The following is a 57,671-nucleotide window of genomic DNA, read 5'->3' as shown; positions in this document are numbered from 1 at the left end:
TCTGCTCTGACTGGCGCACAAATTCATCGATGACGTACTTCGCATCAAAGCTCACATACTGCCCTTCCAGGTTCTCATAATCCATCCCGCTCTCTATGCGGACCGGTCCCGCTATAAATGCCAGGAAAGATTTCCCTGCGACGATCAGGCAGGCTGCCAGAATAATCGCGGCGATCACAACGCGTGTTATTGTTGCTCTTGATGTCTTGCCTCTCAGTGTACTTAACATAATTTCGCTCCGTTTATAAATATTTTATGAATACTTTCTTATCATACTATAAATTTACTGAAACCACAAGTCAATTACATCCACACCCAGACAAAATTTTTCCAGAATCTGACGCAGGCAGTACAGATAATCCACTTTCTCTACCCCGCCCGCCGTATAGACCGGATACACCTTCATGACTTCGCCGCTCACTATGTATCTGACGCTGCCCACGTTCTGATGCTCATACACCGGCGCCTCCAGGGATTGTGGGACATCATAGACAACCTCCACCTGATCCTTTTCCCCAATCAGCAGGCTAAGCTCCTCTTCCTCCATCACAAGCCCCACCTCGTCCGACCGACCGTTTACCACCGCCGCGTTCTCAAACTGCCTGCCGTATTCAAAAATATCCTTCACCTCATAATTTCTCATGCCGTAGTCCACAAGCTTCCGTATATCCGACCATTTATAGGTCTTATGGGGAGGCCAGCCGCATCCGAGCACCGCGGCAGTAAAGGTGCGCCCGTCAGCCCGCACCGCGCCCACATAGCAGTAGCCGGCCATCCCGGTAAAGCCGGTCTTCCCGGTAAGCGCGCTTTCCATCATGGACAGCAGCGCATTGTGGTTATAGCAGGAAAACGATCTTTTTTTGTCCAGATCCTGGAAACTGTAATTCTGCGTTCCGGTAATCTCCAGGAACTTTTCATTTTTCAGGCAGTAGCTCATGATTCTGGCCAGGTCCTCCGCCGTGGTACTGTGCCTGCCGCCTTCATCTTCCGCATCCAGCCCGTTGGGCGTGACAAAATGCGTCTGATAGCACCCTAAGTCCCTGGCTTTCTGGTTCATCATCTTTGCAAACGCTTCCACACTGCCGCCGATATGTTCGGCTACTGCCACGCTGCTGTCATTATGGCTTTCCAGCATCATCGAATACAGCAGATCCAGCAGGCGGTAGCGCTCCCCCTGGCGGATATTCAGCTGTACATCGGGCATGGAAGCGGCGTAGGCGGAAATGGTGACTTCATCCTCCAGGCTGCCGTTCTCCAGCGCCAGGATGCAGGTCATGATCTTGGTGGTGCTGGCCATGGGAAGCTCATCCTGTCCGTTCTTTTCATATAAAATACGCCCCGTATCTGCATCCATCAGGACCGCCGACAGGGCGTATAATTTTTTTAATTCTTCTGGAGTTTCGGTTGTCTGATTTGTATTTTCTCCGGTGGCCTCATCCTTGGCATATGCCTTAAGAGGAATGACAAATGTAAGGATCAGCAGGAGCATAATCGCAATTCGCTTCAAGGTCTCACACTTTTCTGGTTCTTTCTTACCTCCATTTTATGAGCAGCAGCCGGCGAATATGTTTTAGAGCGGATCTTTGGGGCAGATATATTTCTCAAATAATTCCTGCTCCGTGACGGGCCTGCTGTAATAAAACCCCTGGATATAGTCCGGCCCCATGCTGCATACCCGGTCACACTCTTCCTTGGTCTCCACGCCTTCCTGGCATACTCTGATGCCCACCTGATGGCAAAGCGCCGTCACCAGCCTTATAAAAGCGGCGTCAAAATCATCTTTCCCGATGCCGTTTATAAACACGCGGTCTATCTTGACTAAATCCACCGGCGCTTCCTTCAGCACGCCGAGAGAGGAATAGCCCACTCCGAAATCATCGATCGCCACCTTTATCCCCATGCGGCGCACACTGTTGAGTTTCTCCTTTAGGTCTTCCAGATCCGATGCGACATAGGACTCAGTGAATTCGAGTATAATATTGTCCATCTTTACCTGCTGCTGTGTCAAAAGCGGCACCAGATACGAAAATACGTCTTCGCCGGGCCCCTCGTCCCGGGGGCAGATCACCTGATGATAGGAGATATTGATGCTCATTGTCAGATCCTTACTATAGCGGTTCCATCTGCTTAATACCGCTGCCGCCTCCTTCATAACCCATTTGCCCACCTGTCGGATCAGCCCGCTTTCCTCCAGGAGAGGTATGAAATCGGAAGGAACCATCGCCCCGTATTTGTCACACTTCCAGCGAAGCAGCGCTTCTACGCCTTTCATCCTGCCATCTGCGGCGTCCACCTGGGGCTGGTATACCAGGGAAAATCCTTCAAAGCCGCGCTCCACACTCTCCCTAAGCAGCTCTATAAGCTCCAGAGACCGGTTGAAATCCACAGCGATCTCCGTCGAATAAAAGGTCGCCCGGTTTTTGCCGTGACGCTTGGAATAATCGAGGGAATATTCCGCACATCTGGCAAGCTCCAAATACTGCCTGCCATCCTTAGGAGCCATACAGCCTCCGCAGGATATTGTGCAGTAATATTTATTGCCGCGAAAGCTCTGCTGCCGGTCGAATGCCTTCCGGATCAGAGAATAACATTCCTGCAACTCCTCCTTAGTGGTATCTTTCATAAGCACCCCGAATTCATCGCCGTCCAGCCGGTAACACTCCGCGTTATAGGGCAGCACAGACTGCATCTTCTGGGACAGTATCCGCAGCACCTCATCCCCAAACTCACGGTTGTACAGTTCATTGACATGCTTGAAATTATCCACCCCCAGGAACAGGACACCAAAGGGCAGATTCTTCCCCTCCTTCAGCCAGCTTTCAATCCGGGACTGAAATTCATATTTGTTGAACAGGCCGGTCTGATGGTCAATCCGGTTGCGCTTTCCAAGATTGGAGATAAACCCCGCGAACAAATAGGGCACACCGTCCTTATCTTTGACCACCGCTCCACGGCACTGGAGCCAGACATAGGTCCCCTTTTTGTTTCTGGCCCGGTACTCCACCACATGGTGGATCAGTTCGCCGGAAAAAGACTCCATGTTGGTTTCGTAAAATACATTCCAGTCATCTTTATGTATGATATCCTTCCAGCAGGGCAGAGGGTCCTGTACGATCTCTCCCGGCAGGCCAAACTCTTCCACCATATCCGCAGGATAGCGTATGGTCCGTCTGCGCATGTCGCATACATATACATATTCATCCGTGCTCACCGACAGCGCCTCATAGAGCTCATTGGAATCGTATTCAAAATCCTTTATAAACTCTTCCACCGTTTTCATGGGAGCTTCTTTATCCATGTTCAGCCTCCTGCTCTGCTTATGTTTGCCGCTTATGTTTGCTGCCTGTCTCTCCTGTCACGCCAGCATATCACTATTGTAACCGCTGATTCTTTACAGCGCAAGAGGGAACATGGCATTATCCATGTTCCCTCCTGCAGTTTTTATTTCATAGAAAGTACGGATCAGTCCAGCTTATAAAGCTTCGGCGCCGCCAGAATGCCTGTGCGTTTCAGCTGATACTCATAGCTGTACTGGCTGCCCTTTGTCCTCCAGGCATCGGGCCCAAACCAAAAGGTGCTCTCGTCACAGTTATGCACGGCTCCAAACGTGTTCACGCGGCTGCCGTACGCTGTAATCCTTATCCTGTGTCTGCCCTGTGCCAGATGTCCCAGCGCAGCGCGGTAAGGCGCTTTAAATACCGGGATCTCCTCCCCTTCGTCCACGGATACGGTCAGCAGCGGAGCGCGGAATTTGGCTGCCTCCAGCTCATATTCTCCCTCTGAAAGTTCCGTCTCACAGCAATAGGTCATATTGCCTGCGTAGAACGGAAACGTCTGTGAAGTGAGATCTCCAAATCCGATTTTCTCCGCCTTTTTCACGATCCTGGCCCTGCTGCCGCAGAGCATCACGCCGAAATCTCCCAGCAGGTATGCCCATTCCAGATTGGTCCTGCGTCCATAAGGCACAACAGCGGTCAGAATATGATTTCCCGGCGCAAGATCCGGAAGAGCCGTTGTCTTAATGCACTCATCCGTGAAATATCCGCAAATCTTTACCGGAACCTTCATACCGTCCAGCGAAAGCGCCGTCCCTTCCAGATCTTCCATGGCGAGCAGAGGGGCCTTTACTTCTGTTTCCAGTTCCAGATGAAACCGCAGCGTGAGCATATGGGAATCCGTCAGCTCCTCCTTTTGCGTCCAGGGCTGTGCCAGCGCCTCCATCTTTAAGGGGTAGCCCAGCTGCGCGCGCAGGATATTATCAATCCTAAGCACTTCCTCACAGGGACGGTAATCCTCATCATCCAATGCATACTCCGCCTGATCCAGCATGAGCACATTGGGTTCGCTCATCTCATAGGAATCCACCTCATTAAGCGTGCTTATAAGATGTTCCTGTAAGGGCAGGCCCTCACGGCCGGTCCGGCCGCCGCACAGGGGCTTTGTATCCTCACAGTCCTCCAGATACAATAGAAGGCTGTCCTGATCGTACAGCGATGTCCGTATCTGCGTCCAGCCGCCCGCACTTACCGCTTCACAGGGAATGCGCTCACCCGTCATGGCATCCAGCCTGGTCACCCGGTAACTGCCGGCCGCCTTCACCGTATACTCAGCACAGCGCGGCACATCCGGATTGTAATCCGCCTTGCCGTTGGCAATGAACAGGATCCTGTCCCTGCCGGCCTGCCTCATCTGGTACAGGTAACAGCTGCTCCTGACCCCTCTGACATCCAGTACGTCCACCGTGCGGTATGCCTGAAGCGCTTCCATCAGCTGTCCGTAATCGAAACCGATGCGGCAGGAGATATCTGCCAGCGCCTTCGGCCGGTCGTCCGACACCGCATCCACCAGGGCGGGCGCATCCCCCATCAGGATCACCTTTCCGCCTTTTTTTGCAAATGCAGTCAGCTTGTTCAGCGTGTTTTCGCGCAGCGTCACACAGCCGGGCACAATCACGGCATCGTATTTCATCTCGCCCGTCCTAAATCCGTCCTCATCCGCTTCAGATCCCAGGGCAAGCATCAGGGACTCAGACAGGTAATCGAAATCCACCAGACCAAACAGCAGCCATTCTGTCACCTGTTCGAATTGCCGTTCCAGGCGCTCCCTGGCCACGCTGGTCTGTTCTTCCGGTCCGAAGTAAAGCCAGTAGCTCTCCACCGGATGGATCACTCCGACGCGCACCGCCGGTCTTCCGCTTTGCAGCGCTGTGTTCACGCGCGCGAAATAATCTTCGATGATACCGTATTTGCGGTACCAGGGCGACTGATAAAAGATAGACGCCGGATAATCGCGCTTTGCCTCGCCGGCCATGGACATCCAGGACAGATGGTGCACTCTGTGCGTCACTCCCAGCGCAGCCTGCCAGTCACCCTGCAGCTTATGTCCCCGGAAATCAAAGTCCCAGTTGGTAACGCCGTAGAGCTCGCTGGTGATTTCATTGCTGCCCATCTGATGTGCCGCGCTCTGCGCCTGCTTTGCCGTCGTGTATTCACGCCGGTCACAGAGCATATCGATGCCGGGTATTTTAAAGCCTCTGTAATGCCGCATCGCCTCTCCCAAAGCCGCCGTCTGAGATTGCAGCGTGGGTTCCTCCATCATATGGCCGGTCAGAGCGATGCCGTGGCTGCTGCACCAGCTGCCGAGTGTATCCGAAAATGCACAGGCAAAGCGCTCTGCCACGTGATCGTGATAGCGGTAGCGGGTAACGGAAATCCTGCCGTCGGGCAGCTCCCAGAACACCTCGGGCAGATGGCCGAGAAAGCTGTCCTGATAGGCCGCAAGATAGGTTTCTTCGAAATCATCCGTATAAGGGATTATGATGTCGGACCTGTCCTCCGCCTTTCCAAGCACTGTTTTATGTACGAATTGGGGTTCATCGGTAAATATGGAAGGAATCAGTTCTCCGAAATCGTCTCCCAAGGCCTCATAATACGGCTCATGGGTGGTCTCGATAAAGCGGTCAATCGCCTTTTTATCCAAGGTGTTCACATAGGCTTCGTTGTTATACCAGGGACTCGGCGCGTTGACTTCCATATAAGCATACCAAACATTGCTGCCCTCTTCCCCATCCTCAAGCATGCGGTAATCCGCCAGATATCCGCCTTTCAGAGTGACCTCATAGCGCGCCAGCAGCACACCGTCTCCCTTGGCTCTGGCTCTGGCCGAGCTTCCGCCCACATCATCGCCCGTTTTTCCTCTGTCTTCTGACCGGATGGGGGTAAATACCAGATACCGCCCGCGGTATGCCGGATCCTTTGTCACCTTGCCGCCGCCAAAACCTGAGGGCCAGCGGTCCTCGTCATATAGGTATACCTTCATATTGAGCCGGCGGGCTTTCTCCACAACCGCCCGTACGATTTCCATGAATTCATCGCCCATATACTCCGTCGCCAGGCCGGTGCGGCAGTGTATGGTGAAGCCTCCAAGCCCCATCTCCTTAAATACATCCACCTGCCTTAGGACCGTATCCTTGTCCAGCCTGCAGTTCCATGCCCAGAAGGGCGCCCCGCGAAACTTAGATTCCGGCCGTTCAAACTGCTTTAGATAATTGTTTTCCATTTTGTGATTTCCTCCTCGATGCCTTTGATTCAATGCTCACAGCCATGGATAAATCCCTTGATTTTTTACACCCTCACTTGTATAATCGTAACACAGCCATGTAAGATCAGTATATTTAAAACTGCTGTTATTAACATGGAAGATCGGACATAATTTGTATTTTGGAAAGATAAAATTTTATGGAGGCGCCATGAACAAAACCGTGATCCCCATTCAGAATGTTTCCCCTTATATCCGCTACGTCAACGACTTTTACTGTCCCGCCGGAATCGCTCACAATGAACGCATCATCTTCGACTGTGAATTCATGTTCTGTCTCGGCGGAGAAGGCCATATGCGCTATGACACGAAAGAGTACACGCTGCGCCGCGGAGACCTGTTCTATCTAAGCCCGCATGTCTCCAATCAATTCTACACCGCAGGACATGATTTTCATGCACACTGCATCCATTTCGACTGGATGGTGCCCGAAGAGGCTGATAACTTTATGGCGCAGCAGGTGTATGTAAACAGGAACTATTCCCGGGAGGAGATGGTTGTGATCAACCGCCTGAATAAACGGCCCCTGTGGGATGTCAGCGGGCTGTCCCTCCCCTGCTTTCTAAGCGGTCTGGACTGCGATATCATGGAACCTCTGTTTAAGGATATCTATCACTGCTTCTGCCGTATGGACTTGGCGTCCCGGATCAGGGAACGCGCGCTCTTTATGCAGATCCTTTCGGAACTTTTTGTAGCGCGCTATACGGAATCCGGCATCCGCAGAGGCCAGTACCACCAGTCCACCGTCACAGACGCGGCGGAGTACTTAAAACTGCATTATGCAGAGCCCCTCAATGTGACTCTGCTCGCCAAAAGGGCCGGACTGTCCGCAAAGTATTTCGGCATTCAGTTCAAATCCATCACTGGCCTCGCCGTACATGAGTATCTTCTGAACATAAGGATACAGCACGCGAAAAGCCTGCTGCTTCATACTTCCCTTAAGGTGGAGGAAGTGGCAGAAAGGGTCGGCATAGAGGATGTGTTCTATTTCACCAAGCTGTTTAAACGCCATGAAGGAATCACGCCGGGCCGCTACCGCAAACGGCTGGCGGAGTTTGTATGAAACAGCCGATGGGTTAGGGAAATAGGCCGATTTTTGGTATTGACAGCATAGCTCGGCGGCACTAAACTTGTATTATAAATTTCAGCTCCGGCGCAGAGTAGGAGGACTTAAGATGAGCGATAAGAAAAAGGGATTCATTGCGGAATTCAAAGAATTTATATCCAGAGGGAATGTGGTGGACATGGCTGTCGGCGTGGTCGTGGGTACCGCATTCACATCGATCGTGAATTCCCTGGTAAAAGACGTGATCATGCCTTTTGTGGGATGGCTGATCGGCGGCATCGATTTTGCCGATTTCAAACTGGTGCTGGCCCCCACGGCAGGAGAAACGCCGGAAGTGGCGATCCTGTACGGCACATTTCTCAATCAGATCATTAACTTTCTGATCATTTCGTTTGTAGTCTTTACCATGGTAAAGATTCTGAACCGTTTCCGCCGCAAGAAGGAGGAAGCGCCTGCACCCGCACCGCAGACGCCGGAAGATGTGGTACTGCTTCGCGAGATACGCGATCTGCTCAAAAAAGATCAGCCGCAGGAATAAACCTGCGGCCTTTGCTTTCACTGCTTAAGGGATTCTTCTTTTTTCTTCCTGATATCTGACAAACCGGCCCTTACCGCCGCGTTTCGCCTCATACAGCGCCTGGTCCGCCAGGCGCAGCAGCTCGTGGTAATCTGCCCCGCGTTTTGAAAAGAAGATATACCCTGCTGACATCCGGACCGGAAAGGCGCTGCCATCCGGCAGCATCAGAGTCTCTTGCTCCATCCGTATCAGCAGACCGTCCAGATACTCCTGCACGTTTTCTTCAGACCGGCAGTCCCAGATGACAATCACAAATTCGTCGCCGCTTAGACGGGCAATGATTTTGTCCAATGCGCTGCAGCGGCCAAGCAGCCCCGCGGCAGCCTTAAGCAGCTGGTCGCCGGCGCCGTGACCGTACGTGTCATTGACATATTTTAGATTATCCACATCCGCCATGAATACGGCTCCGCATCCGACGTCTTCCTGCCCGCCAAACAGCTCATCCATCCGGTGAAAGAACGCCCGGCGGCTGACCAGGCCCGTCAGCTGATCCATATCCCGCTCATATACGATGCGCTGCCGCTCAATCACGTCCTCGGTAACGTCAATAATCACTCCAAAGGTGCTGGTGTTCTCCGTATAGGTTTTCAGCTTCACATATCTTCCCTCATGGCCGGGAAGAGCATAGATATCTCCATACTGCTTCTGCTCCAGCGGGTGGGCACAGATATCCCGGATCATTTCATCAAAGGCATACCGATCGGCCAGCAGAGTATCCCCTGCTTCTTTAGACAGCATCAATATATCAGCCAGACGGCTGGTAGCCAGTACCCGGGACATGTCCTGATGATATTCATATGCGGCTATAGGGATTTCCACGTTCTGGAAAATCAGCGACAGCTTGTTTGTATTGGACAGCAGGCTTGACACCATGCGGTTAATATGCTCACTAAGTTCAATCAGCTCCGGCGAGCCGGAAGCCTCCACCTTTGTATCCAGATTTCCGCTTGAGATCTGCGTCAGCTTTCCGGTAACTGCCGATATATCCCTGATGACGGTTTTATCCAGATAACGGAGTATGAGCAGTATGACAGCGGCCGCAATGAGCGCCTGCCCCAAGGCAGCGATGAGCATATTAACAGGTATATTTCTGTACATCGCATCCACCGTGCTGCTGACCCCGATCCACATGCCGTCCGGCTGCTGCCGGAATACGCAATAGCTGCTCACCGCATCAATTGCAGCGCCAAACACGGCTTCACCGGTTCCTGTCTCTATAGAAAGACCGATGTCCTCCGCAAAACGGCCTGTAAAATCCACATTTGAGGAGCCCAGTATCTCTCCTGTTGTACCATCCACCGCATACAGGACATGGCCCGGCTCCGTAGTCATTTTGGAAAAAAGATAAGAGAGCTCGTTTTTTTCCATAGCTTCCATCAGCCGCACAGGCTCCATACCGATCTGGACAATCCCCTCACCGTCCTCACGCCACAGCGCCGCGTACTGCATCATCTTCCCCTCCGCTGTGTTAGGCGTAATATCCTGGCACAGTTCGAGGCCGGTATCCTCAAGAAGGGGCAGAAAATATTCCATCTGCTCACCGGAACGGAAATTATACCCATAGTATTTGGGCTCCGTTCCCGAATATATGGTTCCACCGGTATCAAACAGGTGAAGCTCATCTACCTGCAGAAGGGCGGCGACTTTCTTCAACTCCTCCATGTCCCGGTCCAGCTGCAGGTTGTTCTGCAGTATGTAAGCTGCTGCTTTCGCACGGATGATATAGTCCTCCCGCAGATTTTCCTTTAAAGCTTCTATATCGGCATCGTTCTGCTTAAGGATCTGTTCCACCTGATTAATCCGCAGCTTAGAATTTTGGTACATGCTGTCTTTGGCGGCCTTCACCTGAAAATAGCCGCTCATCAGAATGGTAAACAGCATGCCGATCAGAACCACCGTACACAGCCTGACTGCAATCGCGTGCTTCACCCTCATCCCCCCTCATAACTGACTTTGATATATCCGGCCTTATGCCAAATGGGACCCCAGCAATAACTGGGGTCCCATTTGCCTCCATCGGAAGCGCATTAAATGGAGATGATGGGAGTCGAACCCATGTCCAAAAGGCTATTCATTGTTCTTCTACTATCATAGTCTGTTATTTGGGATTCCCTCCGGCGGCCGTGAGCAGACACACTGCCGCGTTCGGTAGCTTCATATTACGCCCGTATACGCAAAGCTTAATATACGTCGTTTCCCGCATAGAATGATGCCAGGATCTTAGAGTGCAGGTGCTCTAAGGCTGACAGCTGCCATTAGGCAGCGATTGCTAATTGTCTATTATCAGCGTTTATATTTAGGTTTGCAAGTTAACGCATTGCTGCGGATAGCTTCACCAACTGCAGGCCCCCTGTCGAAACCGGTACATCCCCTGACAGTATACTTCCGAAAACCGCCCAGATCTCATCTGAGGGCACAATTCAAAGAAGTCTACTATAAAATATCATTTTTTTACAAGAATGTCAATAGAGATTTTTTACCTTAAAATCCTTTTCCGCTTCCCTGCGCTGATCTTTTTTTGCGATATCCTGGCGTTTGTCATACAGCTTCTTGCCGCGGGCCAGACCGATCTGCACTTTGGCGAGACTGCCTTTGAAATATACCTGCAGAGGAACCAGCGTATACCCCTTCTGTGCCGCCTGGCCGGATATCTTGTTGATCTCGTATTTATGAAGCAGCAGCTTTCTGACGCGCAGCGGATCTTTATTGAAGATATTCCCCTTCTCATAGGGGCTGATATGCATGCCATAGATAAACAGCTGTCCGTTTTCTTCCCGTATAAAGGATTCCTTGATGCTGCACTTCCCCATGCGCAGGGATTTCACTTCTGTTCCCACCAAAGTGATCCCTGCCTCATAGGTCTCTTCTATAAAATAATCGAATCTCGCTTTTTTGTTGTTGGCAATCAGTTTAAAACTGTCCTTGGACATTCTTCCTCATCCTCCTCATAGACCGGCATAAAATCGATCCGGCGCAGCAGCCGGTCCACATCCGCCACCGTCACGCGAATCTTCTGGCCCAGCTTATACCTCTTTCCACGGTCTTCCCCAACGAGCTCATAATGCGCTTCGTCATAATGATAATAATCGTCATTCAGTGTGTTCACATGGACAAAGCCTTCCACAGTGTTCGGCAGCTCCACATAGAAGCCGAAGCCGGTCACCCCGGAAATCACGCCTTCATAGCGTTCCCCGATATGGCCTGCCATATATTCCACTTTTTTCACTTTCAGCGTTTCCCGTTCCGCCTCATCAGCCCTGCGTTCAGTCTGGCTGCATTGTACCGCTACCTCGGGCAGGATCTCCGTATAGTGCTCCGCCCTGCTGCCGCCAAGCTTACCGGCAAGGTTTTCCTTGATGATGCGGTGTATCTGCAGATCCGGATAGCGGCGGATCGGCGAGGTGAAATGGCAGTAATAATTGGCTGCCAGTCCGAAATGTCCGGCGCATACAGGGCTGTACTTGGCCTGCTTCATGGACCGCAGTGTCAGTCTGGCAATCAGCGCCTCCTCCGGCGAGTCCTGGATCTTAACCAGAAGCTTCTGCAGCTCTTTGGGATGGATTTCAGATCCCTGGGTGCGCAGGCTGTAGCCGAAATTATTAATGAGCACAGTGAGCTTCTGTATCTTTTCCATATCCGGCACCTCATGGATGCGGTAGAGAAACGGCTGCTCCTGCCAGTAAAAATCTTCCGCAATGGTCTCGTTGGCGGCGAGCATAAAGTCCTCTATGATATCCGTGGCCGTATTGCGTTCATAAGGGCGTATATCCAGCGGCTTTCCTTCCTTATTAAGCAGTATCTTTGTCTCTGGGAAGTCAAAATCCACCGCTCCCCGCTTTTTGCGCCTGATGCGCAGGATGCCCGCCAGCTCCTCCATGCGTTCAAACATCGGAATCAGCTCTTCATATTCCTTCCGCTCATCCGGATCCTGATCCTCCAGTATCTTCTTTACGCTGGTATAGCTCATGCGCCTGTCCACCCGTATCACGGTTTCAGCAATCCGGTGGCCCAGCACAGTCCCCTTTTCATCGATATCCATAAGACAGCTTAACGCCAGACGGTCCTCTCCCGCATTGAGGGAACAGATGCCGTTGGACAGCTTATGAGGCAGCATCGGGATCACCCGATCCACCAGATAAACGCTGGTGCCTCTTTTTAATGCCTCTCGGTCCAGTGGGGAATTCTCCTTCACATAATGAGTGACATCCGCGATATGGACGCCCAGGCGGTAGATACCGCCCTCTTTTTCCAGCGTGATCGCATCGTCCAGATCTTTGGCATCCTCTCCATCTATGGTCACGGTCTGCGCGGCGCGCAGATCCAGACGGTCCGCATACTCCTGGTCGGATACGTGTTCCGGTATTCCTTCCACCTGTTCCATCACCTCTTCCGGAAACTCCACCGGCAACTCATATCCACGGATGATGGATAAGATGTCCGTGCCCGGATCATTCACATGGCCCAGGATCTCTGAGACATAGCCCTCCGGATTTTTTCTCTCATTTCCGTAATCGGTCAGCTTTACGATCACCTTATGGCCGGTTACCGCACCTGCATTCCTGCCCTGCGCAACAAAGATATCCTTGGAGATCTTCTGGTTGTCCGGGATCACAAATCCGTAATGTCCGCACTCCTCATAGGTGCCGATGATCTCATTCTGCTCATGCTTTACCACCTTCACCACGCGGCCTTCCGCCCTGCGGCTGCCGTCTTTGTCCCTGGTGATGACGATCTGCACCAGATCCCCGTGAAGGGCTCCGCCGGAAAACTCTTCTCCGATATAGACGTCGTTTTCCATCCCCTCAATCGTCACGAAGCCGAATCCCTTCTGGGTTCCGCTGTATGTGCCGATCAGGGAAGAAGCCTCCGGTTTGGCATATTTACCCTTTTTAGACACGCTTAAGCGCCCTTCTGACAGGAGGGAATCCAGCACCTCTTTTAATTCCGCCCTGCGGGCCTTCGGCACATCCAGCAGGATTGCCAGTTCCTTTATCTTCATAGGCACATACTGTTTGTCATTAATCAAATCCAGCAGCACCTTTTTTCTGCGTTCTAATTCTTCTTTTTCCACTATTTCACCTGCCTTTTTATGTTTATTATCCACAGTTATTCTTATTCAATGTGGAATTCATAAGAAAAAAATAGGATTTACTACCCTGCAGCAGCAAATCCTTTCCTGAATATCCTCTGATTGTAATATTTTAATTATAAAATATTCAATACCAAAGCCAGCACCATGAACCCGATTGCGATGTATTTGGTGCCTTTTTCCAGTTTACCTTCGATGGTACGGCCTTTGTTCTTACCCCAGAACGTCTCTGCAGCACCGCTGATCGATCCGGTCAGACCTGCTGATTTGCCTTCCTGAAGCAGTACGATTACGGACAGAGCTACACATATAATAAAAAAGATTACGGTAATGATCAGCTTAACGATTTCCATTGTTACACCTCCTATAGTCAAACACAGTAATCATAGCATAGTTCGTTTTTTTTTTCAACTGTTTTCTGCAAATCAATGTGATGCCACAAAGGACATATTCCCTGCATCCATTAAATTTGTTCCTGCTACCATACATATCGGAATCTTTATATCTGATGAGGTATAGTTCCAGCCACCGCCGCTTTTGTTCAATTCATCGGCGTGGTATCTTGATGTAGTGCTTGCCGCCCAAATCGCTCTGTACCTATTGCCATTGGCTTGTTGTGTCACGGCGTTAACCGCGCCCACACCCCCCTGTGAATGCCCTGCGATACTAATTATTTAAGGCTCAGGAGCTTCCGTAACATCGTTACGGCCATAAGCACTCGTCCTCCACCGGTCTGTAATTTTGGGGTTTTTTAGGATCTCCGCCCATAAATTCTGTTACATATGGGTAGACATAACCGGGCCTTGCATGGTCAAATTTCAACCCGGTATCCGTCCTTTTAAAATGTGTGCCAAGCAGACATTCCGGCGCTGTTTGATGCTCCACCCACTGCTCCATCGCACAAAGCACGTCATGCTCCGGATCTCTTGGCACTTCGCTACATCCAATCAGACCAACCTCCTGGACCCCGGAACCGCCAACCGTATGGCCAAATCCCGGCATCAGCAGAAAACGGAAAAATTTCTTTGTTTCTGCAAGGCTTCCCTGTCTTTCGATCACCTTTTCATAGTAATCCAAAAATCCCGTGTAGGGTATAATCGCGTCTGAGCTTCCGCCGATCACCAGAAGCTTACCCCCGCACGCCTTAAAGGCAGACAAATCCGGATTGTCCGCATCGAGAATCGGACTTAATCTGTCAATGGCTACCTGCAGATCCTTCTGAAAATCAAACTCCATAAGATCAAACTCTTTCCCGAACAGCCACCGAAACGGGAAAAGCAGTTCATGGTCAAATACTTCCTTGTCACTTAAATCAGCCAGGCTTAAGCTTTCCGCCTCGGTTCCCGGCAGAAAAGGGGCAATAATCCGCTCCCCTGTCAGCGGGTCTTTGGGACCCTCATATATACCGCGCAGCGCTTTTATCTGGCCCTCTGTAAGCAAGTCTGCCGCGGTCTGCAAAAGAAACGGATTATCCATAGGGTTTTCCCTGATTCTGTCCGGATAGCACAAAAACAGGTCATTCTCATTGCTTCCGCACTGCTTTCCGTAAGTCTCGACAATCGCAGATTTCCACTCCTGCGCCTGCTTAGCCGTAAACCTGGCGTCCTTCTCCTTATGTATCTGCTGCCAGTTCCAGACAAAAAAGCTGTGAAGCCGGACTCTGTCAAAGGCCGGAGACAGGGATATAATCCCGTCATAATCCTCCGGGTATCTCTGCGCCTCTGAAAAACCCTGCTGTCCGCCTGTGGAACCGCCTATGAAGTAAGCATACTGCGGCTTTCGGCCATAAAAATAAGCGGTCAGCTTTTTCCCTGCTGCCGTCATCAGATGAGTGGCACGGTATCCAAAATCTTTCCATACCTCTTCACGTCCGATACAGTCATCCGGTTCCGGTGAAGTTCCAAGATTCGTATTGGCAGTGGCGTACCCCCGGCTGACGCCGTTCATCAGATTCATTTCTGATATCTTTCCCGCATAGCCGCCATTACCTGTTCCAAGGAATTTTCCGTTCCAGATTTCCGGCTCCGGCAGACAGACCACAACGGTAATATCAGACTGCGGCGCAGGTGTAAGCTTCATCGTAACCCTGTAATATCCCCCCGGATTGACTACACAGATCCCCAGAAGATTAGGTTCCGGTACCTTCACATCTTTGATCCATTCTACTGCTGTTATTTTCCCATCCTCGATCGGAAACTTTTTTATTCTGTCTATTTCCATATTCATTTCATACCACCTCTTCCGACAATTGTTTATTCTCAATCTTCCTTAATTCGTCATCTAACTGTTCCGTTATCTCTGCCGGAATCTGCAGCATCTGAATGATATTTCTGGCCTTATAGTGATCAATGATGGCTCTGGCTGCAGGAAGATTTTCAAATTTAGCCTGAATAAGTGCCTCCAACGCTTCAAATACATCCTTTAAGAGGTTCTGCACGGTCTCATTCTGCTGTCTTAAATGACCCACGGTGCAGTCCAAAGAAAGCATGGGCAGCATATCCGTATTTACCGTTCTATAAAACATCGGTTTCCCAAAACCTCTGCCGGTAAATGCTCCCCAAACCTCTGCCAGCCAGTCGATACTATCCTGTACCCAGTTTTTAACCCGGCTGCTTAGAGCCACCTGATTTACATAAGGCTCAGCTGTGGAAAATCCATGCATACCAAATGAATAAATATGGGCCTCAAAGTTTACGCCCCGATCTGCCAGCGAACGTTGAAAATCAATTGTATTTCTAATATCTACCACATTGTCATCCCTGGTGGCGAACAAGAAACACGGAGGGGTCTTATCGTCTGCGCATTCCACCGGATAAGGCATTCCCGGCTGACATGCGTCCGCTATTTCCTTCGTCAGAGCGGCATAACCTAAGATTGCCGCGTTTGGGCGGTTCTTAGCCACCGTTGCCGCACAGGCTGCCAAATGTCCGCCTGCTGAAAATCCCACCACTGCTACACGGCCGGCATCTAGGTGCCATTCATCTGCGTTGCCGCGAATCAGTTCCATCGCCTGTTCGTAATCATTTAACGGGTTAGGCCATGTCTTGTATTTTCCCGTGGAATACCGCAGAATAAAGGTCTGATATCCGGCTCTTGCATAGGCAAGTGCCACCGGGTCCGCTTCCCGGTCGGAGCACATGGCATAACCGCCTCCCGGTAATACCAGTATAGCAGGTCTTCTGTCTATAGGAGCAAACTCTCCCCCTACCTCCTGCAGCAGAACCGTCAGTCTTACTTTTCTTTCTTCGTTTAATATAATTTCCGAGAATCTCATATAAATCCCTCCCCAGTACAGAACATTCTATTTGCCCAGCTGCCGCTCAATAAACGCCATCATATGCTCAAAGCATTCTTTTGCTATACCGTTGCTCTTGAATTGCTGCATATAGCCGTGTTCTAAAATACCGGCGTCCTGACCTCGATAAAAATACTCATAATCCGTACCGATTTTTTCAAGGACCGCCGCCAATTCATCTGCTGAATCTTTGAAAAAAGGTTCCTGATTGCTGGCATTGATAAACGATGGAATATAGCTTTCTTCTATCCATCGGGCTGCGTTCAGGATATCTGCCTCTTCGCGCTCAGACAGATTATCCACTCCCATCCAGCAGCCTAACATAGCATTCATGTTCTCCTCAAAATGAGACTTATTCAAAGCCGCTTCATCTAATAAAAGTCCTTTTATCTGTTCGCGGCGGATGGAAGGATAAATTCCAAGCTGCTTCGCATAAGCCGGATTACATAATACAGCGCCATAAATTTCAGACAGAATCGCACCGGCACTGCCGCCGCCCAGGAAAACACGATCCATGTCTAAGCCAAGATCTTCCTGATGTCTTGTCAGATAGTCCAGCATCAGGTCTACCTGCTCGATCTGGACCGGAAAGCGGAACTCCGGGGCCAGTGCATAGTTCACTCCAATTACATTGCAGCCTCTCTTAGCCACCTCCGCACAGAAGCCCACATCCCGGCCTGTACTTACTGCCAGCGGATCACCTGCAACCTTATCACCCAAAATAAAGCCACCGCCATGAATATAGATAATTGTGGGACGTTTTACCATCTTATCTTCGTTTTCATACCAGATATCCACATGGCTGTTAGGGTATTTGTCACTGTAGCACACATCGTTTCTATACAGCACGCCGTCCTCGCGCTTATTGACAGCAGGATTGTTTCTCGGTGCAAAGTCATTTACCTTCACACCGGGGCGGGTTGCTGCAAATCCCAGTTTCTGTACTTCTATACATTTCTCGTCTGCTTTTAATATTTCCATTATTCTTTCCCTCTTTTCTTTGGATTCAGCCTTTCACAGCCCCCATCGTAATGCCCTGAGCAAAATATTTCTGGAAGAATGGATATATAATTAAAACAGGTAATATTCCGACCACTGCAATTGCCATACGAATGGAGGTGCCGGGCAGTGACTGCTGGACTGCCCCCAACTCGGAATGTGAAGCCAGATACTGTATATTTTCATTCATCTTGTTTAACAGAAGCTGCACACTGTACAAATTGGAATCTGTAATAAAATATAATCCATTGGTCCAATCATTCCAGTAACCAAGGGCCGTCAGCAGTCCGACCGTCGCCATAATCGGTTTGGAAAGAGGCAGAATAATTTTTAAATAAATTTTGAACACACCTGCGCCGTCAATCTCGGCGGCGGACTGCAGTTCTTCCGGTATACTGTGCATCATATAATTTCTCACCAGTATCAGATTAAATCCGTTCAGCATCAAATTCGGAATCAGCAATGCCCAGATCGTATTTTTAATATGGAACAGATTGGTATAAATAATATAGCTTGATACAGCACCGCCATTAAATAATAACGTAATCAAAATCAACACAAATACCACATTTAATCCCGGTACCTCTTTTTGAGATAACGCAAAGGATGCCGTAGAAACAAGAAATAATGACAATACAGTTCCTGCCGCCGTGACTGCTATTGTTATGAAATAGGCATTTCCGATTTGTGCCCATTCCCGTATGATATACTCATAGGCTTCCATGCTGAATACCTTGGGCCAAAACTGATAGCCGTACCGGGTCAGAGTAGCATTGTCCGTCAATGAACCGGATAACATCAGTAAAAATGGGGCCACTGCCAGAACTGTCAAAAGGATGAGCACCGCATGTGCCATCGCTTCAAATACTTTTTCCTGTCTTGATCTAACTCCTGTCATTTCTAAACCTCCTAGAATATCGCATTTTCTTTACTTGTTTTGCGGATAAATGCGTTGGCTGCAATAATCAGTATAAACCCAACAATGGCCTGCAGCACGCTGGCAGCGGAGGACATGGCAATATTATTCTGGTTCATCAGCGCATTATAAACGTATGTATCAATGGTCTGTGTCACACTGTACAGCGTACCGCTGTTTTTAGGCACCTGATAAAACAGGCCGAAGTCTGACATGCATATCTTAGAGATACTCAATATCAGCATCGTAATTACCGTAGGTTTCAGGAGCGGCAGCGTCACATGGCGAATCTGCTGCCACTTGGTTGCACCGTCCACCTTGGCAGCTTCATAGTATTCAATGCTGATACCGAGAATTGTGGATAAATACAGTACCATACTGAATCCGATTCCCTTCCATTGATGCACAAAGGTTAATATGAAAGGCCAGTATTTCTTCTCCTGGTAAAAGGATATGGTATTGCCTGTGAGCGGTTCTATGATGGACTTGTTGATAAAGCCTGTATCTGCGCTCAAGAAAGCGAATACCAGATAGCTGACGATAACCATACTCATTAAATGAGGAACAAGAATCATTGTCTGATATGTCTTTTTCGCCCATTTATTCCGGATTTCGTTAAACAAAATAGCAACTGTGATTGGCAGCACCGTGCCGATCACCATGAAAACCAGATTGTATAATATGGTATTGCGCAGGATTGGCCCCAGATTACCCGATGCAAATAGAAACTTAAAATTCTCAAGCCCGTTAAACGGACTTCTTAAAATGCCCAGCTTATAATCGAGCTTCCGGAAAGCGATTGTGATACCGTACATCGGCAAATAGTTGTTAATTAAGAAATAAATCATTGCCGGCAGCAGCATAAGATATACCGGTATCACCTTCTTCCATCGTATTTTCTTTTTTTGCTTTACTATTGCTTTGCTCATCGCACCTGCCTCCTTTATTCATACATATCCCAAACACGAAACTATATATTTATAATAAAAAAATCAGGTGATTTTGTATGCTTCAAAATCACCTGATTCATGTACAAAATCAACTTCCGTTCGAATACTTAATTATAAGTCTTCTGATCTCCTGCTTGCTTTTTATGACCGTATAAAAGCTCTAAACCGATTTTTTCCGGACTACCGTTTATAACCGAGACAATCCAATCTATGATTTTGACTCCGCCATACGCATAATCAAACACGCTATCTGTTGCTACAATTGTATGGTCTGTAAGGTTCCCAACATTAATTTCCGGATTCATTTTATCAAAGATATAAATGGCGATATCCGGTATTTCTTTACACAAAATCTCGACCGATTTTTTCAATACAGCTTCAAAAGCGTCTCCGCCCTCTTTATCAAACATAAACGGTCTGTTGTCAGTATAATTTTGCATCTGTGATAAAAGCGCGTCCCGATAAGTACAGTCGAACGCTATCTTCACCTTACTGCCATGTCTTCTATGTAAATCCACAAGACAATCCACAGTGAGGTTGTCGCTTATCAGCTTACTGCATATCGCCTCCGGAGACTTCCATTGCTTTGTTGCAGTATAATACCAGCTGTTGTAACTGAAAACAGAACTGTCAGGCAGACAAATAAAATTATTGCAATCATCAAACAGGTTTATAATATCATCGGTAAGCAGCGCTGTTCCAAAACCGCCAGCTGAATAACCTGTTACCAAAACCTGTTCAGGACAGGGGACAAACTCCCGTATTTTTTCAATCATAGCACGATAATTCAAGTAACCGTGATGATAACATACACCCCTCCCACATTCCTCGTCGTCATATAGAAAATCATTCGTTCCGGTATGGAAATCACCATTTGCATAAGAAATCACGACCACTGACCAATCCTTGAAGGGATTATCTTCCCTGTCTTTATTAGCAAGCCCCCTCCGTCCTGAGAAATAACCTATAACATTCGTATTAGGTAAATAAAAAGTCGGCTTTCCTTCTTCTGGAACAATCGTATTGGGGCGTGCTGCACTAAATGCATCCAGTGCAACTCCTCCTCCGCAAAACATCACCAATAGCTTATTTACCGTACCAATTTTCAATGTACTGTAATATGGTTCGCCGTCAGAGCATATACATCCTTCCGGCCTGTATGTATACCAGGTGTTTTTTTCCGGATTAACAGGTAAATCCTCCGGCTTAAATGCCAAAAGTTCTTTTAAATTCGCTTGAATCTCTTCCGGCAAAAGCTCGATCCTTTCTTCGTCAGTCATTATTTTTCCCTCCTTCTTCTAAACCAGTGGTTGTGCATAACATCATATTTCCTCCAATGCTTGAAACTCTTCCAAAATATGCTGATATCTTAACGCAATCTCGTCATCATCCCAGTTCTTACGCTTCAATGCCCCCCGGATATTTGTGCCGCCCCACAATTCCTCCAATGATTTATCCGGAGCAAATTCCAGTGCCACATGGGACAGCAGCAGGATGTCATCTTCCATATTCCGATTGATGATCTCTATGGCCCGTGGATTCTTCGCCAATACCCCGATGGAAGTCCTCCCGGATAAACCAAAGGGATCTTTGCAGCGCACCAGAATCCGTTTGGTAAATGATATGTCACGGGAAGAAGTTCCAATCATAAGGTCGAACTCACCGGGCTGTGTAATCCATTCGCCAAATTCCATGTAATAGCCGGCAAGATCTGATTTCTTAAGACAAATGGTTACGGTTTTCTCTTCTCCCGGCTCTAAAAAGATTTTTTGAAATCCCTTCAGCTCCTTTTGGGGGCGGTCAAACTTACATTCCACATCATGGACATAAAGCTGTACTACCTCGCTCCCCGCAAGCATTCCTGTATTTTTCACAGTAATCTGCACTGCCACAGGATTTTTTTCCACGTCTATTTCATCCTCCACAGCAACGTCTGTGATGGCAAAGGAAGTATAGCTTAAGCCGTATCCAAACGGATAGAAGGGCTCAATATGGCGAGCATCATACCAGCGATACCCCACATACATTCCCTCTCCGTACCACACTTCCCTGTTCTCACCGCCAAAATTCTTATAGCTGGGGCAGTCATAATAATGCTTCGGCCAGGTAAGCGCCAGCTTGCCGGACGGATTAAACAGTCCAAAAATCCCGTCTGCTGTGACCTTTCCGCCCTGGATACCCGAAAAGAACGGGCATAAAATGGCTTGAACCCTGGATTCGTAATCATTTAAATCGATCGGCCCGGTGGAATTGATGACTAAAATCACTTTGCCGCCCGCCGCTTCAGCTTCAGCAATCGCATGCTGCAGGTCTCTGGCATCGTCCTCATCCATGGCCAGACTTTCCCTGTCCGCCCCCTCTCTTCCGTCACAGCCCACCACCACAATCCAGCAATCTGTGTTTTTTGTGGCTTTCTCAAAAGTAACATGGTCTTCCCCTAACAATTCTACGGTACGGTCATAGACGTTCGTGACCAGGTCGGTCGTTACATTGCTGCTTCCTGCCGGACAAATGGCAGGATTTTTACTTCGCTTTCCATAAAACGCCACAGATACATCCCTGGATAACGGCAGAGTTCCGTCATTTTTCAGCAATATCATGCCTTCCTGAATGGCCTGTTCCATAGCTTTCAGAGATTCCGCAGAATTGTATGTATGATAGGCGCCGGTTGCTGCTGTGGATTCTGCAACTACTTTTAATATATTGCGGACACTCTCGTCTAGCTTGGCTTCCGATAAGCTTTTGTCCTTCACGGCCTGCACAATACATTGGATTCCCCTGGGACCTGGCATAGTCAGATCTGTGCCGGCCGCCACTGTCTGCACCTGATCGTAAGCGGCTCCCCAGTCGGATACCACAAAGCCCTCAAAGCCCCATTCCCCGCGAAGCACATCCGTTAACAGCCACTTATTCATTGCGCTGGGTATCCCATTCAGCTTATTGTAAGCTGACATCACCGTTTTGCATCCCGCATCAATGCAGGCCTTAAATCCTGGAAAATAGATTTCCCTCAGTGCCCGCTCCGGTACATGCTCTTCTACTCCCATGCGGTCTTTTTCCTGATTATTCGCAGCAAAATGCTTCACGCAGGCCACCACACCCTGGCTCTGGATGCCTCTTACCATGGCCGGAGCCAACTGTGACATAAGATAGGGGTCTTCCGTGAAGCTTTCCCCCAATCTTCCGCAAAGCGGGTCCCGGTGTATGTTCACATTGGGTCCGAGAATCATATCGATCCCGTAGCTGTTCATTTCTCTGGCGAGTTCCCGGCCGCAATTCTCGACGGCCTTAGGGTTCCAGGTAGAGCCAAGGCAGATTCCGGGGGGATAGCAGCCGTACTCCTTCGGAGCCGGCTGCATTCCCTCTTTACTTTGTTCTGCCGCCATTTTCTTCAGTGTTCCCAGCGCAATGAGCAGACCTCCCATATAGCCGTTTTTTTCACGGTCAAAGGGCTGCCCCGCCGCTTCTGCATCCTCTGCCAGCTTCTGATAAATCTGTTCTCCGGCATATTCCATGGAATTGACGCCATTACAGCTGTCAAGCATAAACATGGCCGGTATCCCGTACTTATCAATCGCTTCCGTGTGAAACGGAGCACCGCCAATCACCATGCGCGCTTTTTCCTCCAGCGTCATCTCTGAAATTATCTGCTCTATAGAGCCGTAAAGCTGTCCGTCCTGTCTTTGTTCCATGATATTCACGCTCCTTCTCCCACCTTAAATGTTATCTGTTTTGTCATTCATACAGCCATTTCACCGGACCGAGAATCCCCATGGGAAGAACCGTGGCATATGGAACACCGGAAAGGGAATCCACAGGGATTCCAAAGATGGTATGATCACTGCGGCTGTTTGACGCACTTGTATATACCTCAATCTCAATCTGATTCTCCCCCTCTTTTACCTTATCAGAAACTGCAAAGAGGTAAGGCGCAGCCGCACGTTTTCCAAGGCTCCCTCCGTTTAGGAAGACCTCGCAGCAGTCCGACAGAGCGCCCAGATACAGCCAGTCCGGAATTTTATCTCCAAAAGACACGTTCGTTCTGTAAATGAGTTTTCCGTAGAAACCAGGGCCGGTGTGGTTTTCCGGCCGCACAGGTATATTTCCTTCTGATTTTTCAACAACACCGTCCGGATATTCGATTTCCCAGGAGGCATTATGTTCCTCTGCTCTGGCAATCTTAGCTATCCGTTCCGTAAGTATCTTTGTCCCCGGAAGATAAAGAACCTTTAATTCATATTGCTCAAAGGTAAGTTTCAGCCGAATCCTCCCGTCCATCGTCTCTTCCTGATCCGGGCAAAAGAGCTGTCCGCTCATCACATCCCATAAGAGTACTTCTCCTTTGCCCTGAATGGCAATCACCGCTTCTGCACTTCCTCTGGGCGCTTCATTGTGAATCAGATAAAATTGTTCCCCGTCTTTCGTCACATGGAGATACCGGAACCATTCTTTCCTGGCAGATTCCAGATCAATATCCGGTGAAATCACTTTTCTTACATTTCCCGCAAGTTCTTTCAGACTGGTGCAGTTCACATTGCCGGAAGATGACACTGTATCTGCACATTCCTCCGGAATGCGGTCCACAAAAAAGACCGGAAAATTGCTTTCTCTGCATTTATCGACAAACGCGGCCACAGACTCCGGAAGCTTTTCGCAGGCAGGAATTATGAAGGCTTCATATCTGTGTCCATTAATTTCCAGCCCATCTTCCGTAACCGTGTCATAACGTTTTGGGAACGTAAAAACATCCGCAGGAATAAAATCGTAGCTGATTTGATTTCTCGCCAGTTCTCTGGCAGGTTTCTGGCATTTCTGCGCTTTTTCGCCCTCCCGCCATTCTGCTTCTGCATGGTATAGAATTGCAGTTTTAATTTCAGACTTTGAGGTGTAAAGCAGGCTGCATATCTGGTCTGAATAGTCAATCAGAGAAGCCGAATATTCCGGCGATTCCCCATAGCAGCCCTCATCCATCAGATACATCCTGTTTACACCATTTACCATGATGTGATCCAGTACAAACTTTCTCTCTGCAAGTCCCTGCTGACCGTATAGGGCAAAACATTCCACCACGGAACGTCCCTTTTTCAGCGGATTGATATGTGCCTCCGAAGAGGCCAGCTTGGAAAGTCCGTAGTGATAAAATTCACCATCCGCATTTGCAGCGCCGTACCAGGTAACAGCCTGATCTTTTCCCGGAAGGATTTGACCTGCTATAACGTCGATCCCCGCTTCGTCCTGATAATACTGGTGCTTAAAATAATGCCCCAGCCCGCATCCTAATCTCGTATGTGAATTCTCATCTTCAAGAGAATGCCCGAAATAGTAAATTCCTCTCTCCTGACAAAACTCATAAACCTGTTTTGCGTAATTTTCCTGAATCAGTGTGGATACGGCGTCCATGTAAGCACAGCGGAAATCTTTATAAGTACCCATTCCATCATAAAACAGACAGGGCAGCTTCTTCCTCCATTCAGAATCACGTTTTTCCATTTCTTCCGGCATCTCCGGGCTCCAGGAATATACCTCGCAATCATCCATAAACTGCGACCTTTTTCCGGGAAGCATAAAATAATCAAAAACCTTCTCCCCACCGTCATTTCCTGCCTCCGGTTCGTCATAGAAAAATCCGTACCAGAGAGTACCAAGCTCATCCTTTAAATGCTCATAAATCTTTTTATGTACCGTTTCAATCTCAAGGGCGACTGACTCACGGCTCAATAGATTGACATAATGTGGACGGCCGGAAGTTTCTCTTGTGGTAAAGACAGTAAAAATTCGCCATCGGCCCTGGGGAACATTCCAGGTCAGATATCCGTCTTTGACATAACTGTCAAGAGGGATCGCTGTATCCTCCATCAGATACGGCGCTGCAGCGTTTTCGGGATTCTCGCAGAGTTGAAAGGCTGTCAGTGAAATCTCTTTTCTCTGTGATAAATCAATGGTTTCGAAGCGGTGCAATGCTTTTCCAAAGGCAATATTGCGTACATGATCCATATTTATGACTGCTTCCTCCATCGGACCGCAGATATCAATATGCCGTTCGTCAATGAACAGTTTATTCAATTCCGGATGCTCTCCGTTTTCCAGCGCATTGCCCGCGCTTCCCGTTGGAAAATCGGTGAAATCCGGAATCCAAAAGGGCATATTCTCTGCCCTGCATGCTTCCACAAGGCAGTCAACTGCACCAAAATAGTCTTCATCAAAAGGCACTTGTTTTCTCCCCTGCTTTGACTGGTAGGTAACAATCACCTGCTTATAACCTAACGTTTTGACTCTCTGCAGATTCTGCCGGATTATTTCCACGGATTCACCCGGTGAAAATCGAAATAAATATGCGCTGATGGGTTTTAATCCCTGCTCTTTAAATCTCATCATAGAACTCCTTTCTCCTATGCGGTTTCAAACCAGACTCTGTCATATTCTCATTATCTGCTTCCCTTAATTAAGGAGGGAATGGACATTGCTGCCCATTCCCTATATAGAATAACTCTTTATCTTTTATCAGCCTTTACTGCTCTTTCAGCCACGCATCAAACTGTGCCTGTTTGTCAGCAATAATCTCATTGATACCGTTGGCTTCCAGCTTGCTGATAAATTCTGCATATGTGGGCTCCAGGTCAGCGCTTCCCGTTGTTAATGCAGGAACATATTCATTGATGACAGCCTCCACTGCAATAATTTGATTGGTCATCGCCGAAGCATCATAGCAAAAGCCGTAAGCCTTTGTCGGACGGTTGCGGGCGGTGTCAGACCAAATCTTATCTTCCTCCAGGGTATTCTGCCCCAAAGTTACCGCCTCCGTCATATTTCCATAAATTCCAATGCCATAGCTATAAGTTGAGGTAGAAGCATCTACGCCTTCCGGATATCCAATCTCTCCCTTTTCCTTGTCCGTATACACATAATGGGTTCCCTCTATACCGTAGAGGAACAGGTTCGGTATCCGGCTGTCCTTATTCATCAGATTTAAAAATCTGGCTGCTGCCTCCGGCTCCGCCGCTGTTACCGGAATCGTCCAGTAAGCTCCGCCGGACGATGCAACCGCAGCATTATAAGGTTCATTAAACATCAGATGGATATAATCTCTTCCTGTTTTTTTCTCCAGCATGTAGCAAAGGTTTGCCTGCCCTTCACTGAAATAGCCGCTTAACGCACCGCTGATGCTTAATTCCTCGAAAGATATATCTGTGGTTGCGGCATCTTTTAATACATATCCGTTTTCATACCAACTGCGCACATGATCCAGATAATTCTTATACTCCGGGGAAGCATACATATTGACTACCTCTGTGGAATCCAGCCCAATTACTACTCCCGAGGACGCACTCGCTCCCAGCGCATCAAATACAAAGGTCATACTTGCCCGGTCCATATTACCTGCAACACCACAAGGTGTAACATCCGGTTTTGCCTCCTTAATCTTTGCAAAGATCTCATCCAGATCATCCAGGGTGACAAGCTGTCCGTCCTCATAAGAAAGTCCCGCAGCTTCCAAGTCCTCCACCGCAATCATATATCCGCCTGCACGCCCTACTTGGTTATTAAAAGGAGCGATTCCGTACACTTGTTCCGTAGAGGCTCTATTTAAAATAGGATATCCCTCGTCCACCCATTTCTGTACATCCGGCATCAAATCCAAATACTGATCCATGGGCTCTATCATGTTCTGTGTGATAAAAGGCGTCAGCTCGGTAAACGCTATGCACATAAGGTCAATCTGCTCCCCTCCGCCAATCCACATCGGGCAGGTGGAAGCGATTTCAAATATAGAAACCGGCTTCAGTTCAATCTCCACGCCAGCCTCTTTCCTGCTGATTTCATTGATCGCATCCTGCACAAGCCGCATATCCGTAGGCTCTACACCGCCGGTAGGGTAAGTCATAATGATCTTTGAGATTTCTCCGGTCCATTCACCGCTGTCTTCACTGCTTTCCTCGGCTCCAGTATTTTCATTGCCTTCACTGCTTCCGGTTTCATTCTGCGGTTCACTGCCGGCTTTTGTTGTTTCCGGATTCGTTCCCCCCTCTTTCTTGCCACAGCCATTAAGCAATGTCATTGCCATTATTACTGCGAGCAAAAATACTCCCATTTTTTTCAGTACCCTTTTTTTCATAAAACCCCTTCCTTTCTTCTCTCCGGTTTATGTAAAAATCTCCGCCGGTGTGATTTATCTTTATGAGTACATTCTAAGTTAAATCACTAGGTTTTGTATGCTTCAAAATCAACCGGATTGTGTTCAAATTCACCATCCTGCCGCTATGATTCACTTTTGCCTGATTTTTTCGTAAAAAGGCTGCGATACTGACTGGGTGTATAACCGCTGTATTTTTTGAACTTTTTAGTAAAGAAAGCGTAGTTTGGATACCCCACCTTTGCAGAAACCATGGTCACTGTCATATTGGTATCCTGCAGCAGTTTTTTTGCCAAATCCATACGATAATCCGAGATATATTCCAACACCGTTTTTCCGTACTTCCTCTTAAAACAACGTGCCAGATGATTCTGTGACACATAGACCATCTGTGCCAGCTTCTCCACCACCAGCTCTTCCTGCACATGCTCTGTGATGTATTTCTGCACAATTTCAGCAATATCCCGGTTGTTCCCTTCGTCCGTATCAGTGAGGTTTCGGACATACAGTTCCCCCATCTGCTTAAGCTTTTTTTCCGAATCCTGTCTTAAAACCCGCTCCACAGCTTTGGCCAATGCCTGATCCATCACTTCCGGCGTGGCTGGTTTTAAAATATACTGAAGACATGACATACTGACTGCCTGCTGGGCAAATTCAAATTCATTGTGACAGCTTAGGATTATTTTCACAATTCCCGGATAATTCTCATTCATCCACTCCATCAATTCCAGTCCGCTGCCGCTTGGCATCTCAATATCGCAGAACACAATATCCACCCGGTTATCTTGAATAATACTCTGTGCCTGCTGCATGCTGTTTGCCGTCAGTACATTGGTAATCCCATACTTTTCAAAAGGCGCTTTTGCACAGATAGCTTCTATCGCCAGCATTTCATCATCTACTAACAATATGTTCATCACTGCATCCTCCCCATATCATGCAAAGCTCGGGCTGTTTTCTCTTTATCACAAGGCTCTTTGGGCAGCTCCATCCATATTTGTGTCCCTTCTCCCAGCTGGCTGGTAATCCGCATTGCATATTGATCACCATAATAATACTTCAATCTTCTTCGGCAGTTCCAGATACCAATATGTACACCGTTACGGTCTTCTATGACTTTCCCGGTATTGAGCTTTTCAAGCACCTCTGATTCCATGCCGTTTCCCGTGTCACAGACGGAAATCAACAGCCGCTCTTCTTCTACACGGATGTTGATGATGATTTCTATTTCGCTGCCCATAATCAAACCGTACTTCACCGCATTTTCCACACAGTTCTCTATCAACAGCTGGGGAATTGGAATATTCTCCGCTTCCGGTTCCATGGAATAAACACAGGTAAAGCTGTTTGGGAATCTCATCTTTTGGATTTCCAGATAATTCCTTACAAAGTCCAGTTCCTCCTTCACCGGAACCAGATCAACATTCTGCCGAAGAACATAACGGAAATAATTCATCAGCAAAATAGAAAATTCACCGATCTGTTCATTCTTTCCAACCTGGGACAGACTGTAAATGGTGTTTAAGAAGTTCAGCACCATATGCTGATTCACCTGCAGACGCATATTAATTGCGTCTGACCGAAGCTTCTCAATCTCCTGCTCATAGGAGGAAATCACCAGACGGTTCAGTTCATCCACCATGTGGTTAAAGCTATGATAGAGAAAATCCATCTCCATGGACCCGCCTTTTTCCGCTATCCGGGATTCCAAATCGCCGTTTTCCAGTCTTTGCATGGCTCCCACCAGCTTAATCAAAGGTTTCATTACAAGCCCCCTTGCAAGGGCATACATGACAGGCAAAATGATAAAGCTTACCATGGTCAGGATATAAATCAATCTGGGTAATCTAAGAAAATCCTTCATGAACAGGGCCTCATCAACCACCTGGATCAGCTGATAGGTTCCGCCATTGATTCCTTTCTCCAAAACAGTCTGACTGTCAGCCTGAAGCTCTGCCAGATTCTTTTCTCCCGTCACAATTTGAAAACCGGTCTCATCATAAAATGCAAACAGTCTGCCGTCTTCGCCTGCCCAGTATATCTCACCCTCGGTTATTTCGGAAGAGCTGTAGTAATCCTGCAAGATATCCGCAATATCCAGTAAAATTCCAAAAGAAAAATTGGGGAAGTCATAATACTGCATGATAAATGCTTTTTCTTCCACCGTTACCCACTTCCACTCCCCCGTCTTCGGTATTTCAACATCCCCCTGACGTAATTTCTGTTCCAGACTGTCAAAATCTTTTTTCGTATATTGGTTTCCCCGGTTTATGAAGCTTATAATGTCTTTTTCCTGATCCCATATGGTACAAATACCTGAAAAACCGCTCCATGCATTGCTGTTGGCCAGATATTTTTTGAATCGCAGCACCTCCACCACTGAATCATCCAAATAGTTAAAATTCAACTTTACTAAAGTCGCACCGTCCAAAAAATTCTGCATGAGCGTCTGCAAGGAGGCAAGCTCAACCTCCACCCGCTCACTGAAAATGTTTAAATAGCTGTTATAGGAGGAAAGCAGATTTTCCCTGTAAGAATTTTTCATCATGCCGGCTGTCACCGCCGCCAGAATATTCACCGGCAGCACAACAATACATGTAATCAGCACCCACTTAAATGACAGACTGCGCAAAAAAATATGAATTCGCTTTTTCATTTTCCTTCCTCCTTATCGACAGCTGTTTTATTAAATTATGCCACGTCAGCAAGCTGACATGACCCCTCTTGGGGGATGCGCATGATTTTCTTAGGAGATTGTCTGCTGCGCAGACGAAAATCAGCGCAGTATAATATCTGTCGATAGTATACCATAAACAACACAATAAAATAAAGACAGGCGGCAAAACGGATCAGTGCATATGTTCTGTTCACCGCTGCTTACACTATCTGTACTTCTGCCCAGAATTCCCGTTCCCTGCCCACTGGGAAATCGTCTTCTGTTATGATAAAACTATTTTGCAGCCGCAAATCAACGGAAGATGCCCCTATAAATACCTCAATCTTCCCCGCCTCGACTTTCCACCGCATATCCCGTGTCAGAAATGCCATCTGGCTGGGAGCACAGGCAAAAGTCACTGTCTTTGTCTCCCCCGGCTCTAACGCTACCCGCGCAAAACCCTGCAGTTCCTGCACCGGCCGGAGCATGGAGGCAAAAGTATCCTTAAGATATAACTGTACAATTTCTGTTCCCGCAAGCTTTCCGGTATTTGTAATATCACAGGAAATCATAACCTTCTCTTTGGGGCTTACCGGCTGTGCTTCCTGTTCACTCCCATTCACTTTAAGATTGCTGTATGAAAACGTGGTATAGGATAAGCCATGGCCAAAATAATACCTCGGTTCATGGGGGATATCCACATAGTTCCGGAAGCCGCAGCTTTCCCCCTGATGCCAGGAAGAGCCGTTGGGATGATTATAATATACCGGTATCTGTCCCGCGCAGCGCGCAGTGGTCACCGGCATCTTCCCGGAGGGATTAACCTGTCCGCATAATACCTCGGTCACTGCCTGTGCGGCGTATTCCGCCGGATTCCATGCCTCCAGGATAGCGTCCAGATATTGATCCGCCGCATCACTGGAAACGGGACGTCCGTCAAAATGTATTCCCACCATAGGATGCCCCAGCTTAGCAGCCTCCCGAATGAAGCTGTCCTGACAGCCCGCAATATTGATATCTGCCGAGTCCACACCTTCCCCCATAGTCGAAACGGATCCGCCTCCGTTTTTCCCGCCCAGTGTCAGCAGAATTACGTCCGCATCCTTACAGACCTCCAGCGCCTCCGCAAATTCATCCCGATTGTCTCCCACAATCTGATAGCCATGGGCATATACTACCTCCGTATCCGGCAGCGCCTTCTGCAAACAGGTCAACAGCGTGGGGCAATCCGTTTTTACCCAATCCAATTGTTGCTTAAAGATCTCGGTTTCACTAAACTGCACCTGGGTGCCGGGAATCAAAACCGCCCCTCTGGCATTGGAAGCATCATTTTCGGCAATCCCCGCCTGACTGTTGGAGGCCGCAGCAGATGCTTCTGCTCCGGATAACGCGCTGTAACCGCCAAAATAGTGGTTTGCCCAATTCGCATGCGGACCGATCAGCGCTGCTTTTTTACATTTCTTTTTCAACGGCAAAACACCGTTATTTTTAAGAAGCACCAATGATTCCCTCGCGGACTGCAAGGATACCCGGTGATCCTCCTCACTCTGATAGACCGCATCAAACGCTTCCTCTTCCAATCCAAAGGGATGCTCAAAAAGCCCCATACGGAATTTTTCTGTAAGCACTCTTTTCACAGCTCGGTCAAGCACTGCCATGTCCGCCCGGCCCTCCGCAAACATCTGCTTTAATCCGGTGCCAAATGCCACCGGCATGGGCAGCTCCACATCCATCCCGGCAGTAAGGCACCGGTATCCTGCTTCCTCCATGGTCTCACCTACATAGTGAACCGTATGAACATTGCTGACCGCCCCGTAATCAGAGAGAACTGTACCTTTAAATCCCATTTCACCTCTAAGTATCTCCGTCAGAAATTCAGGGGATGCCGAAACCGGGCCGTCATCCACAGCATTATAACAGGGCATTACCGCGCGAAGCTCTGACTTTGCGATCGCTGCCTGAAATGGCTTCCCATGAATCTCCCGCAGAGCTCTCGGACCGATCTGCGTATGTGCGCTGTTGATTCCTCCGGCGGACATATGATAGGCCATATAATGTTTGGCACAGGCTTCTGCGTGCAGGCCGTAAACTTCCTGCCCCTGTATCCCCCGGACATTTGCACTCCCCATAGCTGCTGCAAGTGTGGGATCTTCCCCATAGGCTTCTCCATGCCGGCCATGCCTTGGATCTCTTGCTATATCCAAGACCGGGCATAGAATCTGCGTAATACCGACTGCCAGTTCCTGTCTGGCGGTAATTGCCCCAACCTTTTCCTCTAATTCCGGATCAAAGGAAGCTCCCCGTCCGATTCCGGAAGGAAAACTCATCCCGCCTGCCACCCAGGCTCCGCTTAATCCCTCCAAATGAAATACCGCCGGAATATGATGTTCACTCTGCTCCATAACCATCGTCTGCAGGATCCGCTGCATCTTACGGGCATCCTTTACAGCATGCAGGCCCCCCATCACCAATGCGGATACCTGCCCTGCTCCATGGGGGAACATCCGGCGTAAAGGCTCTGCTTCCTCTTTTGTCAGCACCGGTCTGCAGATGAGTCCTGCGATCTGAGCCATTTTTTCATCCAGTGAAAGTCTGTTCAGCAGATCATCGGCCCGTTCCTCCGGTGAATAAGAGCAGTCTTTATATAATTCCATCGTATCCCCTCCTCTTTAACCATTCTGATTTCCGAACATTTCTTCAAATCCACGAATAAAGACCGGTTCGGCACATCCCTTTTCAATCAAAGATGAACCGGCAACAAAGGACTGATGCTCATATTCCCAATCATCCGGCACATACCCCATACATCCCTGAGCATGCGTAATCATGATTGTATGTTCTGCATCTGAAACCTTTCTTACATTTTCACCAACTATTGTCACTACCTCCGCGGAGATACCCATAATCGCCAGTTCTCCGATACGTAATAACTTCAAGGTAAAGGGAATGGATGGTGCTTCTTCCTCCTTTGCTCCCTTCGCTTTTACAAGTACAATCTTTTCCAGAGAAATAATACGGGCAGAATCCACATTACAAACTATCCGCTGATTGACCGAAAGTATATTTCTGACATGTTCCCGTACAATGCCATCCAGTATCATGTATCCGGCTTCACCAAGGGATATTGTTCTGAAACCGGTCTCATCATAACCGTAATTGGTTGTAACCCGTGGATTCTGATCACCGGCTGCTCCGGATGTCCACAATACAACGCCTCCCAGCTGATCCTCAATACTTGTACTGGTTCTTCCGGGTATGTCTCCGCTGATCCCAATTCCATCATTTACCAGACAGCCATTCAGCAAAACCGCATGACATGCATAGTTAACAACCAGAGCAATCAGATTTTTTTCTTCATCCTCCAGCTTTACTAAAGCAAGTGTCTTATCACTGGGACGCTCATAGTTATTCCCAACCTCACATTTCCCATCAATGAGCTCATCTCTGTTTACGTTTATATAGGATTTTCCTTCTGCATAACCCAATCTGGCAGCGCGTTTTGATGATATGGCTTCAAGAACCGCTTCCCTGACCGCATTCTTAATCTGTTCATACCACTTGCGATATTTTGCTTCTGTTTCAACGTCTGCCGGCATCAACGGCCATCCGATAAAAGGCGTTTCATGCGTATGCGTAGCAGTCAGAAAAATATTCTCATTTCTGATATTTGATATTTCGTTGATAAATTCCACGGTTTCCTGCGGATATGGAACCTCTCCCATATCAAATGCAACCAGCAGGGTATTCTCCTGTAAATTCTCAATATATAATGCGCGGACATGGATTCTGTCTGCAATAAACTGAAAGCTGATTGGCCCCACAAACGGAAGCGGCAGCAGCTCCTCTGCGGGAGTAATATCCATTCTGGCAGCGCCTGCCATTAACGTATTTCTTTCTTTCACTGTATCTCCTCCTGACATCCATTTATCAATACTTTCCAGCCATTCAGTTCAAAGGGAATCATATACCAAATCCCGCAATGTGGGATGTATGTCAGAGAATGCAGTTCCGCTGTCCGGTGCCGCCTGCACATAGAACAGAGACAGATGATTGACCGGGTCTATCAGCACGTAGGCACCGGCAGCGCCATCCCATCCAAATTCTCCCAGCGGGCTCTTAGAAGCTGTGGGATCCAGAAGTGTGCGCACCCCAAGTCCATATCCGTACTCCAGTTTTCCTCCGATATGGAAATCCTTTAGCTGCTGCTCATTCAACCGGTTTTCACTCATTTTAGCAATCGATTCCGGTTTCAATATCCTTGCACCGTCAGCACCGGCCCCGCCATTGGCCAATGCATCGATTACTTTACTGTAATCTTCAACCGTACAGGCGATCCCTGCACCTCCGCTCTCATAACAGTCATTCATTCTGGCTGCATTGACTATCTGCGGAACATGTTTCTCTCTTTCGGTATCATACCCATACAGCACTGTCAATCGGTTCTTCTCTGATTCCGGAATCTGATAATAAAGCTCCCTGGCACCCAGCGGCTCAAAAATATTCTTCGTCATATAATCACTGAATTTCATATCGGAGACCACTTCCACCACTGCCGCAAGGATATCGTGGGCATAGGAGTAGGAATAATGGGTACCGGGCTCGTACAGGAGTGGATTCTTCGCAAATTCCCGTACAATCTCCCGTGTGCTGGCATGAGGATGCTGCTTTAACAGCTGCAAAACCGGATTGGAGGCCAGATGGTAGGAAAACCCTGCTGTCATGGACATCATGTCCTGAATATAAATTTTGTTTTTTGCCGGGACCTGCTGGGAAGTCTCATCCGGCCACCCCAATATCCACTGCCCGGAGGCCACAAATTCCGGTAAATTCAGATTAGCTACCACATTCATCTCTGCAAATTCCGGCAGATATTTTGACAGTTCATCTTCCAGCCCAAGCTTTCCCTGCTCCGCAAGCTGCATCACTGCCGTCATTGTCAGTACCTTGGATGCAGAAAATATGTCATGCAGATTGTGTTTCGTCAATGGAATCGTATCTTCAAAATCTGCCGTTCCCGTCAGATGCCGGTAGATAATTTCATGCTCCTTCGTAATGATACAGTCAGTACAGCGCACATTGTATAAATTTTTTAAGCTGTCCAAATAATGCGTTACCTTCTCAAAGTTCATAAAACGCTCTCCTTATCTCGTCTTTTTATGTCAGCGTATCAGGTTCTGTCACTCCCCCCCATTTATCAAACATAGCGAGAAATCTTTGCAAGTGTTCCTCGTGTCCCATATAAGAATGATTCTCGGGTTCCGTGTATTCAATCATTGCTGTCTTTGTACATCCATCCGCCTTCATTCGCTGCATCAGCTGATTAAGAGGGACGATTCCCTGCCCCCAGGGTACGCAGACGATTTTTCGCCCATCCGCACATTCATCTCCATCTTCTCCATAGCAGACATCCTTGAGATGTACATGGCTGATATACCCCTTGAGTTTTTCGTAAGACTCTAGGGGGACACTGCCTCCTGCTATCATATTTGCAGTGTCAAATACAAGCTTAAGACCAGGAACTTTACTCAATATATAGTGACATTCTTCTGTGCTGGAAAGAGGGATATGGCAGGAAGGGGTATCCTCCACGCAGACTGTGATATCACATCGAGCAGCTTCCTTCTCTGCAATCTGCAGGCATTTTATGATTTTATCAGCAGCGGCACGTTCTTCCTTTTCATCAGAACAGGTTATCCCATATGGGATAATCATGATTTTATCCGTCCCCAAAAGCTTTGCCTCAGCAAAATATTTATTCATGCTTTTCTTTATATCTTCCGGAATATACGAAGACACATCAAGGACAACAATGTAACAGTTCACCTTGATGCCTGTTGCTGTCATTATATGCTTTACAGCATCCATACCGTAGGCATGTAATTCAATACTCATCAAATCAATATATGGTATCCCATTCCTTACACATGCCTGGCAAAGTTTAAAAAAAGAATTCTGCTGTCTTTCATGAAGTGAAGGATAGGACCAAACTGACAGCAAAAACGGACAATTCTCTACTCCTATCTTCCTGGAGACACACATCCCGGCATTTATATTCATAACTGAAGCTTTTGTATCCTGTAATATATCCGTCTCGCTCCTGTCCTGATCAATTACATATCCAATCTCATACAGCTGCGGAAGATGTTCTGCTTCCTGTATAATTTCCTGCAGCGGGATAGCTCCCTCTCCGATTGCAGTAAAGCAATGCTCTCTGTTCTCCTGACATGCGTCACTCGTAATATCCTTAAAATGAATAATTCTAAGTTTCTCCCGATACAAACGCATTATCTCCACTGGATCTTTCCCTGCATAGAATACCCATCCTACGTCAAGCTCCAATTTCATAGCAGGAATCTCTCGCAGAAAATAAGCTAACACGGTATCATTACTGTCATCCACAAGCTCCGACTCATGATTATGATATAAAAGTTCAATTCCTTCTTCAGCTAATTTTTCTGCAATATATCTTAATGCAGGAATATATTTCTCCGCTTCCTGTATGGCAGATACCATCAGGCTCAGACAGTAATATTTCAAACCGCATTCTTTCGCAAGCCGGACCATCTGCTCTGCAACCAGATCCCGTCCTTCCCCGAGAAGCTCTGTGCTCGCAAAATGCCCTCCCTGTACTTTAAGTCCATGGCTGCGAATTTCTACAATCCTCCGGGCTGCGTCTTTCCAAAAGATAAATCCGGTCTTTTCCATCCAATCAGAATGTTTCAATTGCAAATCATCTGAACCAAAAATAAAACACGGCTCTATCGCGCTGACTCCCATTGTCTTTAGTTCATCCCATATTTGTTCCGATTCACCTGATAAAGCACTGGAAAGCCCATATGTATTGACTCCGATCTTCATGGCTGTTCTCCTTCACATTTCTGATTCTTCCAATCTCTGTTCCAATCTCTTTAGCATCGTTTCCCATTCCTTAGAAGCTTTATCCACTCCGCGTATGCTCTTCTCTAAATATACATAGAGCGGTGTACTTCCAAAATAAACCACATCACTTTTCAGTTTAGAACGTTCAAATTTATCTCCAAACACGCTTTCACAGGCCAGTATCGCATGCGCATGCTCTGCAATCATCGCAATCGGAGCCTGCAGCGAGCACCCGTACGGATTGCAGCCTGTTACCGTCACAGACGTTTTTGCCATGATATTGCGGGAGGAATTGCCGATCCGGATTTCATACTCTCCCGGCTCTGCAGTCCAGGCTTTCCGTTCCGTATCATAAGATGCAAAATCCTTCGGCAGAAGTTCCAAACAGACAACTGTCTCCTCTCCCGGAAGCAGGCTGACCTTTGCAAACCCCTTCAACTCCTGTTCCGGCTTTTGCAGTTTTGATTTGATACAGTGTATATACAGCTGCACAACCTCCTTTGCTTCCATGTGCCCTTCATTTTTCACAAGAACACTGACCCTTAAGGGCTCCTGGGAACGGTTATCATACTGTGTCTTTGATACGGAAGCATTCCGCATAGAAAAGGTACTGTAGCTTAAGCCGAACCCAAAGGGATACAGCGGCTCAATTCCTTTATAATCATAATAACGGTATCCCACAAAAATTCCCTCCCCGTAGTTAACCTGTCCGAATTCTCCCGGGAAATTAATAGCTGTGGGCGTCTGCCGGTAGGTTTTGGGAAATGTGATGGGAAGCTTTCCGCTGGGACTGATTTGACCAAACAGAATATCAGCCAGTGCTCTTGCACCTTCCATGCCGGGGAAATAGAGACATACCAGCGCGTCGATGTCACTCATGAACGCTTCCAGCTCTACCGGTCCCGCCACATTCAAGAGAAGAATTACCTTCTTCCCCGCCTCTTTGGCAAGCCGGATCGTATCCTTCAGCATCGCTTTGTCTTCCGGGTCAAAATCCATATCCGGACGGTCTTTTCCCTCCTGTCCACAAGCACCTGCCGTAATGATTACAACATCCGTCTCATCCTTTACTTCTTCTTTCAGAACGCTATCCGTGTAACGTGCAATTTCTAATGGCAAGCTTGTGAATTTTGAAGTATCCACCTGTGCGCTTCCCGAACCCGACTCCATAAAGCGATCGGTCAGACGCCCGTATAAGGCCACCTTTGTATTTCTTTTTAAGGGAAGCAGCCCTTCGTTTTTGAGCAGCGTGATTCCTTCTGCCGCCGCATGATAGGCAGCTGCCTTCGAAAGCTCATTATCAATTCTCACATACTTCTTTCCATTAAATTTCGGAGTTTTCAGGATAACCTGCAGCATCCTTTTTACTGCATCATCCAGCCTTTCCATGGAAATCGTGCCGTTCTCCACTGCCTCATATAATTTTGCTTTTCCCCGCGGCCCCGGCATATCCAGGTCATTACCCGCCAAGAATGCATCTGTCTGTTCAACCACAGCTCCCCAGTCGGAGACAACCTGCCCCTCAAAGCCCCATTCCTTCTTAAGAACCTTTGTAAGCAGCCAGGCATTTTGTGCACAGGGCACACCGTTGATGGAGTTATATGCACTCATTACGGTTCCCACGTTTCCTTCTTTCACAGCCGCTTCAAATGCCGGAAAATATATCTCCCGCAAGGCGCGTTCAGAAATGTGTTCATCAATTCCCTGCCGCAGGGTTTCCTGATTATTGGCTGCAAAGTGCTTTACATCCGCTACCATTCCCTGCTCCTGCACACTCCTGCAAAAAACCGGTGCGAGGCTTTTGCTAAGATACGGGTCCTCTGAAAAGGATTCGAACACTCTTCCGTTCTTCGGATCCCGCTGTATATTCGTATTGGGCGTTCCAAGCAGCACGTCCACACCGTATGCCATAGCCTCTCTTGCCACCGCTTCACCGACCTCATATATAACTGACCGGTTCCAGGATGCACCCAGCAGCATCCCCGGCGGAAAACAGCCCGGTTCCTCTCCCTCCGGGCGGATTTCTTTCACCTTCGAACGGATGGTTTCCAATAGTTCTCGCATTGCAGGAGGAAACTGCTCCGGAATTGGGAGGTTTGTTGTAACATATTTCATAAAATCCATTGCTCCGGCACCGCTTTCATTGGTGGACTCACTTTCAGCCGCAGCTTTCTCCTCCGTCTTCTCTGTCATGATTGCTCCGATCAGTTCCATGACATACTGAAGCATATTCACTCCCGTGGCTCCGTCCAGATATCGTATGGACGGTATCCCATATCGGGGCATTTCAAGCGTTGAAAATGATGTTTTTCCTACCAGAAGGTCTATTTTTTCTTTTGATGTCATCTCCTGAAGCAGTACAGGTATTGACTTCTCATCGATTAATTTACTCATTGACGTAAGCTCCCTTTTAAATGGCTTCTATCTTTGCAGACACACTGCCGCATCCGTCTGCCGATGCCGTCACAGTAATCTCGCCCGGCTCACCGCTGCAGCGGATCACGGCAAGCACCGCGCCATGCCATGACGTATAGGATGGATCGCTGAAAAGTTCTTCCGTTTCCGGACGGGCGCTTCCAAGCGCCAGTAATCTTCCCGGGCCCTCCACAGTCACCTGAATCTTTTTATCCGTCATCATGCGAAGCGTACCTTTTTCATCGGTCACACAGACTGGCACATACACAATCTCATCCGCATCTGCCTTTACCGTTTTTTCCTCCGGACGGATGGACAGACGGATATCCTTCCCGGCCGTTTCCAGAACAGTTCTGCCGATGCAGGCTCCGTTTTCATCATAGCTTACTGCCTCCAGTTGTCCGGCGCGATAAACGGCTTCAAATTCCGCTCTGCAGTCCTGCAGTTCTTTTCTGCCCAGAAGCACTCCATCCTGATAGAGTTCTGCCTGGCTTCCGATACTATAGACCAGAATCTCCGCTTTTCTGCCCTCACAGCCTTCCCAGGTCCAGCAATCCACCGCATCTGTCAGCCTCCAGCCTCCTATGGTATACTCCTCTTCACTGTGGTTCACCGGACGGACGCCGATATACGGCTTTTTATAGGTTCCCCAGAGTATTGATGCATAGTATGCGGCTGCTTCCGGATATCCGTTTAAATCAAAGGAGCCGCAGGCCGCCGTCAGGCAGGGGTAAGGCTTGGAGAAAGGCGCCTCCTTTGTTCCGTAAACAGGAAGTCCCACGCCCGTCTCTCCCAGATAATCCCAGGCAGTCCAATGAAAATCACCAATCAGATAGTCATTTTCCTCCACAGACTTCCAGTTTGCAGCCATTCTCTGCGGAAATGTCTCTGCGCTCAAAAGGATGCGGTCCGGACGAAGCTCATGGATGCCTTCATAGAATTCATGTGCATAATTATGACCGGAGATATCCAACCGATCAAAGACCTTCCCCACCCGTTCTTCCAGCTTTTCGGCATTAAACGCCCCCCTCTTAAAGGAATCTGCAAGCTCCGGATGTGCGGTGAGCAGTTCATTAATCTGAATACTGCCCATCTCGGCCCCCTTCTCTCCCTCATATTGTTCCATAACGGCCGCCACCATGCTCATAGGTGCATTATTCGCAATGGTCACCGGACGTGTTCCGTCTATACTGTTTAAAATGCCGCAAAACTTCTCCGCAATCTTTGGTGCATAGGAGCGGCCGGTATCTGCAATCTCATTGCCAATGCTATACAGGATTACAGAGGGATGATTATAATCCTTACAGGCCAGCGCCGCCATATCCTTCTCGCTCTCCCGGTCGAAGTAAATGGAATAATCATACGTAGTATTGTGTATTTTCCACTGATCAAAGGATTCATCCATCACATACATGCCAAGCTCGTCGCAGGCGTCCAGGAAGTTCTTTCCTGCCGGATAGTGCGAATAGCGAAGTGCGTTAAAACCAAATTCCTTTAATTTTTTCACCCGGCGGTATTCTGCCTTATCGTAAGCACATGCTCCTAAGATTCCATGGTCGTGGTGAATACAGCCGCCCCGCAGTTTAACAGTCTCTCCGTTTACCTGAAAACCCTTTTCTGCGCTCCAGGAAAGCATACGGATCCCGAAGCGTTCTTCCGCTTCATCCACCGTCTCGCCCTGCTTCTTTAACACCGCTTTTACACGATATAGGTGGGGTGTCTCTGCACTCCACAGCTTAGCGTCCAAAACGGTCACTTCCGCTGCGGTTCCTTCTGCGGATGCCACTTCTTTTTCGCCGTCATAAATCTTATATTCCACAGTAACCGCATCATCGGACAACTCCCCATCCGACACATATTCCGTGCTCACATGAATCACCGCCGGATCGATCGAAACTGTCTTTACCCGAAGCCCCTGGGGCGTAATATGGGAAAGGCCGCCCGTCCACAGATTGACCGGACGGTAAATTCCGCTGCCGGAATACCAGCGGGAATTGGGTGTCAGAGAATTATCCGCCTCTACCAGCAGTTCATTTTCTTCTCCGATTCGAACCTTTCCGGTCAAGTCAACAAAAAAGTTAGTATAGCCATAAATCCATCCGCCTGCTTTTTCTCCATTGAGAAAAACGGATGAATTCATGTAAACACCCGCAAATTCCAGAATCAGAGACTGATTTTTGTACTCTTCTTTCCCGAAGAACTTCTTTGCATAATAATATTTTCCTCCCGGATAATAACCGGTGCAGTTTCCGTTCTCCATATCAGGCTGGCGCGCTTCCAGGATCATTGCATCGTGGGGCAGCTCTATGATCTGTTTCTCCTGTTCCTGACCGTCTTTCCAAAATTCCCAGCCCTGATGGATTCTGATTTTTTTCATATTTTGTTCCTTTCCATGCTGTTTTTACGCACTTTATGTTCTGTTTATTGTTTCAGTTTCCATGCCAGCATCACGTTTCTTGCCGCACACCTCTCCACTTCCTTTCGCGTCAGGGTGCACTCTGCATCTTCTCCGTGAAGGGCCTTTAAAATATTATCATAATGAGCCTTTCCGCCCGGCATCATCAGGTCATTTCCTGCTTTGATGCTGGGTACCGATGCAAATTTCCGGTATTTGTTTATCTCATCCGAGGGGGACGCATCTCCGCCTAAGAAGTCTGACATCACCATGCCTTCGTATCCCCACTCTTCCCGCAAAAGCGTCTCCAAAAGATCCTTCCGCTCCGAGGTATGGACTCCGTTTAACAGGTTATAAGAGCTCATAAATGCGAACGGCTGTGCTTCCTTCACCACGATCTCATATCCTTTGGCATAGATATCACGAAGAGCCCGTTCATTTACCATGCTGCTTGTGCGGAAACGGTTTGCCTCCTGATTGTTACAGATAAAATGCTTAATCGTCACACAGCGTCCCGGCTCATTCTGTATTCCTCTCGTCATGGCCGCCGCCATTTTTCCGCTAAGCAGCGGATCCTCGGAATAATATTCAAAGGTTCTTCCGCAAAGGGGATGTCTTTGAATATTCATGGCCGGAGCCAGCCAGATATTGATGCCAAAATGAACCATCTCCTTTGCCACGATTTGGGCACAGGCTTCTGCCGCATCCGGATTCCAGCTCTGGGCCAGCGCGGCAGCTATGGGAATTGCCGTACAGTTCTGCTCATGGATTTCCCCTGCTCTTTCTTCCGGCGGTGTGACAGGCATCATAGCACTCAAAGCCCTTCGCATACCTTCCGGAAGCAATTCCAATTTATTCTCAATCTCCATGAGATTGTTTTCTTCTTTAATGGGATAGGCACCCTTCGCATCCACTCCGTATCTGCGGGACAGGCGCAGACCGGAAGGGCCGTCTGCCATCACCAGATTCGAAACCCCCCGGTCAGAAAAACGGCCAGTTGTCTCTCCCGCTGCCCCCACCACCGTGATAGCTGCATCTCCAATGACATTCTTACTGCCTTCTCCGATAAATTCACCGGTACAAAGATACACCAACTCCTCGTCCGAAAGGCTCTCCACCAGGGAGACCGCGTTCGGATCCGGCTTTGGAGTTCTGTGAACGGTTATGTCAAAATCAGATGCTTTCATCTTTAAAACCGGCAGTTTCTCTGTCTTATCTTTCTGCGGTTCCAGTGCTGTAAACAGATGTTCTGCCGCTTTTTTCTGTTCCTCATTTGGTTTCCAGTCGATAAAGTCTGTCTCCCCGCCTACCGCGTGAATCTCCTCTATTACTGCCGTCTCATCCAGTTCCACAATGCCGCAGACTTTCGTATTCCTGCTGCTGTTACCTACCCGCAGCACATAGGAGCCCTTTTCCAGAATCCTCGTATGGTGCTCTGCATCGGTGCTGGCAAGACTCCTTATATCAAATTGCAGTGTCGCTTCCGTCATCTCACCAGGCGCGAGCTCGCCGGTTTTTACAAAAGCCGCCAGGCTCTGCCAGGGCTGATCCAACTGTCCTTCCGGCACCGATACATATAGCTGCACCACTTCCTTTCCTCTTGCATGACCGGTATTTTTTATTTTTACCGTCAGCCGTACTTTCGTTTTATCCACCTCTGCCTGCTGTGCAGAAATTGTAAAAGTGGTGTAGCCCAGGCCATAGCCAAAAGGAAACAAAGGGGTCCTGCCCACCGAGTCAAAATAGCGGTATCCCACATAGATTCCCTCACGATAACGGGTATCGCTGCGGTCTCCAAACTCTCCGACACAGCAGTAATCCTTAGAAGCCGCCCAAGTTGCCGCTAGCTTTCCGGAAGGATATGCTTTGCCTAAAATCACATCCGCAAGCGAATCCCCTACAGTCATGCCAAGCTGCGACAGCAGAAGAATATTGCTTACCTGCTCTGCTACCGGGGACATATCCACCACACATCCGGTATTTAATACAAGCAAAAACTTCGGATACTGCTGCTGCAGAGTCAGAATGTCGCGGATTTCCGTCTCACTCATCAAAAGGTCTCCCGGTACAGCCTGCCGGTCTGCTCCTTCCCCGCAGAGACGGGACAGCACATAGACAGCGGTATCTCCTTCCCCCGTAAGCGGAATATCGTAATCTGGCTCCGGCATGACAATGCTTAAATTTTCCATCAGCATATCCATGCCTTCCTCCGATATTTTATCCTTTAACCATGCACGAAAACCGATATTCGCTTTCATACGCGCCTTTTCATATGCTTCCATCCAGTATTCGGTGGTGATACTAAACCCGGCATTTTTCAGCCCGTCTTCCACAGTGGGATAGGATTTCACATTTACATCTGCGGAACCGCGTCCTCCCTTAAAAGTACGGCGTGCACCGTTCCCATAGAGAGCGATCTGTCCTGCCTGTGCCAGCGGAAAGCTGCCGTCTGATTTAAGCAGCACCATACACTCCGGCGCTATCTCTCTTACGCGGTTTTTATGATCTGTCTCATAACCTGTCATACTCACAAACCTCCTTCTGACGCCCCAAGCTCTTTCATAGTCTCCTGCAGCGATGCACGGCATGTTGGATCCGCTTCTGACTTCATCATTTCTTCAAAAATGTCCACTAACGCTTCTTTTCCATGAATATCTGTCCAATCGGACAATTCCTCCGCCACTTCCTTCTGATACACTGTAAGGGAGCCGTAAATACTGTCATCCACACCTATATGCGCAGGAAGTGCAATACTTTTTCCCTGATAACGCAGCAGCAGCCTCTTTAACATAGCCGGTGTAAGGATACAAGTCTTTGCTGATGTCTTTTCAAACATTTCTTCCAGATACGGCACGTCAAATCTTCTGCCTGCATTCATGCGGGAAGAATGGGTTCCATACCCTTCTATGGGACCGTCATCAAAGATGTTCAGGTTAAAGCGTTTGCTCTTGTCATAGGGAAGGTTGCAGGATGTTTCTTCTTCCGGAACCTTGAAGCATTCTGTCCTCGTATCTGCCTGCGGCAGACATTCTTCCAGCGAGTACTTAAGTTTACCCGGAAAAGTCTCCGGCAGCCTCGCATCAAAATCCTCGGGCAGAGAATCTCCAGGTTTTGCATATGTAAAGCGCTTGCTAATCTGATCCACCGGAACCAGTACATCCGAAGTACAGTGATTTACCATGACAGGACTGCAGAAGCAGTCCGCAAGACCCACAGGCGACAATGCTACCCAGCGCTGTGTATCCTCTTTATCCGGGAAATTATCGCCAATGGGAGCAAATAATCCCGCCAATCCCGCCAGAAACGGAATGGGAACTCCCGACAAATTTTTCAGCATATCCAGCGCTCTGTTTTCAGCCTTCTCATCCTGTTCGTTCGGGGAACGGCCGACTTGCGTTCCCTGTGTCTCCTTTTCTGCCAGTATCCTCGCAAGTGCCTGGAGATTTAATGCATTGGCTTTATTAAAGTAATAATGAAAATTAAAATATACATTCGTAATAGGTCCGTTGGCGATGGAAGCGCAGTGTCCCAGCTGCAGACCGCTAAGCATCAGGGACATATATCCGCCTGCGCTGCCTCCCACCAGAATGATCCGTTTCCTGTCGAATTGTGTTCTGTGACGAAGAGTATAAAGAACCGCATTGTTGAACACCAGATCATCATCCGTAAGGCTTCCGTTATAGTTATCTGAAAATTCTGCCGGACAGGCCACCGCCCATCCCTTCGCCAGGTAATCGCGAAGCTCCAGGGAGTCCTCCCCCATCTCATAATGGGGAACGTAAATCAGCGGCATGGGACGGGCCGCGGCTTCCGGCATGACCACATGCACCGCGCGCACATCGACTTTCCTTTCCCTGGTGATATACGGCACTTCCAGCCGAAGACGTTCTACATGCACAAGCGGTGCGGGTGTTTCCTTGGGCTGTGCCAAGATTGCCAGAACCTTTGAAATATCCATTTTCTCTTTGCTCATAATATTCCTCGCTTTCTTTATACACCGGTGTCACTTCTCAATTTCAGATACTCAATTTCCGTACACTTCCATGTGTAATCCCGTTCTCGTTAAAGGCATCCACACGGACATAATATTCCTCCCCCTTTACCAGCGCACCGATACACACCTTTTCTCCATATAATGTTCTGCTGTGGTAAAGCTTATCCGGCGCATGGCCCCACAAAATTTCGTACCCAAGGGCACGGGAATCCTGTCGGTTAGCTCCTGCTTCCTTAAGAATCTCCACCTCCATGTCAAGGTCACCGATCCGAACCGCTTTAAACCCGGGTTCTTCCGGTTTTTTGCCATCCCCCTTGCCGAACACACGGATTCCGGAAATACACGGCTGCTGCTCATACGGAACAGCCATATCCGTCAATTTCAGATAACGCAGAGATACCCCTTCCTCACGCACGATAAAATCATGGGAAAAATCTGTCTCTGCTGCCGATTTATCTTCTATCACAAACCAATCCGCGCCATCCTTTGAACCCCACAGCTTCCACCGGGTAGGATACGTTCTGTCCTCAATAAACCGGGTAATTCCTTTGGACTCATCTCTGCACGGCAGATACAGCAAGTCATCTGCAAAATTAATCTGTATGCCATGGACCCGATACTGTTTTTCCAAATCCAGGAGCAGCCACGGGCTGCTGTCATCGGAAGCGGGCTTCCACCAATTCTGTACATTCTCACAGACCGCATTAGAAGCGGGATGACCTTCCGTTTCCGAGGAAGCACCAGCCCTTTTTCCCACACTTAACAGCATCCAATCCGGTTCTTCCCAAGGGTCTTTCTTATCTCCCGTAATCTTTCCTGGCCAGTCACCATAACGCTGATTACAATACAGCTCGCCGTCTTTGTCGTATCCGGCAGGCCACAGTCCTACACGGCGCTCAAAAATATGGTTCAGGCTGATCCGCATAGTTGCTGTATGCCATAAATTCCCGGCCGCGTCTTCCATGGTGGAGCCATGTCCGGCTCCCGGCATAAATCCGCCCGGATGATAGGAGTAGGGATTATTTTTCTGTGGTGTGAAGGGGCCTAACGGGCTGTCCCCCACATATACACCGTCGCCGTATGTATTGTATTCCGTTCCGGCAAAAGCATATTGAAGGTAGTATTTCCCGTCATGTTTGTCCATCCAGGCGCCTTCGATAAATGGCTGGCTCTCTTTACTCATCGCATTAACCGAATTATCCTCGCCCACACGTTCATATCCTCTTTCCCGCGGATTCCCGAAAATAAGATTTTTCTTTTCTCCTATTGGAAGCATGGTTTCCGGATCCAGCTCCGTTCCGCAGATCGGCATATCATTGGAGCATCCCCAATAAAAATATACGCGTCCGTCCTCATCAATGAAGAGATTCGGGTCCCAGAAGGAAAAATTTCCGGGAATTTTCTCATAAGGCCCATTCAAAATATCCTTGGTACGGTAACGGTCACAATTCTTTAAAACACGGGATGCACAAAAATACACATAATCTCCCATCACCCGTACATCCGGAGCATAATCGTAGAGCGGAAGTTCTTCGGGAAGAGGACGATTCTCCCAGTGAGCTAAATCTTTGGACACCCATACCCCCAGGGTCATGGACGCAAAGATATAGTAGCTGCCTTTAAAATAAATCATGGACGGGTCAGCAGCCTCCCGCCATGCCGGTCCCGGTTCCGTCTCATTTATTTTTTTAGGAATCTGATACCGGTAATTTACATTTAACGGATTACAATAATATGGCATGCAAAAAACCTCCTTCTTCCCTCACCGTTTCTTTTTTATATAGAATGTTGCACAGGCCGCCGTATCGAAACTTGCTTCCATTTCACTTGTCCTCCCAATATTGAACCTCTATATCCTCTCCTGTTTTCTTCCACTGAACTTTAATCATCCCCTTAGGTGTTATGACTTCCCCTTTGGCCCAGGTAAAATGACCGGGTGTCGGTCTTACCTCAAATTCTTCAAAACCCGGTTTTGTCGGGCGGACGCCGAGAATAACAGCGGGCAGTTCATAGAGGGCCAGGGCCCCCCATGCATGGCAATCGCTTCTCTGTCCAACAGGATCTTCCACACAGGTGGTCAGATGGTTTCTTACCATATTGCGCCATACCTCCCATAGCTCACCGGTATATTCGTAGAGATCACATTTTTCCAGTGCGCGGAACAAATAATACGCCATGGCAACCGAACACTGTGCATAATCCTTCTTATTTTTCAGAGTTCTTAAGAGATTCTCTCTTCCCTGTTCCCCTATAACCGTATCCGTCAGTGCGGCAAAAACCTGGCAATGCTGGCTGTATTCATCGACACCCGGCCCATCCTGAATCATACCGTTGGCTCCCATACAGTAATTTCGGACTGCGTCGCGCACCTGTTTTGCACGTTTTTCATATTCCGCAGCCGCAGACTTTCTTCCGGCGAAGGAAGCCATTATTGCAGCATGCTGAAGCCCCATGATATAAAGAAGGCTCTCCATGGTAATCGGTCCTGACATTCCTGCGGACGGTACTCCGGATGTTGCATCCCACTCTGCTGTCCAGTCCACAAAGGACCAGGAAGTGTCCCGGAATAGTTTACCGCCGATTTTATCCACGATTCCATCCTTGTTAAGATGCCTGTGGAAATACTCCAATATCCTGTCGATCACAGGCAGATAAGAATGAATCAATTCTCGGTCACCAAAGAACATCATGTGGTCATACAGCATCATTATGTAATAAATAGAGAATCCGGGGATAATAAAAAACGAAACATTCGGATAACAGCAGCTCACCATGCCGTCGTAGCGCTGTGACCGTCTGAAATCATCAAAGCACTTACGGGCCAGCCTGTCATCCCCGGAAATCATATAGGTGTATAAGATTTGTGACCTGGTGTCCATAGCATATTGAAGCTGTTCATAAAAAGGACAGTCTTCATAGGTCTCATGCATGCATCTTCGCAGAGTCCTCTCACTGATATCCCAGATATCCCCCATGGATTCATCGGAAGTTGTCACCCAGGTTTTCACTTCCAGGGGATATCCTGTCTCCTGATAATCGAAGCTCTCTATCGTTAACGGTTCTTCTGCTGTTACAATCTCAAGCCGGATAAACCGAAAAGTTCGAAACCAGAAGGGTTCATAAGTCTCCGTATCCCCTCTTTTACCGCAGCCTGCCACCTCATAAGTGTCCGTAACTCCGAGCAAATGGCCGTTCTTATCATCCGTTCGGTCTCCTTTTACTGGCATGGTGTTTTCCGGTTCGTCCGGTTCTTTGGGAAGGTAATACGATTCTGACTGCAGAATTTTGATTTTCGTTTCTTTTCCACCTCTGACAGCAAGCTTTAAGAAACCAGTCATCAACTCCCCAGCATTTATCTCCACAATCTCCTTCGAATGGGGTGCGACAGTGACAGTTCCCTCTCCTGCCAGCATACGGTTCCAGTCTGCTTCGCTGATACCGGAATCTCTGATTGTCTGAATGCCAGTGAATTTTTTGGGAATCTTGTTCATATACGGAATTGTCCTGGGGTGGAGATTCCCAGGGCTTACTGCCTTTGCACTCACAATCGTCCAGCCCTGATCCTTTGCCGGCAGCCAGTGATCATCCGTATAGTCGTCCCGCATCCACCCAAACGTACGGGGGTTCCCCCCTGCTTCCTCCAGAATATAGAGCTGCGCAAAAACTTCGTTTTCCGGGTGGATTTTTATATGATCCTCTCTTACACACTTCCAGTTCTCATCTGCGGACAGGCAGACTGCCGTTCCTGTTTCGTCCGCATATTCACCCTTGAAATAAAATCCGGGAGTATCGGTACGAAAGACTGCCCGATTTCCTTTTGCAGTTTCCATAGGATAGCGAAGGACAATGACAGCCAGGACATTCCTTCCCTGTTTCAGATAAGTAGCCAGATTCACCGTATCATAATACCAGATCTGACGGTCTCCTTTGCTGGGCCCAATCTCTGCAAGATTCCCGTTTACATACAGCTTATATCTGGAGTCCGCCGATATCCGAATGTCTAATTTCTCCGGAACTGCTGTAAAATTGATCTCCCTTCGAAAATAGACGATTTTCGGCTCCTCCTGATCTGCGGCATTCCAGTCCGGTATCCATACCCAATTTGTCTTTATCATTGCTGTCAGCCTTCCCTTCTACCCCATTATGACGGCTGCCGTTACGTTTTCTTTTCCGTACAGCATTGCCGGTGTTATGATATTGCCCTCAATCTCCCTGCCGTCTATCCAAATGCTTTTTACGCCGTGCTGCACGCCCTGGGGGTTTGAAACCTCAATTTTAATCACACTGCCTCTATAGGTCCGCTCAACAGAAAATCCTTTCCATTCGGACGGAATACTCGGGTCAATCACTAATCCCTTCATCGTCGGTCTGACTCCCAATATATACTGTGTAGCGGCAACGTCCATCCACGCTGCTGTTCCTGTCACCTGTGAGACGCAGGCCTGACCAAACTGCCCGTTGTCCGGTCCAAGCATTGTGCTGGAATACGCATAAGGTTCCCCCTTATAATTCTCAACACCGATTCTCTTAATGACCTCATGGGGTATTAACTGCTTATAATATTTCCAGGCATGATCGCCTCTTCCAAGCAACGCTTCCGCAATAATCGCCCAGCAGTTCGCCTGGCAGAAAATTCCGCCGTTTTCCGAATATCCCGCCGGTAAGTTATTCGCTTTCTCCGCAGGAAGTCCCGGCGTGTTGATCAGCAATCCCATTCCGGTGTCCATATGTTCTTTTACAGAATCCATCGCCTGAATATTTTTATCCCTGTCACCGCTTCCTGCAATGATCATCCAGCTTTGGGTATTTACCCAGATCTTCGCATAATCTGCATCCTTAGTCCCAAAAGGCTTACCGTCATCATCGATTCCGCGTACATACCACTCGCCGTCCCAGCAATACTTTTCAAGCGCTTCTTCCTGCTTTTTTATAAGCCCGGCAAAACGGCTGACGGTTACTTTGTCCCCTCTCATTTCTGCGATTTCAGAAAGCTGTTTCAACGCATATATAAGCTGCTGTGATACAAAGACGGTTTCACCCTTTCCGGCCCTTCCAAAGGGTCCCACATGGTCATTCCAATCGCTAAATAAAATCAACGGCAAACCGTGCTCACCCATATGATTTTCTGTAAATTCCACTCCGCGCATCAAATGCTCCCAAATGGATGCAGGCGCTGCCGGTGTCTTCAGGTCTTCTGCCAGAAACGGGACTTCCTCGTTTAAAAATTCTATATCTCCGCTCTCCGCAGCAATCGCATATGCAAGATATGCAAGCCATATATGGTCATCCGATCTCATTACTTCCTGAGGCAGCTTATTGTCCTCCGGCCAGCAGGCATGAACCGCATGTCCGTCTTCATGCTGTTGTGTGCACAAATAAAAAAGCATCTCCTTAGCCCATTCCGGTTTACGGTATGCCTGCGCAAGCATATCCTGGGCACTGTCCCTAAATCCTATACCGCGGATGCCGGAAGCGGATGAACTGATGGACCGTGAATAACGTGCTGTGACAACGCTTTGTATGGGATTCCAGATATTGATTTGCCTTTGAGCCACGTGATCCGGAATATGACACTGGTATATGCCAAGATGATGATTCCACCATGCCATGTTTTTTGCAAACTGTCTCTCTACTTCACCTTCTGACTTCAGAAAATCCAGTGTGTCAGCGGTTGTCTTTCTTGTGTTTTCGTAATCAACAAGTGCACCGGGTGTAACGCCCAGGAAATAATCCACGCACTTCTCTGCTTCCGGCGCAAGGCTGATGTGGCAGTGAAGCGCGGCACAGGGTTCGCCGCCGGCCAGATTTTCATCGCCAAGTCTCCCTTCTTCTACCTCCACCGGATTTCTCTCATCCCGGTAGTTCCCGCAGAACAAGTCACGGTTGCAGCAGAAAGAACCGGCCTTCTCGCTTGAGGAAAAATAGACTACCGGTGAGTTCTGCACATCCACCTGCATCCAGGAAGTATACAAATACATGATTGCGTTAATTTCTTCGTCGTACTTAGCGCTGACATTCCATTTGAGGTAATAGCCCAGATTGACCTCGTTTGCAAAGGCAAGCTGTGAGAGCTCCGTATAGGCAAATACATCGCACTCCACCTGCTCCCTTTTCAGATTAATAAGCTTCAAATCCCAGATAAATGTATCGCTGTCCGTTGCCATAAACAGCGTTAAAACAGCTCTTAAGCCGTCTTTTTCTGCGGTAAAGGCAGTATAGCCGGTGGAATGTGCTGCTTCCCAGTAATCCAGCTTCGTCTCACAAGGCCGGAAGGTGGGTGACCATACGGTTCCATCCTTCATTCTGATATAGATGTAGAAGCCTGGACTGTCTATGGGCAGATTATAAAAACGGTATCTTGTAATCCGGTAATTCTGCGGTGTGCGCCACCAGCACATACCCCCGCCTGCCTGGGATACAAATGCGTGCAGCCTGCCATTGGATAAATAGTTGATCCAGGGAGCAGAAAGATCAGAACGGCTGAACTGAACCTTCCTCTCATCGTCATTAAATGAATACGGTAAATTAGTGTCTTTCATAGTGTCCTCCTATTTCTTTTCATAGTTTCGCGTAACTCCGGTATACTGATAAGTTCCGCTGCCAAGTATATGGAACTTCCCGTCAGGCAGCGTCAAACGTGCTTTCGTATTGGCCGGTACCGTGCATTGATAGAAGTACCTGTCCCCTTCCCGTCTCCATTCAGAGATAATCGGCCCATATAAACTCACATATTCTGCTCTTGCTTCTGTCAGACTGCCTCCTAATATGGGATGCAGTTCAAATTCCTCATATCCGGGTTTTTCAAAGCAGGGACGTATGCCTGCCACATAGGCAAACAGGAACTCGCAGACCGCACCGTAGCTGTAATGATTCAGGGAATCATTAAGCGCGTCAAAGCCGTCCCAGCTCTCCGGAATGGTAGTTGCTCCCTTTGTGACGGAATAGAGCCAGCTGGGCATTTCCGTCTGTTCCAGAATCCGGTAGGCCAGATCCGCACGCCCCATTTCTGCCAATGTGGGCAGAAGAAAGGGGGTGGACAAAAAACCTGTATTCAGCCGATACCCGTTGTCTTCAATTTCCTTAATCAGCTGCTCTTCTACCAGCTTTCGCTTCTTCCCTGTACTAAGATTCATCGCCAATGCCCGCACATATGCCGCCTGATGGCCGGGTTCGATGCAGCCATCCTCATCTATCAGATATTTCTCATACATGTTTCTTATCTTTTCTGCAGTCTTTAAGTATTTTTCAGCCTCAGTCTGTTTGCCTAAAACCTCCGCCATAAATGCCACATTATCCGCTGAACGGCACATGTATGCAGTCGCCACCTTGGGCTTACCGTACTTCACCATCAAGGCAAAGATATCTGCCAGGTTCTTCTTTGGAGCATTTGTGCTCTCCGGTTCCGCAGAGGGCTTCGCAATCGGCTCCTGCCATTCACCGTAATGCATTTTTGTATCATAGATATAATCCGCATCCAGTTCCCCATCCGTTATTGTGTGGTACATGGGAAGCGGCTCATATATGGGATTATGCTCTTTCGCACAGGCAAGCATATAGTCTACCCAGCGCCTCGCTGTCTCATATTGATTCTCCAGTATTTTTTTGTCTCCATAACACAGGTACAGCATATACGGAATCCACGCTGCAGCATCTCCCCAGCCGGCGCAGTCCTCACCGATACTGCCGTTGCCCTCCGGTCCCGCCAGAGCCGATAACGGATTCAGCCTTTTCATCCGCTCTAATTCCTCAGGGTCATGGACACTGCTGGTGGACGGAAATGTAATCCCGATCTTTCCGCTGCCGAATTGCTCCAGTGCCATATCCGTCAGGCATTTTTCAAAAAACGGATACACATTCATGAAGCAGGATGCCGTGCGGACAAAAATCTGGCAGTCACCGGTCCAGGAATTGCGTTCACGGGTGGGACAATCCACCGGCACATCCATAAAATTGCCCTTCTGGCTCCACCTGCTGTTCTTCACAAGCTGATTTATGAGAGGGTTGGAACAGGTAAAATCTCCTGTCTCCTCCATATCTGTATAGACCGCCACTGCGGTAAAATCGCCGTCCCTGATTTCTTCCGTATACCCCTCTATCTTCACATAACGGAAACCAAATATAGAAAACATGGGGCAATAGGATTCCTCTTCTTTTCCGCTGCAATGATACTGCACCTGTTGGAACGCTTTGACCGGATAGGAGCATTTATTGACATTCGCTACGGTAAAGTTCCCCTGGTGGTCCAGCGTCTCTGCGTGTGTCAGCGTTACCGCCTGACCCTTTGTACATCCATGCAGGCACATTCTTACATATCCTGCTATATTCTGTCCGAAGTCAAGAATAAGCGCTCCTGATGCATCCTTAAACACTCTCGGTGAAAATTCTTCTTTTTCCCGGACCGGCAGTCCGCCGGCAATCCGCCTGGCGTCTGTATGTCCCCGTCTGTCCGATTCATCGATCACATGCACCTGTCTCCACGCAGAATCGTCAAAACCAGGCTTCTTCCAGCCATCCGGTTCTTTTGCCGCATCATATACATCGCCCATCAGCATATCACTGGCCTCTAATCCGCCATAACCCGTCTTGAATCCTTCATCTGACACGACGGTCTCCGCTGTGCCATCCTCATAATAGAGTTCCAGCTGGCCCAAAAATTGCAGCTTTTTTCCAAAGTTATTGACAACAGTTCCCCCTGTTACTCCCCGCCACCAGCCATCACCAAGCACTGCCGCCCAGACATTTTCGCCGGGAGAAAGCAAGTCTGTAACTTCATACGCCTGATACTGTATCCTGGAATAATAGCTGGTAAACCCCGGTTTGAACCTGTCTTTTGTACCTGTAACCCCGTTCAGCCAGAATTCGTATAACCCGTGAGCAGTCTGGTATATAAAAGCCTTCTTAAGGCCGGGTCTCACATGAAAGCTTTTCCGTAAATAGGGTGCGGGCTTTCTTGCATCCGGATCCACATCCCCCTCCGGTTCAATCCATCTGGCTTTCCAGTCTTCCTCTTTCAGCAATCCCATGGATAAGGCGGCTGTTTCCGATAGGCCGGTTTCTTCCGCGCCGTTTTCATCCACTGCCTTGACAGTCACCTGCCAGAACAGCTCCATTCGGCTAAGAAGAGCACCGCCTTCATAAAGAATTCGCTGGCTCTTAGAACTCTCCACTCTGCCGCTGTTCCAAAGCTCTTCCTGCCCGTTCCAAACCCGGATACAGTATTCCTTCTGAATAACGCCCTGCTTATCACTCTCTAATTTCCAGGAAAATCTTGGGTTACTGCAGTCAAGAACGACCGGTCCTTTACGGTACTCCGTCCGAAGATCATATATACGGATCATTGAAAACGTTCCTCCTTCTCCTGCTATCGTTCATTTACCGTGCAAAAAATTCTCATTTTCCATTATTATCATATAAAAATCCGGTAATTTTGTATGCTCCAAAATCACCGGATTCATGTTTAAATTCAACCTCTTTGTCTGCTGGCAAGTCCACACTCCCAATCCGTTTCCTGTCTCCTTTATTTTGTGTTATAATGTTAAGAAAAGGTGAGGTACTGTTATGGACAGCGAACATTTAAACATCAGAATCCGTGCGTATCAGGAAGCAGATTACAAGCGCCTGCAGGCAATACACGATCCGGCCAGAAAAAATGAATTAGCACTGGCCGGACTATCAGATGCCTTTCTGCCTCTGTCTATAGCTGCTACGCGGGAGGGACTCTTTGAATATGAAGTCTATGTGGCTGAATACCGGGGCACACCCGTCGGTTTTGTGGCATTTACGGAAGATGAAATTGCGTGGCTGTATGTAGATGTGGATTATTCACGCAAAGGAATCGGTAAGGCGCTCGTGGAGTTCGCACTGCAGAAAGCAGACGGTGAAGTAAGTCTTGAGGTATTAAAGGGAAATACACCCGCTATCGCATTGTATACTGCATGCGGATTTGAAATCACCGATACTCTCTCCGGTGTAATGCCCGGAAATGAGGAATTTCCTGTGACTGTTCATGTGATGAAAAACAAGGGGTGAAAACAGGATTCAGGGAAGAAAAGCGGAAGCGTGCGCAGGTCATCAACCTTCGGTTGGCGGCAAGAAAAGAAGGATTATATCATTTGTCGGAGTAACATATCTGAAAATCATTTCAAAGAGAAAGTGAGATATCAGAAGATGAAAGAAATAATAAAACAGATTTTGCCTTTCTGGGCAATTGAGTGTGGGCAGCTATTACAAATATATCCCACTGCATGGGAAATCAACAGTTCTTATGTAATCAAAATATATAGTGACAAAAAGCAGTTGGAGAGAAATATAAAAATATCGGAAACGCTATTGAATTGTGATATTCCGGTTGCGAAGACAGTTCTCACTACAGATGGTGAAAAATATGTCGAGTATAACAACCGATATTTCCTTGTATCACACAAATTGCCGGGGAGCAATATTTCTGATATAAAAGATCAAACAATGGCCTGGAAAATGGGCTGTGCAATTGCACAGTTACATACGGCGTTCATTAAATGTGAAAAAGAACTGGAATTTGGAGATAACAGTCTGTTAAATGAGATGAAAGGCTGGATACGGGAAAATTTAGCAACTGACGGGTGGACGTTAATAGACGAAAAAGAATATTCAAAGACAGCAGCAATGTTAGAAAGCGTATATGATCTCCTGCCGAAACAGTTGATCCACAGAGATGTACATTTTGGGAATTTCTTATTCTTTGAAGGCCACTTATCAGGATACATTGATTTCGATCTGAGTCAGAGAAATATAAGAATATTTGATGTCTGCTATTTCCTGGCAGGATTATTAGCACAAGAAACCGATGACGCATTTACCAAATTAGAATGGATTGAAAACGTTAAATCGGTGATCAAGGGCTACGAAAGCATCATTCATCTTACTGAAAATGAGAAAAATGCAATCCCATGTGTGATGGAATGCATAGAAATTTTATTTGCAGCGTATTTCATCGGTAAGAAGGACACAAAACACGCCAAAGATGCATATAATGTGTTCCATTTTATTCAAAATTGCGAAAGTGATATTATCAAAGCGATAAAGATATCTGAGGTGAATGTATGATACGAAAAGCTGCTGCAACAGATCTATCTCGAATAGCTGAAATAATTGTATTTGGAAAAAGAGTTGCTTACAGATCAATATTTCACAATGACTTGGTTTCGTTTCAGGAAATTCAGGTGAACCATTTAATTGAAGCATATCGCAGTAATCCATTGCTGCTTGAACAAATGCTTGTCTATGACGACGGTATAATAAAAGGTGTTATTAATAGGAAAGCGTCTGCTGACAGCATTGAACTTTGCGAATTTTATGTAGAACCTTTTTAAAGGAATGGGAATCGGAAGAAAACTGATTCAATATGTCATAGATGAAGCAAAAGCCGCCAAAATTAAAAGGATTTTTCTTTGGGTTATTGAAGAAAATGTACCAGCGCGGAGATTTTATGAAGCAAACGGATTCAGACAAAACGGACAAACTTGTTTGATTGAAGGAACATCTAAAATTGACATGTGCTATGAATTGATGTTATAGTTTCATGCACATTCACCAGTCAGCTGAACCTGCCATGGAAAAGGCGGTTAAAACTTTTATTTGAAAGGCAAGAATTTCAAAATCTTTCAGCATCTCGTCTATGAGGGTTTGTCAAGTAAAGTGTGTAAATTTTTTTGATTTTTTATCGGCGGTCAA

At 47.9% G+C, this 57,671-nt stretch carries 37 protein-coding genes and 1 other RNA gene (1 of these 38 running past the window's edge); 6 read left to right on the top strand and 32 right to left on the bottom strand.

Features of this window, described 5'->3' with window-relative positions:
• The 4 genes from DWZ56_RS06775 to DWZ56_RS06760 all read right to left on the bottom strand — a co-directional run.
• A protein-coding gene (locus tag DWZ56_RS06775) for a DUF6709 family protein (protein WP_118555638.1) crosses the window boundary here: on the bottom strand, positions 1-229 show its beginning. Its footprint begins 869 nt before the window's first position; only the first 229 of its 1,098 coding nucleotides appear in the window; it begins with the start codon at positions 227-229; its stop codon lies off the left edge, out of view.
• Between the two features lie 54 nt (positions 230-283).
• On the bottom strand, positions 284-1,507 hold the full coding sequence (locus DWZ56_RS06770; protein WP_330424840.1) for a D-alanyl-D-alanine carboxypeptidase family protein: 1,224 nt from the start codon (positions 1,505-1,507) through the stop codon (positions 284-286).
• Between the two features lie 63 nt (positions 1,508-1,570).
• The gene (locus DWZ56_RS06765) at positions 1,571-3,298 is read right to left on the bottom strand and encodes a bifunctional diguanylate cyclase/phosphodiesterase (RefSeq protein ID WP_118555636.1); all 1,728 of its coding nucleotides are present in this window, start codon (positions 3,296-3,298) and stop codon (positions 1,571-1,573) included.
• 164 nt (positions 3,299-3,462) lie between these two features.
• Positions 3,463-6,558 (bottom strand): glycosyl hydrolase, encoded by a 3,096-nt coding sequence (locus DWZ56_RS06760; RefSeq protein ID WP_118555635.1) that lies wholly within the window; start codon positions 6,556-6,558, stop codon positions 3,463-3,465.
• Between the two features lie 190 nt (positions 6,559-6,748).
• Here DWZ56_RS06760 and DWZ56_RS06755 point away from each other — a divergent pair, with 190 nt between their 5' ends.
• Together DWZ56_RS06755 and mscL are read left to right on the top strand one after the other, a co-directional pair.
• Entirely contained in the window at positions 6,749-7,660 is a 912-nt protein-coding gene (locus DWZ56_RS06755; RefSeq protein ID WP_147369394.1) for a helix-turn-helix transcriptional regulator, read from the top strand.
• Positions 7,661-7,772: 112 nt separating this feature from the next.
• Positions 7,773-8,201 carry a large-conductance mechanosensitive channel protein MscL gene (gene mscL / locus DWZ56_RS06750; protein WP_118555633.1) on the top strand — a complete coding sequence of 143 codons (429 nt, stop codon included), beginning with the start codon at positions 7,773-7,775 and terminating at the stop codon, positions 8,199-8,201.
• Between the two features lie 24 nt (positions 8,202-8,225).
• Here mscL and DWZ56_RS06745 read toward each other — a convergent pair whose 3' ends face one another.
• The 28 genes from DWZ56_RS06745 to DWZ56_RS06610 all read right to left on the bottom strand — a co-directional run bounded on the left by DWZ56_RS06745 (position 8,226) and on the right by DWZ56_RS06610 (position 55,297).
• Positions 8,226-10,169 carry a sensor domain-containing diguanylate cyclase gene (locus tag DWZ56_RS06745; RefSeq protein WP_158584482.1) on the bottom strand — a complete coding sequence of 648 codons (1,944 nt, stop codon included), beginning with the start codon at positions 10,167-10,169 and terminating at the stop codon, positions 8,226-8,228.
• Between the two features lie 100 nt (positions 10,170-10,269).
• Positions 10,270-10,612: a transfer-messenger RNA gene (ssrA, locus tag DWZ56_RS06740) on the bottom strand.
• A gap of 90 nt (positions 10,613-10,702) precedes the next feature.
• Positions 10,703-11,170: an SsrA-binding protein SmpB gene (gene smpB, locus DWZ56_RS06735; protein WP_118555908.1), complete on the bottom strand. Its 468-nt coding sequence runs from the start codon at positions 11,168-11,170 to the stop codon at positions 10,703-10,705.
• A complete protein-coding gene (rnr, locus tag DWZ56_RS06730; RefSeq protein ID WP_118555631.1) occupies positions 11,146-13,311 on the bottom strand; it encodes a ribonuclease R in 2,166 nt (721 codons plus the stop codon). Before rnr ends, smpB begins: the two co-directional genes overlap by 25 nt.
• Positions 13,312-13,445: 134 nt before the next feature.
• Positions 13,446-13,682: a preprotein translocase subunit SecG gene (secG, locus tag DWZ56_RS06725; RefSeq protein ID WP_118555630.1), complete on the bottom strand. Its 237-nt coding sequence runs from the start codon at positions 13,680-13,682 to the stop codon at positions 13,446-13,448.
• Positions 13,683-14,031: 349 nt separating this feature from the next.
• The gene (locus DWZ56_RS06720; RefSeq protein WP_118555629.1) at positions 14,032-15,555 is read right to left on the bottom strand and encodes a tannase/feruloyl esterase family alpha/beta hydrolase; all 1,524 of its coding nucleotides are present in this window, start codon (positions 15,553-15,555) and stop codon (positions 14,032-14,034) included.
• Position 15,556: 1 nt separating this feature from the next.
• Positions 15,557-16,603 (bottom strand): alpha/beta hydrolase, encoded by a 1,047-nt coding sequence (locus tag DWZ56_RS06715; RefSeq protein ID WP_118555628.1) that lies wholly within the window; start codon positions 16,601-16,603, stop codon positions 15,557-15,559.
• 27 nt (positions 16,604-16,630) lie between these two features.
• Positions 16,631-17,605: an alpha/beta hydrolase gene (locus DWZ56_RS06710; protein ID WP_118555627.1), complete on the bottom strand. Its 975-nt coding sequence runs from the start codon at positions 17,603-17,605 to the stop codon at positions 16,631-16,633.
• Positions 17,606-17,630: 25 nt separating this feature from the next.
• Positions 17,631-18,521: a carbohydrate ABC transporter permease gene (locus tag DWZ56_RS06705; RefSeq protein WP_118555626.1), complete on the bottom strand. Its 891-nt coding sequence runs from the start codon at positions 18,519-18,521 to the stop codon at positions 17,631-17,633.
• Positions 18,522-18,532: 11 nt separating this feature from the next.
• Positions 18,533-19,468 carry an ABC transporter permease gene (locus tag DWZ56_RS06700; RefSeq protein WP_118555625.1) on the bottom strand — a complete coding sequence of 312 codons (936 nt, stop codon included), beginning with the start codon at positions 19,466-19,468 and terminating at the stop codon, positions 18,533-18,535.
• Positions 19,469-19,596: 128 nt separating this feature from the next.
• On the bottom strand, positions 19,597-20,769 hold the full coding sequence (locus tag DWZ56_RS06695) for a pectin acetylesterase-family hydrolase (protein WP_118555624.1): 1,173 nt from the start codon (positions 20,767-20,769) through the stop codon (positions 19,597-19,599).
• Positions 20,770-20,811: 42 nt separating this feature from the next.
• Positions 20,812-23,181 (bottom strand): glycoside hydrolase family 3 N-terminal domain-containing protein, encoded by a 2,370-nt coding sequence (locus DWZ56_RS06690; RefSeq protein ID WP_118555623.1) that lies wholly within the window; start codon positions 23,179-23,181, stop codon positions 20,812-20,814.
• A gap of 43 nt (positions 23,182-23,224) precedes the next feature.
• On the bottom strand, positions 23,225-25,864 hold the full coding sequence (locus tag DWZ56_RS06685) for a hypothetical protein (protein ID WP_118555622.1): 2,640 nt from the start codon (positions 25,862-25,864) through the stop codon (positions 23,225-23,227).
• Positions 25,865-25,997: 133 nt separating this feature from the next.
• Complete coding sequence (locus tag DWZ56_RS06680) at positions 25,998-27,602, bottom strand: ABC transporter substrate-binding protein (protein WP_118555621.1); 1,605 nt, start codon at positions 27,600-27,602, stop codon at positions 25,998-26,000.
• A 143-nt stretch (positions 27,603-27,745) separates the two neighbouring features.
• Positions 27,746-28,537 (bottom strand): response regulator transcription factor, encoded by a 792-nt coding sequence (locus DWZ56_RS06675; RefSeq protein ID WP_118555620.1) that lies wholly within the window; start codon positions 28,535-28,537, stop codon positions 27,746-27,748.
• The gene (locus tag DWZ56_RS06670) at positions 28,537-30,276 is read right to left on the bottom strand and encodes a sensor histidine kinase (RefSeq protein ID WP_118555619.1); all 1,740 of its coding nucleotides are present in this window, start codon (positions 30,274-30,276) and stop codon (positions 28,537-28,539) included. The genes DWZ56_RS06675 and DWZ56_RS06670 overlap by 1 nt, the downstream gene beginning before the upstream one ends.
• 221 nt (positions 30,277-30,497) lie before the next feature.
• Positions 30,498-32,930: a glycoside hydrolase family 3 N-terminal domain-containing protein gene (locus DWZ56_RS06665; protein WP_118555618.1), complete on the bottom strand. Its 2,433-nt coding sequence runs from the start codon at positions 32,928-32,930 to the stop codon at positions 30,498-30,500.
• Between the two features lie 15 nt (positions 32,931-32,945).
• Positions 32,946-34,178, bottom strand: coding sequence for a neutral/alkaline non-lysosomal ceramidase N-terminal domain-containing protein (locus DWZ56_RS06660; RefSeq protein ID WP_158584481.1), 1,233 nt, complete (start codon positions 34,176-34,178; stop codon positions 32,946-32,948).
• A 48-nt stretch (positions 34,179-34,226) separates the two neighbouring features.
• A complete protein-coding gene (locus DWZ56_RS06655) occupies positions 34,227-35,405 on the bottom strand; it encodes a serine hydrolase domain-containing protein (protein WP_118555616.1) in 1,179 nt (392 codons plus the stop codon).
• A gap of 25 nt (positions 35,406-35,430) precedes the next feature.
• Positions 35,431-37,134 carry a sugar phosphate isomerase/epimerase family protein gene (locus tag DWZ56_RS06650; protein WP_118555615.1) on the bottom strand — a complete coding sequence of 568 codons (1,704 nt, stop codon included), beginning with the start codon at positions 37,132-37,134 and terminating at the stop codon, positions 35,431-35,433.
• A gap of 12 nt (positions 37,135-37,146) precedes the next feature.
• Complete coding sequence (locus DWZ56_RS06645) at positions 37,147-39,549, bottom strand: glycoside hydrolase family 3 N-terminal domain-containing protein (protein WP_118555614.1); 2,403 nt, start codon at positions 39,547-39,549, stop codon at positions 37,147-37,149.
• 16 nt (positions 39,550-39,565) lie between these two features.
• Positions 39,566-41,947 carry a glycoside hydrolase family 2 TIM barrel-domain containing protein gene (locus DWZ56_RS06640; RefSeq protein WP_118555613.1) on the bottom strand — a complete coding sequence of 794 codons (2,382 nt, stop codon included), beginning with the start codon at positions 41,945-41,947 and terminating at the stop codon, positions 39,566-39,568.
• A 44-nt stretch (positions 41,948-41,991) separates the two neighbouring features.
• Positions 41,992-44,490, bottom strand: a complete 2,499-nt coding sequence (locus tag DWZ56_RS06635) for a glycoside hydrolase family 3 protein (RefSeq protein WP_199679555.1) — start codon at positions 44,488-44,490, stop codon at positions 41,992-41,994.
• 2 nt (positions 44,491-44,492) lie between these two features.
• Positions 44,493-45,938, bottom strand: a complete 1,446-nt coding sequence (locus DWZ56_RS06630; protein ID WP_118555612.1) for an alpha/beta hydrolase family protein — start codon at positions 45,936-45,938, stop codon at positions 44,493-44,495.
• A gap of 43 nt (positions 45,939-45,981) precedes the next feature.
• Positions 45,982-47,700, bottom strand: a complete 1,719-nt coding sequence (locus DWZ56_RS06625) for a family 43 glycosylhydrolase (protein WP_118555611.1) — start codon at positions 47,698-47,700, stop codon at positions 45,982-45,984.
• 82 nt (positions 47,701-47,782) lie between these two features.
• Positions 47,783-50,074: an alpha-L-rhamnosidase-related protein gene (locus DWZ56_RS06620; RefSeq protein WP_118555610.1), complete on the bottom strand. Its 2,292-nt coding sequence runs from the start codon at positions 50,072-50,074 to the stop codon at positions 47,783-47,785.
• Between the two features lie 18 nt (positions 50,075-50,092).
• On the bottom strand, positions 50,093-52,498 hold the full coding sequence (locus tag DWZ56_RS06615) for a GH36-type glycosyl hydrolase domain-containing protein (RefSeq protein WP_118555609.1): 2,406 nt from the start codon (positions 52,496-52,498) through the stop codon (positions 50,093-50,095).
• Between the two features lie 9 nt (positions 52,499-52,507).
• Positions 52,508-55,297 carry an alpha-L-rhamnosidase gene (locus tag DWZ56_RS06610; RefSeq protein WP_118555608.1) on the bottom strand — a complete coding sequence of 930 codons (2,790 nt, stop codon included), beginning with the start codon at positions 55,295-55,297 and terminating at the stop codon, positions 52,508-52,510.
• 220 nt (positions 55,298-55,517) lie between these two features.
• Between DWZ56_RS06610 and DWZ56_RS06605 the strand changes: the two genes are divergently transcribed.
• The 4 genes from DWZ56_RS06605 to DWZ56_RS23740 all read left to right on the top strand — a co-directional run bounded on the left by DWZ56_RS06605 (position 55,518) and on the right by DWZ56_RS23740 (position 57,515).
• Positions 55,518-55,988: a GNAT family N-acetyltransferase gene (locus tag DWZ56_RS06605; RefSeq protein WP_199679554.1), complete on the top strand. Its 471-nt coding sequence runs from the start codon at positions 55,518-55,520 to the stop codon at positions 55,986-55,988.
• A 138-nt stretch (positions 55,989-56,126) separates the two neighbouring features.
• The gene (locus DWZ56_RS06600; RefSeq protein WP_118555607.1) at positions 56,127-57,044 is read left to right on the top strand and encodes a phosphotransferase enzyme family protein; all 918 of its coding nucleotides are present in this window, start codon (positions 56,127-56,129) and stop codon (positions 57,042-57,044) included.
• Positions 57,041-57,310, top strand: coding sequence for a hypothetical protein (locus DWZ56_RS06595; protein WP_118555606.1), 270 nt, complete (start codon positions 57,041-57,043; stop codon positions 57,308-57,310). Before DWZ56_RS06600 ends, DWZ56_RS06595 begins: the two co-directional genes overlap by 4 nt.
• 4 nt (positions 57,311-57,314) lie before the next feature.
• On the top strand, positions 57,315-57,515 hold the full coding sequence (locus tag DWZ56_RS23740) for a GNAT family N-acetyltransferase (RefSeq protein WP_118555605.1): 201 nt from the start codon (positions 57,315-57,317) through the stop codon (positions 57,513-57,515).
• Positions 57,516-57,671 lie beyond the last annotated feature (156 nt).

The sequence above is a fragment of the Lachnotalea sp. AF33-28 genome, assembly GCF_003477885.1.
GTDB lineage: Bacteria > Bacillota > Clostridia > Lachnospirales > Lachnospiraceae > AF33-28.
Note: the sequence above shows the minus strand (reverse complement) of the source record. Positions and strands in the feature narration are given on the sequence as shown.

Excerpts from the sequence above, each read along its gene's own strand:
- DWZ56_RS06765 (WP_118555636.1), bottom strand. The coding sequence starts at position 3,298 with ATGGATAAAGAAGCTCCCATGAAAACGGTGGAAGAGTTTATAAAGGAT.
- DWZ56_RS06760 (WP_118555635.1), bottom strand. The coding sequence starts at position 6,558 with ATGGAAAACAATTATCTAAAGCAGTTTGAACGGCCGGAATCTAAGTTT.
- DWZ56_RS06755 (WP_147369394.1), top strand. The coding sequence starts at position 6,749 with ATGAACAAAACCGTGATCCCCATTCAGAATGTTTCCCCTTATATCCGC.
- mscL (WP_118555633.1), top strand. The coding sequence starts at position 7,773 with ATGAGCGATAAGAAAAAGGGATTCATTGCGGAATTCAAAGAATTTATA.
- smpB (WP_118555908.1), bottom strand. The coding sequence starts at position 11,170 with ATGTCCAAGGACAGTTTTAAACTGATTGCCAACAACAAAAAAGCGAGA.
- secG (WP_118555630.1), bottom strand. The coding sequence starts at position 13,682 with ATGGAAATCGTTAAGCTGATCATTACCGTAATCTTTTTTATTATATGT.
- DWZ56_RS06720 (WP_118555629.1), bottom strand. The coding sequence starts at position 15,555 with ATGAATATGGAAATAGACAGAATAAAAAAGTTTCCGATCGAGGATGGG.
- DWZ56_RS06715 (WP_118555628.1), bottom strand. The coding sequence starts at position 16,603 with ATGAGATTCTCGGAAATTATATTAAACGAAGAAAGAAAAGTAAGACTG.
- DWZ56_RS06710 (WP_118555627.1), bottom strand. The coding sequence starts at position 17,605 with ATGGAAATATTAAAAGCAGACGAGAAATGTATAGAAGTACAGAAACTG.
- DWZ56_RS06705 (WP_118555626.1), bottom strand. The coding sequence starts at position 18,521 with ATGACAGGAGTTAGATCAAGACAGGAAAAAGTATTTGAAGCGATGGCA.
- DWZ56_RS06700 (WP_118555625.1), bottom strand. The coding sequence starts at position 19,468 with ATGAGCAAAGCAATAGTAAAGCAAAAAAAGAAAATACGATGGAAGAAG.
- DWZ56_RS06695 (WP_118555624.1), bottom strand. The coding sequence starts at position 20,769 with ATGACTGACGAAGAAAGGATCGAGCTTTTGCCGGAAGAGATTCAAGCG.
- DWZ56_RS06690 (WP_118555623.1), bottom strand. The coding sequence starts at position 23,181 with ATGGAACAAAGACAGGACGGACAGCTTTACGGCTCTATAGAGCAGATA.
- DWZ56_RS06685 (WP_118555622.1), bottom strand. The coding sequence starts at position 25,864 with ATGATGAGATTTAAAGAGCAGGGATTAAAACCCATCAGCGCATATTTA.
- DWZ56_RS06680 (WP_118555621.1), bottom strand. The coding sequence starts at position 27,602 with ATGAAAAAAAGGGTACTGAAAAAAATGGGAGTATTTTTGCTCGCAGTA.
- DWZ56_RS06675 (WP_118555620.1), bottom strand. The coding sequence starts at position 28,537 with ATGAACATATTGTTAGTAGATGATGAAATGCTGGCGATAGAAGCTATC.
- DWZ56_RS06670 (WP_118555619.1), bottom strand. The coding sequence starts at position 30,276 with ATGAAAAAGCGAATTCATATTTTTTTGCGCAGTCTGTCATTTAAGTGG.
- DWZ56_RS06665 (WP_118555618.1), bottom strand. The coding sequence starts at position 32,930 with ATGGAATTATATAAAGACTGCTCTTATTCACCGGAGGAACGGGCCGAT.
- DWZ56_RS06655 (WP_118555616.1), bottom strand. The coding sequence starts at position 35,405 with ATGAACTTTGAGAAGGTAACGCATTATTTGGACAGCTTAAAAAATTTA.
- DWZ56_RS06650 (WP_118555615.1), bottom strand. The coding sequence starts at position 37,134 with ATGAAGATCGGAGTCAATACATATGGGCTTTCCAGTGCTTTATCAGGT.
- DWZ56_RS06645 (WP_118555614.1), bottom strand. The coding sequence starts at position 39,549 with ATGAGTAAATTAATCGATGAGAAGTCAATACCTGTACTGCTTCAGGAG.
- DWZ56_RS06640 (WP_118555613.1), bottom strand. The coding sequence starts at position 41,947 with ATGAAAAAAATCAGAATCCATCAGGGCTGGGAATTTTGGAAAGACGGT.
- DWZ56_RS06635 (WP_199679555.1), bottom strand. The coding sequence starts at position 44,490 with ATGACAGGTTATGAGACAGATCATAAAAACCGCGTAAGAGAGATAGCG.
- DWZ56_RS06630 (WP_118555612.1), bottom strand. The coding sequence starts at position 45,938 with ATGAGCAAAGAGAAAATGGATATTTCAAAGGTTCTGGCAATCTTGGCA.
- DWZ56_RS06625 (WP_118555611.1), bottom strand. The coding sequence starts at position 47,700 with ATGCCATATTATTGTAATCCGTTAAATGTAAATTACCGGTATCAGATT.
- DWZ56_RS06620 (WP_118555610.1), bottom strand. The coding sequence starts at position 50,074 with ATGATAAAGACAAATTGGGTATGGATACCGGACTGGAATGCCGCAGAT.
- DWZ56_RS06615 (WP_118555609.1), bottom strand. The coding sequence starts at position 52,498 with ATGAAAGACACTAATTTACCGTATTCATTTAATGACGATGAGAGGAAG.
- DWZ56_RS06610 (WP_118555608.1), bottom strand. The coding sequence starts at position 55,297 with ATGATCCGTATATATGATCTTCGGACGGAGTACCGTAAAGGACCGGTC.
- DWZ56_RS06605 (WP_199679554.1), top strand. The coding sequence starts at position 55,518 with ATGGACAGCGAACATTTAAACATCAGAATCCGTGCGTATCAGGAAGCA.
- DWZ56_RS06600 (WP_118555607.1), top strand. The coding sequence starts at position 56,127 with ATGAAAGAAATAATAAAACAGATTTTGCCTTTCTGGGCAATTGAGTGT.
- DWZ56_RS06595 (WP_118555606.1), top strand. The coding sequence starts at position 57,041 with ATGATACGAAAAGCTGCTGCAACAGATCTATCTCGAATAGCTGAAATA.
- DWZ56_RS23740 (WP_118555605.1), top strand. The coding sequence starts at position 57,315 with ATGGGAATCGGAAGAAAACTGATTCAATATGTCATAGATGAAGCAAAA.